Annotated in this window: 39 protein-coding genes and 1 pseudogene (2 of these 40 only partly in view); 24 read left to right on the top strand and 16 right to left on the bottom strand. The window is 74.8% G+C overall.

What is annotated here, in order from left to right; all coding sequences use genetic code 11:
• Positions 1 to 291, bottom strand: the beginning of a protein-coding gene (locus HFV08_RS17040) for an AfsR/SARP family transcriptional regulator (protein WP_168540394.1). The gene continues 1,614 nt to the left of window position 1, outside the view; 291 of the gene's 1,905 nt are visible here — the first part of the coding sequence; its start codon is at positions 289 to 291; its stop codon lies beyond the left edge, outside the window.
• A gap of 1,033 nt (positions 292 to 1,324) precedes the next feature.
• Between HFV08_RS17040 and HFV08_RS17035 the strand changes: the two genes are divergently transcribed.
• The 3 genes and pseudogenes from HFV08_RS17035 to HFV08_RS32365 all read left to right on the top strand — a co-directional run bounded on the left by HFV08_RS17035 (position 1,325) and on the right by HFV08_RS32365 (position 6,360).
• Positions 1,325 to 2,485 (top strand): CapA family protein, encoded by a 1,161-nt coding sequence (locus HFV08_RS17035; protein WP_312885663.1) that lies wholly within the window; start codon positions 1,325 to 1,327, stop codon positions 2,483 to 2,485.
• A gap of 151 nt (positions 2,486 to 2,636) precedes the next feature.
• Positions 2,637 to 5,363, top strand: a pseudogene (locus HFV08_RS32105) (NB-ARC domain-containing protein); the annotation flags it as partial.
• A 574-nt stretch (positions 5,364 to 5,937) separates the two neighbouring features.
• On the top strand, positions 5,938 to 6,360 hold the full coding sequence (locus HFV08_RS32365) for a WD40 repeat domain-containing protein (protein ID WP_312885662.1): 423 nt from the start codon (positions 5,938 to 5,940) through the stop codon (positions 6,358 to 6,360).
• 63 nt (positions 6,361 to 6,423) lie between these two features.
• Here HFV08_RS32365 and HFV08_RS17015 read toward each other — a convergent pair whose 3' ends face one another.
• Positions 6,424 to 6,966, bottom strand: a complete 543-nt coding sequence (locus HFV08_RS17015) for a 2'-5' RNA ligase family protein (RefSeq protein ID WP_168540390.1) — start codon at positions 6,964 to 6,966, stop codon at positions 6,424 to 6,426.
• A gap of 368 nt (positions 6,967 to 7,334) precedes the next feature.
• Here HFV08_RS17015 and HFV08_RS17010 point away from each other — a divergent pair, with 368 nt between their 5' ends.
• The 4 genes from HFV08_RS17010 to HFV08_RS16995 are packed head-to-tail and all read left to right on the top strand — an operon-like array spanning position 7,335 to position 12,022.
• Complete coding sequence (locus HFV08_RS17010) at positions 7,335 to 8,471, top strand: polyprenyl synthetase family protein (RefSeq protein ID WP_168540388.1); 1,137 nt, start codon at positions 7,335 to 7,337, stop codon at positions 8,469 to 8,471.
• Positions 8,468 to 10,036 carry a phytoene desaturase family protein gene (gene crtI, locus HFV08_RS17005; protein ID WP_168540386.1) on the top strand — a complete coding sequence of 523 codons (1,569 nt, stop codon included), beginning with the start codon at positions 8,468 to 8,470 and terminating at the stop codon, positions 10,034 to 10,036. Before HFV08_RS17010 ends, crtI begins: the two co-directional genes overlap by 4 nt.
• Entirely contained in the window at positions 10,023 to 11,018 is a 996-nt protein-coding gene (locus HFV08_RS17000) for a phytoene/squalene synthase family protein (protein WP_168540384.1), read from the top strand. The genes crtI and HFV08_RS17000 overlap by 14 nt, the downstream gene beginning before the upstream one ends.
• Positions 11,015 to 12,022 (top strand): DUF5914 domain-containing protein, encoded by a 1,008-nt coding sequence (locus HFV08_RS16995; protein ID WP_168540382.1) that lies wholly within the window; start codon positions 11,015 to 11,017, stop codon positions 12,020 to 12,022. The genes HFV08_RS17000 and HFV08_RS16995 overlap by 4 nt, the downstream gene beginning before the upstream one ends.
• Positions 12,023 to 12,107: 85 nt before the next feature.
• Here HFV08_RS16995 and HFV08_RS16990 read toward each other — a convergent pair whose 3' ends face one another.
• Genes HFV08_RS16990 through HFV08_RS16975 form a run of 4 tightly spaced genes read right to left on the bottom strand, consistent with a single transcriptional unit; the run spans position 12,108 to position 15,974 of the window.
• Positions 12,108 to 13,661: an FAD-dependent oxidoreductase gene (locus tag HFV08_RS16990; protein ID WP_168540377.1), complete on the bottom strand. Its 1,554-nt coding sequence runs from the start codon at positions 13,659 to 13,661 to the stop codon at positions 12,108 to 12,110.
• Positions 13,658 to 14,047: a hypothetical protein gene (locus HFV08_RS16985; protein WP_168540375.1), complete on the bottom strand. Its 390-nt coding sequence runs from the start codon at positions 14,045 to 14,047 to the stop codon at positions 13,658 to 13,660. The genes HFV08_RS16990 and HFV08_RS16985 overlap by 4 nt, the downstream gene beginning before the upstream one ends.
• The gene (locus tag HFV08_RS16980) at positions 14,044 to 15,267 is read right to left on the bottom strand and encodes an FAD-dependent oxidoreductase (protein ID WP_168540373.1); all 1,224 of its coding nucleotides are present in this window, start codon (positions 15,265 to 15,267) and stop codon (positions 14,044 to 14,046) included. The genes HFV08_RS16985 and HFV08_RS16980 overlap by 4 nt, the downstream gene beginning before the upstream one ends.
• Positions 15,264 to 15,974 carry an SDR family NAD(P)-dependent oxidoreductase gene (locus HFV08_RS16975; RefSeq protein WP_168540371.1) on the bottom strand — a complete coding sequence of 237 codons (711 nt, stop codon included), beginning with the start codon at positions 15,972 to 15,974 and terminating at the stop codon, positions 15,264 to 15,266. Before HFV08_RS16975 ends, HFV08_RS16980 begins: the two co-directional genes overlap by 4 nt.
• A 302-nt stretch (positions 15,975 to 16,276) precedes the next feature.
• Between HFV08_RS16975 and HFV08_RS16970 the strand changes: the two genes are divergently transcribed.
• From HFV08_RS16970 to HFV08_RS16955, 4 genes are all read left to right on the top strand, one after another.
• The gene (locus HFV08_RS16970; protein ID WP_168540369.1) at positions 16,277 to 16,456 is read left to right on the top strand and encodes a DUF6480 family protein; all 180 of its coding nucleotides are present in this window, start codon (positions 16,277 to 16,279) and stop codon (positions 16,454 to 16,456) included.
• A 201-nt stretch (positions 16,457 to 16,657) separates the two neighbouring features.
• On the top strand, positions 16,658 to 17,566 hold the full coding sequence (locus tag HFV08_RS16965; RefSeq protein WP_168540436.1) for a Rieske (2Fe-2S) protein: 909 nt from the start codon (positions 16,658 to 16,660) through the stop codon (positions 17,564 to 17,566).
• Entirely contained in the window at positions 17,550 to 18,020 is a 471-nt protein-coding gene (locus HFV08_RS16960; protein ID WP_168540367.1) for a hypothetical protein, read from the top strand. Before HFV08_RS16965 ends, HFV08_RS16960 begins: the two co-directional genes overlap by 17 nt.
• A 235-nt stretch (positions 18,021 to 18,255) precedes the next feature.
• Positions 18,256 to 18,546 carry a hypothetical protein gene (locus HFV08_RS16955; protein WP_168540365.1) on the top strand — a complete coding sequence of 97 codons (291 nt, stop codon included), beginning with the start codon at positions 18,256 to 18,258 and terminating at the stop codon, positions 18,544 to 18,546.
• A gap of 221 nt (positions 18,547 to 18,767) precedes the next feature.
• Here HFV08_RS16955 and HFV08_RS16950 read toward each other — a convergent pair whose 3' ends face one another.
• From HFV08_RS16950 to HFV08_RS16930, 5 genes are all read right to left on the bottom strand, one after another.
• Positions 18,768 to 19,676, bottom strand: a complete 909-nt coding sequence (locus HFV08_RS16950; protein WP_168540363.1) for an SAM-dependent methyltransferase — start codon at positions 19,674 to 19,676, stop codon at positions 18,768 to 18,770.
• A gap of 44 nt (positions 19,677 to 19,720) precedes the next feature.
• Positions 19,721 to 20,545, bottom strand: a complete 825-nt coding sequence (locus HFV08_RS16945) for a cysteine hydrolase family protein (protein ID WP_168540361.1) — start codon at positions 20,543 to 20,545, stop codon at positions 19,721 to 19,723.
• Entirely contained in the window at positions 20,542 to 21,861 is a 1,320-nt protein-coding gene (locus HFV08_RS16940) for an isocitrate/isopropylmalate family dehydrogenase (RefSeq protein ID WP_210430394.1), read from the bottom strand. Before HFV08_RS16940 ends, HFV08_RS16945 begins: the two co-directional genes overlap by 4 nt.
• Before the next feature lie 14 nt (positions 21,862 to 21,875).
• Positions 21,876 to 22,409, bottom strand: a complete 534-nt coding sequence (locus HFV08_RS16935; protein ID WP_168540359.1) for an EF-hand domain-containing protein — start codon at positions 22,407 to 22,409, stop codon at positions 21,876 to 21,878.
• A gap of 494 nt (positions 22,410 to 22,903) precedes the next feature.
• Positions 22,904 to 23,863, bottom strand: coding sequence for an alpha/beta fold hydrolase (locus HFV08_RS16930; RefSeq protein ID WP_168540357.1), 960 nt, complete (start codon positions 23,861 to 23,863; stop codon positions 22,904 to 22,906).
• A 95-nt stretch (positions 23,864 to 23,958) separates the two neighbouring features.
• On the opposite strand from HFV08_RS16930, the gene HFV08_RS16925 reads away from it, so the two are divergent.
• Positions 23,959 to 24,531 (top strand): CGNR zinc finger domain-containing protein, encoded by a 573-nt coding sequence (locus HFV08_RS16925; protein WP_246341803.1) that lies wholly within the window; start codon positions 23,959 to 23,961, stop codon positions 24,529 to 24,531.
• A gap of 239 nt (positions 24,532 to 24,770) precedes the next feature.
• Here the strand turns inward: HFV08_RS16925 and HFV08_RS16920 are convergent, their stop codons facing one another.
• Positions 24,771 to 25,508 carry an SDR family oxidoreductase gene (locus tag HFV08_RS16920; protein WP_168540355.1) on the bottom strand — a complete coding sequence of 246 codons (738 nt, stop codon included), beginning with the start codon at positions 25,506 to 25,508 and terminating at the stop codon, positions 24,771 to 24,773.
• 132 nt (positions 25,509 to 25,640) lie between these two features.
• On the opposite strand from HFV08_RS16920, the gene HFV08_RS16915 reads away from it, so the two are divergent.
• Positions 25,641 to 26,105, top strand: coding sequence for a MarR family winged helix-turn-helix transcriptional regulator (locus HFV08_RS16915; RefSeq protein WP_168540353.1), 465 nt, complete (start codon positions 25,641 to 25,643; stop codon positions 26,103 to 26,105).
• A 43-nt stretch (positions 26,106 to 26,148) separates the two neighbouring features.
• On the opposite strand, the gene HFV08_RS16910 is transcribed toward HFV08_RS16915, so the two are convergent.
• On the bottom strand, positions 26,149 to 26,661 hold the full coding sequence (locus HFV08_RS16910; RefSeq protein WP_168540351.1) for a cupin domain-containing protein: 513 nt from the start codon (positions 26,659 to 26,661) through the stop codon (positions 26,149 to 26,151).
• 141 nt (positions 26,662 to 26,802) lie between these two features.
• Here HFV08_RS16910 and HFV08_RS16905 point away from each other — a divergent pair, with 141 nt between their 5' ends.
• From HFV08_RS16905 to ssuE, 11 genes are all read left to right on the top strand, one after another.
• Entirely contained in the window at positions 26,803 to 27,231 is a 429-nt protein-coding gene (locus tag HFV08_RS16905) for an RrF2 family transcriptional regulator (protein ID WP_168540349.1), read from the top strand.
• Complete coding sequence (locus HFV08_RS16900; RefSeq protein ID WP_168540347.1) at positions 27,228 to 28,172, top strand: DsbA family oxidoreductase; 945 nt, start codon at positions 27,228 to 27,230, stop codon at positions 28,170 to 28,172. Before HFV08_RS16905 ends, HFV08_RS16900 begins: the two co-directional genes overlap by 4 nt.
• Before the next feature lie 635 nt (positions 28,173 to 28,807).
• Positions 28,808 to 30,358 (top strand): ABC transporter substrate-binding protein, encoded by a 1,551-nt coding sequence (locus tag HFV08_RS16895; protein WP_168540345.1) that lies wholly within the window; start codon positions 28,808 to 28,810, stop codon positions 30,356 to 30,358.
• Between the two features lie 99 nt (positions 30,359 to 30,457).
• Positions 30,458 to 31,531, top strand: a complete 1,074-nt coding sequence (locus HFV08_RS16890; protein ID WP_168540343.1) for an ABC transporter permease — start codon at positions 30,458 to 30,460, stop codon at positions 31,529 to 31,531.
• A 2-nt stretch (positions 31,532 to 31,533) separates the two neighbouring features.
• Complete coding sequence (locus HFV08_RS16885) at positions 31,534 to 32,412, top strand: ABC transporter permease (protein ID WP_168540341.1); 879 nt, start codon at positions 31,534 to 31,536, stop codon at positions 32,410 to 32,412.
• Positions 32,409 to 33,341 carry an ABC transporter ATP-binding protein gene (locus HFV08_RS31670; protein ID WP_168540339.1) on the top strand — a complete coding sequence of 311 codons (933 nt, stop codon included), beginning with the start codon at positions 32,409 to 32,411 and terminating at the stop codon, positions 33,339 to 33,341. The genes HFV08_RS16885 and HFV08_RS31670 overlap by 4 nt, the downstream gene beginning before the upstream one ends.
• Entirely contained in the window at positions 33,338 to 34,207 is an 870-nt protein-coding gene (locus HFV08_RS16875; protein ID WP_168540337.1) for an ABC transporter ATP-binding protein, read from the top strand. Before HFV08_RS31670 ends, HFV08_RS16875 begins: the two co-directional genes overlap by 4 nt.
• Before the next feature lie 62 nt (positions 34,208 to 34,269).
• Entirely contained in the window at positions 34,270 to 35,610 is a 1,341-nt protein-coding gene (locus tag HFV08_RS16870; RefSeq protein WP_168540335.1) for an LLM class flavin-dependent oxidoreductase, read from the top strand.
• A gap of 10 nt (positions 35,611 to 35,620) precedes the next feature.
• On the top strand, positions 35,621 to 36,673 hold the full coding sequence (locus HFV08_RS16865; protein ID WP_168540333.1) for an LLM class flavin-dependent oxidoreductase: 1,053 nt from the start codon (positions 35,621 to 35,623) through the stop codon (positions 36,671 to 36,673).
• Positions 36,670 to 37,473, top strand: a complete 804-nt coding sequence (locus HFV08_RS16860; RefSeq protein ID WP_168540331.1) for an alpha/beta hydrolase — start codon at positions 36,670 to 36,672, stop codon at positions 37,471 to 37,473. Before HFV08_RS16865 ends, HFV08_RS16860 begins: the two co-directional genes overlap by 4 nt.
• 98 nt (positions 37,474 to 37,571) lie before the next feature.
• Positions 37,572 to 38,126, top strand: a complete 555-nt coding sequence (gene ssuE / locus HFV08_RS16855; protein ID WP_168540329.1) for an NADPH-dependent FMN reductase — start codon at positions 37,572 to 37,574, stop codon at positions 38,124 to 38,126.
• 15 nt (positions 38,127 to 38,141) lie between these two features.
• On the opposite strand, the gene HFV08_RS16850 is transcribed toward ssuE, so the two are convergent.
• The 3 genes in view from HFV08_RS16850 to HFV08_RS16840 are tightly spaced (each overlapping or abutting the next) and all read right to left on the bottom strand, a layout consistent with a single transcriptional unit that may run on beyond the window.
• A complete protein-coding gene (locus HFV08_RS16850) occupies positions 38,142 to 38,372 on the bottom strand; it encodes an MbtH family protein (RefSeq protein ID WP_168540327.1) in 231 nt (76 codons plus the stop codon).
• Complete coding sequence (locus HFV08_RS16845; protein ID WP_168540325.1) at positions 38,369 to 51,979, bottom strand: non-ribosomal peptide synthetase; 13,611 nt, start codon at positions 51,977 to 51,979, stop codon at positions 38,369 to 38,371. The genes HFV08_RS16850 and HFV08_RS16845 overlap by 4 nt, the downstream gene beginning before the upstream one ends.
• Positions 51,976 to 57,671 carry the 3' portion of a non-ribosomal peptide synthetase gene (locus HFV08_RS16840; RefSeq protein ID WP_168540323.1) on the bottom strand. It continues 7,783 nt past the right edge of the window, so the window shows 5,696 of its 13,479 coding nt (coding positions 7,784-13,479); its start codon lies off the right edge, out of view; the stop codon is at positions 51,976 to 51,978. The genes HFV08_RS16845 and HFV08_RS16840 overlap by 4 nt, the downstream gene beginning before the upstream one ends.

Below are 57,671 nucleotides of genomic sequence, written 5' to 3'. Positions count from 1 at the left end.
GTACCGCTCGAACTGCCACAGGTCGTACTCGTCGCTGTCGAGGCGGATCCGGTAGCCGTTGGGGCAGGTCAGCAGGCGCTCCCCGAAGCCGCCCGCGAACTCCTTGCGGAGCTGGTAGACGTACGTCTGCACGGTCTTGCGGGCCAGCCGCGGCGGTTCACCGTCCCAGAGCTCGTCGACCAGCGTCGATATCCGCACCTGCTCGTTGGCGTGCAGCAGCAGGGAGGCGAGCAGGCGGCGGGCCATCGGCGCGGACGGCGCCCGGTCCACGCTGCTCCCGGTGATCTCCATGGCTCCCAGGACCCGGATGCACAGAGGCGCGGTGCCCTCGGACCGGGTGCCGGACGGGCCGGGAATTTCGGTGGCCGGATACGTCAATTGCTGTTCTGTCCTTTCGCATCGCCTCTCCGGGATGCGCACGGCACCCCGGACCGAGGCAGCGGACTGCGCGTCCGCACCTTCGACCCCACTAATCGAGCGCCCGTTTTGTCGGCTTCGACAACCCTTTTCGGGCACTCGCTCCGGCGGCTCGGGGCACACGTGGGCCCCGCGGAAATGTCCGGAGAATTACCACTCCCCGTGAATGAGTAAGCGCACCTTACTGTGCGGCTGCCGATGGTGCCTCCTGATTGACCGCGACGTCGACAGTCCACGCACTGATGGAGCCCATTCCTCCGGTCATGGCCTTTAGTGGACAGCGCGGTGTCCGCTTCCGCCGGGCGGCCGCGGACGGACGATACGCCCCGCTATGTGCCTCTTCGCCCCGCCGCGAGACGAGGGCGCGCCCCGCCTCACGAGAAGGGCGGACACCCGCGCAGGGCGGGGCGGTACGGGCGGCGCGGCGGACGTGCGGGCGCTTTACGCAGCGGCTGCCGCGAACGCGGTGCCCCCGGAAGTCGGCGCCCGAAGCACTCCGTACCTCGCGAGGCGCGGTTGTCCGGCCTCGGCCCGTCTTTTCCCGGCCGGAATACCCCGCCTTCGCCTCGGTGCGGGCGTGCGTTCACCGCCGCGTTCCCTTTCGCCGACTTCGCGATGAGGAATCGGATAATCCGCCGTACCGCGGCCCATACCGCGACCCGAGTGTCTCCGGGCGGAACTCCGGTCCCCGGTGAGAGGCCATGACCGCTTATCCGCGTCCGCGCGGCGGCGGGAAGCGGGCCGGGCGCCCGAATGGCCCGGTCCCGATGGCGGCCCCGGAGCGCGGCCCGAAGCATCGGCGACAGGACGACACCCCCTGTCAGCGAGCGAGCGGAGCGATTCCATGCGGTGTGGCGCCACAGGACGGACGGTCAAGAGGGGCCGGTACCGCGGGAAGCGGCCGGTGGTGGCGGCGCTCGCCGTGGCGGTGCTCGGCACGACGGCCGCCTGCTCGGGCGAGCTCACCCGGGACACCCCCGCCCGGCCGGGAGCCGCCGAGGCCGGGACACCGGGCGCGGCGCGCGGCTTCACCCTGGTGGCCACCGGCGATCTGCTCGTCCACGACTCGGTCATCCGGCAGGCCGCGGCCGACAGCGGCGGCAGCAGCAGCGGCAGCGGCTACGACTTCGGCCCCATGCTCGCCGCCGCGAAACCCCTGGTCTCCGGCGCCGATGTGGCGCTCTGCCACATGGAGACGGTGTACGGGGCGAGCGGCGGCCCGTACACCGGATACCCCCTCTTCAAGTCCCCGCCGCAGATCGCCCGAAGCGTCCGGGACCTCGGCTACCACTCCTGTTCCACCGCCTCCAACCACACCCTGGACGCCGGGGCCGAGGGCGTCTCCCGCACCCTCGGCGCGCTGGACGCGGCCCGGCTGCGGCACACCGGCTCCGCGCGCTCGGCGAAGGAGGGCGGGGCCACGACCTTCCTCAAGGCGGGCGGCGCCACCGTCGCGCACCTCGCCTACACCTACGGCACCAACGGCATCCCGGTACCGGCGGACCGCCCGTGGCTGGTCAACCTCCTCGACCCCGAGCGGGTCGTCCACGACGCCCGTGCCGCCCGCCGCGCCGGGGCGGACGTGGTGGTGGTCAGCACGCACTGGGGCACCGAGTGGCAGCAGGAGCCGGACCAGGAGCAACTCGACGTCGCCCAGCGCCTCACCCGGTCCGCGACCGGCGGCCGACGCGACATCGACCTCGTCATCGGCACGCACAACCATGTGCCCCAGCCCTACGAGAAGGTCAACGGCACCTGGGTCGTCTACGGGCTCGGCGACCAGATCGCCGGGCGCATGAACGACGCCCGCGGCCAGCTCGGCACCGCCGCCCGCTTCACCTTCGCCCCGCCGCGCAAGCCGGGTGCCGCCTGGCACGTCAAGAAGGCGGAGGCGCTCCCCTTCCGTGTGGACAACGACCCGCTGCGGCTCGTCGACCTCAACAGCGCCCTCGCCGAGGACCCCGGGCGCACCGACTACACCCACGCCCGCGACACCATCCGGCAGGCGGTCCTCAGCCGCGGCGCACGCTCCGCGGGCCTCGTCTTCGCCCCGGGGGAACCCGGCTGATCCGGCCCCCGCGCGTCCGTACCGAAGCGACCCTGGCCCCCTCCCCCGCGGCGGTAGCATCGCCGTGACTCGTGGGCAGCGTGGGTGGGCTCCCGGGCGGGAGGGCCAACTCCTCGGCAGCGGGCGGGGGTTGGCCGGGGCGGAGGAGCGCATGCGGGGACGGGCCGCCCAGGGGGCGGTGACCGCGGCGCTGACCACGGTCACCGCCTTCGTGATCGGCCTGGCCGCGGGCCCGGCCACCGGGCAGGGGCACTGGCCCGCCGCAGTCGACTGGGTACGCCGCTGGCCCTGGCAGGTGCTCGGGGTCGGCCTGGTGCTCTCGGTGGCCCTCGCCCTCCTCTCCCTACGGCAGCAGAACCAGCGGGACGCCGCCGCGGACGACCCGCTGCCGCCGCCCGCGCCCGAGGTCCCCGGCTGGTTCGTGGACCGGGCGCAGTCCGCCCGGGCGGCGGCCGCGGTGTGCGGGCGGCAGACCGGAGCGGTGGGTCTGAGCACCGCCCTGACCGGCGCGGGCGGCTTCGGCAAGACCACCCTGGCCACCGCGGTCGCCGCCAACCACCGGGTGCGGCGCCACTTCCGCGGCCGGGTCTACACCGTCACCATCGGCCGCGAGGTCCAGGGCCGGGCCGCGATCGCCGCCAAGGTCGCGGAGACCACCCGCTTCCTCACCGGGGACACCACCGAGTTCGACGACCCGGCGCTGGCCGGTGACCACCTCGGACGACTGCTCGACGCCCGCCCGCGCACCCTGCTCGTCCTGGACGACGTCTGGTCCCGGCAGCAGCTCACGCCCTTCCTGCGCGGCGGCAGCGGCTGCGTCCGCCTGGTGACCACCCGGGACCCCGGGCTGCTGCCGCCGGACGCGGCCCGGGTCGAGGTGGACGAGATGTCCCCCGCCCAGGCCCGCACCCTGCTGCTGCACGAACTCCCTCCGCTACCGCCCGAGTTGACCGGCGGTCTGCTCCAGGTGACCGGTCGCTGGCCGCTGCTGCTCCGCCTGGTGAACCGGCTCATCGCCGCCCAGGAGCGGCTGGGCGGCGACCCCGGGACGTACGCGGCGCGGCTGCTGACCCGGCTGCGCAGCGACGGACCGCTGGCGGCGGACGGGCCCGACTGGGATCTCGACGACCCCGAGCGCCGCAACCAGGCGGTGGCCGCCTCCTTCGGCGCCGCTCTCGAACTGCTGCCGCCGGGCGCGGTGGACTGCTTCAGCGAACTGGGCGTCTTCGCCGAGGACGCCGCCGTACCCGTCCCGCTGGTGGCCCGACTCTGGTCCCGGACACGGCAGTTGACCGAGGACCGGACCCGCGGGGTCTGCGGCGAACTGGCCCGGCTCTCCCTGGTGTCCCTCACCCCGGCCGACGGCGGCCACCTCCAACTCCACGACGTGGTACGGGACTACCTGCGCAGCCGCCTCGGCCCGGATCAACTGCGCGAGCTGCACGGCCGGTTGGCGGACGCGGCGGCGGAGGGCCTGCCCCGGGCGCGGCCCCTGGACGAGCCGGAGGCGGCAGCGGACCGTACCGCCTGGTGGGAGACGGACTCCGGCTATCTGCTCGACCATCTGGTCGGCCATCTGCGCGCGGCCGGGAGAGAGGCGCGGGCCGAGGAGGTGGCGGCCGATCTGCGCTGGGTGGAGACCCGGCTGCGGCACGCGGGCCCCGCCGCCCCGTGGAGCGACCTGGAGCAGTCCGGCACCCGGCACTCCCAACTCCTCGCCCGGAGCCTGGCGCAGACCGCGCATCTGCTGACCGGAGTGGAGTCACCGGACGCGCTCATCGGCGTACTGCACCAGCGCCTCGACACCCAGCAGCAGTGGCAGGCACAGGTGGCGGCGCGACGGGCTCAGGCGCCGGGGCCGTATCTGGCCAGCCGGTGGCGTCCGCCGGACCTGCCGCACCCGGCGCTGCGCCGCACCCTCGGCATCACCGCCCCCGACCGCACCCCGTACCCGCTGGCGCTCTCCCCGGACGGGCGCCTGCTCGCGGTGGCCTACCGGGAGGCACCCGGAGGGTCCGGGGCCTCCCCCGAGCCGAGGGGGTCGAGGGGGCCGAGGCTCACCGGCCGCGCGGTTCCCGCCCGCACCCGCCGGGTGCTCGAAGTGTGGGACGCCCGGCTCGGGATCCGCAGGAGCAGCACCGTGCTCGCGCCCGGTACCGATCCGCGGGACGAACCGCCGGACGCGTACGTCCCCCTGCCGCTGCGCCTGCTGTTCGCTCCGGACGGCTCCACGCTGACCGCGCTGTCCGAGGAGGGCGTCACGGAGGCCGTCTGGGAGCAGGCCGCCGGCGCCTGGAGCCACCCCGCGGAACCGGCGGAGGGCGCGTTCGCCGGGGCCTCGGCGGACGGCACCTGGCTCGTGCTCGCGAGCGGCGGTCGGCTCCGGGTCGAGCACCGCGCGACGGGCCGCGTATCCGCCGTCCTGACGGTCAACGAGGCGGTGCGGGCCGCGGTGGTCTCCGCGGACGGCAGCCGGCTGGCCACCGCGGACAGCGCGGGAGAGGTGACGCTCCGGGAGCTGCCCGGCGGGGAGGTGGTCACCACCCTCGCCGGTGAGAGCCCGGCCCGCTCCCTCCAGCTCTCCGCACGCGGCGACGCCCTGGCCGTCCTCGACGAGGAGGGCTGGGTCCGGGGCTGGACCACGCGTACGCAATTCGTGGGCCGGACACGGCACTTGGGGAGGCGGGTCACCGCCCTGGCGCTGGCACCGGACGGCAGCTGGCTCGCCACCGGCGGCGCGGACGGCAGCATCCGGATCCAGGGGCTCGCGGGAGGGCGCTCCCGCGGGCGGCTGTACGGGCACACCAAGAGGGTCACCGCCCTCGTGGTCGCCGCCGAGGGGGAATGGCTGGCCAGTTCCGCCGCGGACGGCACGGTCCGCACCTGGGACCGGGCCTTCGCCGACGCCGGACCGGCGCTGCTGCGCAGTACCCCGCGCCCGGTGCGGCAGACGGTCGCCGCCCGCAACGGCGGCTGGCTGGCCAGCCTGAGCGACGACGGCCTGGTCCGCTTCTGGAACCCCTACGACGGCAGCCAGGGCGACGGACCCGAGCACTCCGAGCACATCCGCGCCCTGGCCGTGGCGCCGCACCGGGACAGCCTGACGTCCGGCGGCTCCACCCTGGTCACCGCCGACGACGAGGGCGCGGTGGTGCGCTGGGACCCGCTCACCTGGCTCCCCGAACTGACCCTCGCCGAGCAGCGGACCGATCCGCCCGCCCGGACCGCCTGCGCCGTCGCCCCGGACGGCCGGATCGCGCTCGCCCGCCCCGGCCTCCCGCCCGTCTTCCGCGAGGGCCGGCAGGAGCGCACCGCAGCGGCCACCGGCCGCCGCACCCGGCTGCTCCGCGCGCTGCGCCGCCTCCGGCGAGGCACCGCCGAATCCCATCCCGCGGTCGCCTTCGCGCCCCAACGGCCTTGTCTACACGCTGGGTTGGGGCACCCCGAGCGGAGTGCGCTGCTGGGACCCGGCCACCGGGGCGCCCGCCGGCCCGCCTGCCTTCCGGGGCGAACTCGTCCTCCGCGACCCGGGCCCCCGCTCCCGCGCCCTCACCCTGACCCCGGACGGCAGCCGGCTCGCCACCGCCGACGAGGACGGCGCCGTCCGCCTCCTCGACACCGCCACCGGCACGCTGCTCGCCCGCCTGCGGGTGCACTCCGGGCCGGTCACGGATGTGGTCGCCAGCCCCGACGGCACCCTGCTCGCCACCACCGGCGAGGACGGCGCCCTCACCGTCCGGACCGTCGCGGACCACCGCCTCCTGGCCACCGCCCGCGCGGACGCCGCCCTCAACTCCGCTACCTGGGTGGGCGGTTCAGCGGTCCTGGTGGCGGCGGGCGAGCGCGGTCTCTACGGCTTCACGCTGCACCGCTGAGGCGGCGCGGCGGACTCCGGGACCGGTGGCCTTCGGGATCCGCCGCTCCGGGCAGCCGCGGTCTCAGGGGGTCAGCGGGCCGACCGTCCGGGTCGTGCTGTCGTAGGTGCGTGCCGCGGTCCAGTGGGGGGCGTCCGGCAGCGGGGGCAGGACGGGGAAGGCCGGGTCACCGGGCTCGGGCCGGGCGGCGCGGGAGCGGCGGGACCGGCCCAGGGTGAGGTGGGGCGTCCAGCGGCCGGGCGCGTGACGGGAGTCGGGCCGGGCGGCGGGATCCGCCACGGCGCGGCAGGCGCTCCAGAGCCGGGCGTGCAGCGCGAGCAGGGCCGGGTCGGGGCGGATCGCCCACACCAGGGTCCACGTCCGGCCGGGGAAGACGCGCGGTCCCGCGACGGCCAGCGGCAGCGGCAGCGCCGCGGCGAGCAGTTCGCCCAGCCCGGCGCGCAGCGGCGGCGGCAGCTCGGGAAGGGTGAGCAGGGTCAGGTGCGGGCGGTTGGTCGGGTGGCGGTGGCCGGCCTGGCTGGGCAGTCCGGCGGCGTCGAGGGTGCGCCAGGCGGCCCGTACCGCGAGGTCGGCGGTCTCGTCAGGCAGCAGCTCGAGGGTGTGCATACGGCCAGGCTACGGAGATGATCCGGCCCCGCGGCCGGGGTGTCCGCGGCAGCCCCGGGCGGGAGAGGGGCGCGGCGGCCGGATGGATCCGGGCCCGGCCGCGGCGGCGGGCAACGGGAGCGCGTCGACGGCCGCCCTCAGCCGCCGGATCCCGGGCGCCCCTGCCGACCGCATCCGGCGGACGGCGAGGGCCCGGCGACGCAGCAGGGTGAAACACGCGTACGAACCGCCGGGAGGGGCGGTCACCGGGGAATCCGTCCTCACGGGACATCGGTGCGTGTCCCCACGGAGCATCGGTGCGTCCGCGTCCGGCACATGGGCGGACGCACGGGTACGCGAGCGGCGGAGAGCCGGAAGAGAGGCTGTGCATGCGGGGACTGCGGCCAGAGACGACGGACGCGGACGGAGGAGTCGGCGCACCGCCCTCCGTGCCGGACGCCGTCGCGGACGTCGAGGCGTTGCTGGACCGGGTGCTTGAGGCCCGGCTGCGCGCGGCCCGGGGCACCGACGCGGTGTGCGCCCGGGACGTGGCCGGGCGGGTCGCCGCCCTCGCGCGGGGCGGCGGCAAGCGGCTGCGTACGGCGTTCGCCTGGTGCGGATGGCGGGCAGCGGGCGGGTGCGGGGACTCCACCGCTCTGCTGTGCACGGGAGTCGCGCTGGAACTCGTCCAGGTCTGCGCGCTCGTCCACGACGATGTGATGGACGGCTCGCCGCTGCGCCGGGGCGCGCCCGCCGTGCACGTGGACCTCGCCCGCCAGCACCGCGCCGCGGGGATGACCGGCCCGGCGGAGTCCTTCGCGACCTCCGCCGCGGTGCTCGTCGGCGATCTCGCGCTGGTGTGGGCGGACGACCTGCTCACGGAGGCGGCGCTCGGCTCGCCGCACGGTGCGCGGCTGCACCGCGAGTGGCGGGCCATACGCGAGGAGATGGTCGCCGGGCAGTACCGGGACATCCACGCCGAGGCGAGCGGCTCCCCGGGCATCGACGAGGCGCTGACGATCGCCGAGCTGAAGGGCGCCCGGTACACGGTCGCGCGCCCGCTGACCCTGGGCGCCTCGCTGGCGGGCGCGGACGAGCACACCGTGGGGGCGCTGCGCTCGGCCGGACGCTGCGCGGGGCTGGCCTTCCAGCTCCGGGACGATCTGCTCGGCGCGTTCGGGGATCCGGCGGTGACCGGCAAACCGGCCGGGGACGACCTGCGGGCGGGCAAGGCGACCTACCTCCTGGCCGTCGCCGCCGGGCTCGCGGAGGCGGACGGCGACGAGGAGGCCGCCGCCGTGCTCGCCGCCGCCGGAGGGCCGGACCACAGCGTCGCGCGCACCCGGGCCGTACTGGAGCGGATCGGCGCCCGGTCCGCGGTGGAGGCGAAGATCGCGGAGCTGGTGGCCGAGAGTCTGCGGCACTTCCGGACGAGCGGCGCCGCCGCCGAGGTCCGGCGGGAGTTCGCGGCGGTGGCCGAGCGGGCCGCCGGCGTCGCCGCGGGCCGTGGCGTGGAGGCCGGATGAGGACGGTGCCGGGTCCGACGGACCATGTCGTCGTGGTGGGTGCCGGGCTGTCCGGACTGGCCTGCGCGCTGCATCTGCTGGGCGCGGGCCGCCGGGTGACGCTCGTGGAGCGGGACGCGGGTCCGGGCGGCCGGGCCGGGCGCGTCGAGCTGGGCGGGCATCTGCTGGACACCGGCCCGACCGTGCTGACCATGCCCCATCTGGCCGACGAGGCCTTCGCGGCCGTGGGCGACAGCCTCGCCCGGCATGTCGAGCTGGTGGCGCTGCACCCGGCGTACCGGGCCCGCTTCGCGGACGGGAGCTCGCTCGACGTGCACACCGACGGGGCGGCGATGGAGGCCGCGGTGCGGCAGTTCGCCGGACCCGCCGAGGCCGCGGGCTACCGGGAGCTGCGCGGCTGGCTGGAGCGGCTGTACCGGGCGCAGATGGACCGCTTCATCGACGCGAACACCGACTCCCCCTTCCGGCTCCTGCACCCCGACCTGGCCCGGCTCGCGGCACTGGGCGGCTTCGGGCGGCTGGAGGAGCGCATCGGCCGCTTCCTGTCCGACCCCCGGCTGCGCCGGGTCTTCTCCTTCCAGTCCCTGTACGCCGGAGTGGCCCCGGCCCGCGCCCTGGCGGCCTACGCGGTGATCGCCTACATGGACACGGTGGCCGGGGTCTGGTTCCCCAAGGGCGGCATGCACGCGCTCCCGCGGGGGATGGCGAAGGCGGCGGCGGACGCGGGCGCGCGGTTCCGGTGGTCCGCCGAGGCGACCGGGCTCGAGCGCTCGGCGGGCCGGGTGCGCGCGGTCCGGCTGGCCGACGGCGAACGGATCCCCTGCGACGCGGTGGTGCTCACCTGCGAACTGCCCACCGCCTACCGCCTGCTCGGCCGGACACCGCGGCGCCTGCTGCGGCTGCGCCACTCACCGTCCGCCGTGGTCCTGCACGCCGGTACCGACCGCACCTGGCCCGAACTCGGCCACCACACGCTCTCCTTCGGCGGGGCCTGGGAGCGCACCTTCGAGGAACTGACGCGCACCGGGCGGCTGATGAGCGACCCGTCCCTGCTGATCACCCGGCCGACGGCGCACGATCCCTCGCTGGCACCGCCGGGCGGTCATCTGCACTACGTCCTCGCGCCGTGCCCGAACACCGCGGTGGGCCCACCGGCCGAAGCCTGGCGGGAGCTGGGACCGCGCTACCGGGACAGCCTGGTGGCCGAGTTGGAGCGCCGGGGCCTGACGGGCTTCTCGGCCGCCGTCCGCGAGGAGCACCTGGTGACACCGCTGGACTGGACGGCACGGGGCCACGCCCGCGGGACGCCGTTCTCGGTCTCCCACACCCTCGCGCAGACCGGCCCGTTCCGCCCCCGCAATCTGGTGCGCGGAGTGGAGAACGCCGTACTGGCCGGCTGCGGCACCACCCCCGGGGTCGGTGTGCCGACGGTGCTGATCAGCGGGAAGCTCGCCGCCGCCCGCATCACCGCGCACACCGGCGCACGGCGCGGCACAGCGAAGCGACCGCCCACCGTGCCCCTGCCCCACACCCCGGCGAGGGCGGGTGGCCATGACCGCCCGTGAACTGGCCGCCGCGGGGATCACCGACCCCGCCCTGCGCGCCGCCTACACCCGCTGCCGGGAGCTCAACGCCCGCCACGGCAGGACGTACTTCCTGGCCACCCGCCTGCTGCCGGTGGCGGACCGCCCGGCCGTGCACGCGCTGTACGGCTTCGCCCGCCGGGCGGACGACATCGTGGACGACCTGGACCGGCACCGCGAGCCCGGAGAGCGCGACCGCCTCCTCGGCCGCCTGGAGGACGACCTCGCGTACGCGCTGCGCACCGGCCGCGGGACGGAACCGGTGGTGCGGGCCGTGGCCGACACCGCCGGGCGGTACGCCCTCTCCCCCGCGCTCTTCGCCGACTTCCTGGCCTCGATGCGCAGCGACCTGCATGTCACCGACTATCCGAGCTACGCGGAGCTGCGGTCCTATATGCACGGTTCGGCCGCGGTGATCGGCCTGCAGATACTGCCGGTACTGGGCACGGTCGTCCCCCGCGCGGAAGCGGCGCCGCACGCGGCGGCCCTCGGGGTGGCCTTCCAGCTCACCAACTTCCTGCGGGACGTGGGCGAGGACCTCGACCGGGGCCGCGTCTACCTGCCGGCGGATCTGCTCGCCGCCCACGGCGTGGACCGGGACCTGCTGAGCTGGAGCCGCGGCACCGGGCGGCGCGACCCGCGGATCCGCGCGGCCCTGGTCGCGGCCGAGGCCCTGACGAGGGACGTCTACCGGGAGGCGGAGCCCGGCATCGCCATGCTCGATCCGCGGGTACGACCCTGCATCCGGACGGCGTTCACCCTGTACAGCGGGATCCTCGACGCGATCGCCGCACAGGACTACGCGGTGCTGCACCGGCGTGCGGTGGTCCCGCGGGGACGCCGTGCGGTGTCCGCCGCCGTGGGCGCCGCGCAGATCGCGGGCGCCCGCCTGCGCGCCCGGCTCCACCGGGACCGGGCGGCGGCGGGCGTCGCGGGATCGCCGCGCGAAAGGCCCGTGCGGTGAGCGGCCGCCCGCACCGGAGCGGCCGTACGCCGCTGTCGCGCCGGCACGGCCGCCCGGACTGGGCGGGGCAGGCCCCGACCTGGCAGCAGGCGCGCCCGGCGCTCATCGCCGGGGCGCTCGACCGCGCCACGGCGCGGCCCTCCGGCAACTGGTTCGCCGTCGGCGCCTCCCGGGACGTCCGCGCGGGCGGCCCGCCGCGCGGCCGGACGGTGGGCGGCGTGGAGGTCGTGCTGTGGCGCACGGCCGAGGGGGAACTGCACGCCGGACCGGGCGCCTGCCCCCACCTGGGTGCGCCCCTGCGCGAGGGCCGGGTGGTGTGCGGCACGCTGGTCTGCCGCTGGCACGGACTGGGCCTGGACGGCGGGCCGTTCGCCGGGTGGGACCCCTATCCCGCGTACGACGACGGGGTCCTGGTGTGGGTCCGGCTGGACGCGGTGGGCGGCGAGGAGCCGCTGAGGCGTCCCCTGGTGCCGGAGCGCCCGGCGCCGGGCGGCGCGGTGGAGGCGGTGTACACCGGGGTGGGCCGGTGCGAACCGCAGGACGTGGTCGCCAACCGCCTCGACCCCTGGCACGGTTCCTGGCTGCACCCGTACGCCTTCGTGGATCTGACCGTGCTCCGGGCGCCGCGTGACGAGGAGGACGACGCCTTCCTCGTCGAGGTCTCCTTCCGGGTGTCCAGGCGCCTGGTGGTGCCGGTGCGGGCCGAGTTCACCGCGCCCGGGCCGCGTACGGTGCTGATGCGCATCACCGGGGGCGAGGGGGCCGGGTCCGTGGTGGAGACCCACGCCACCCCGCTGACCGCCCGGGCGGACGGGCGGCCCCGGACGGCCGTGGTGGAGGCGGTCGTCGCCGCTTCGGACCGCCGGGGCTTCGCGGTGGCCCGCGCCCTCGCGCCCGCGCTGCGTCCGCTGATGCGCCGGACGGCCGGACGGCTGTGGCGCGACGACCTGGCGTACGCGGAACGGCGCTGGGCACTGCGCGGCACCGGGCGCTTTCCGGGCTGAGCGCGGGCGGTGGCATGGGCGGCGGTGTCACGGCGGGCGGACGCCCCGGTGCACCGGGCGGGGGAAGAGCCCGCGGGCCGGAACGTCAGCCCCTGCCCCTCGCGCCGAGCGCCCGCAGCACGGCGGAACGGCCGGCCCGGGGCACCGTCCACAGCACCTGCCCCCGCACCCCCCACCGGGCGAGGAGCGCCCCGGCCGCCAGGAAGCCGGTGGTGGCGGCGCGTTCCATCAGGGCCACGGGCAGGTCGCAGCGGATCGCGTCCCCGGCGAGCGTGACCCGGGGGTGGGGCGTGGTGACGGTGGGCCGCCGGGAGTGGGAGCCGACCGGGAAGAACGGGCAGTCGGCGCGCCACTCGTGCCGGGCGTCGACGATCCGGGCCCGCCCGGCCTCCGGGTAGACCCGGCTCAGCTCCGCGCGCAGGCGGGCCTGCACCTCGGACCGGTCCGCGCCGGCGGCGACGGCGTAGGCGTGCAGTTCCACCACCGAGCCGCCGGTCCTGGCGGCCCAGCGGGCGGCCTCGCCCTCGTAGCGGTCCAGGACGCTGATGTTGTCCAGGCCGCCGTAGCCGCTGGTGCCGAGGAATCCGGGGCGGTCGGCGCGAAGGGGCCGGTCGAGCCAGAGCCGGGAGACGAGGAAGGGCGGGGCGGTGCGCAGCGCGGCGACGTCCTCACGCCACGCGGGGGTGCCGAGTCCGGTCGAGGCCGCGACGGTCTCCCGCAGCGCCCCCGGGTCGAGGGCGAGCACCGCCGCGTCGTGCCGGTGGACGGCGGTGTCGGTCCGCACCGCCACGGTTCCCTCGGCCTCCGGCTGGAGGGCGCGGACCGGGGTGCCGGTGCGCACCCTCGCGCCGAGGCGCCGGAGGTAGTCGCCGAGGGGCTCCCACAGCGCCTGCGGGAAGGGCTCGTCCGGTACGTCGAAGAGCAGGCCCTCGGCGGAACCGAGGAAGTAGATGTGGAACATCAACAGCAGTTCGGCGGCCGAGAGTTCACGGGGATCGGCGAAGAAGCTGCGGGAGAACACCTCGAACGCCAGATGGTGCGCGGCCTCGGGGAAGCGCACGCGGTCCAGGAAGGCGGCCGCGCCGAGCGAGTCGAAGCGCTCGTAGACCTCGGGCACCCGGACGTCGAGGAGCGGCAGCGCGGCCCGGGCGTCGAGGGCGGCGAGGTCGCGCCAGCCGAAGGCGGGGCTCAGCGCGACGAAGCCGAGCGCGCTGAAGGGCGGCGTGCGCGGCACACGGGCGAAGCTGTCGCGCAGTCCGCTGCTGTGCTGCAGGGGGTAGTCGGGCAGCGGCCGGAGGCGGTCGAGTCCCGGATCGGTCCGGCGCAGCAGGCCGCGCAGGTTGTAGTACTGACGGAAGAAGGCGTGGAAGCCCCGGCTCATGGTCACCGAGGAGCCGTCGGCCAGGCGGGTGCGGTGTCCGCCGAGCCGGCCGCCGAGGGATTCTTCCCGCTCGTAGAGGGTGACGCGGGCGCCGCGTTCGGCCAGCAGCACGGCCGCGGCGAGACCGGCGATACCACCGCCGACGACGGCGACGCCGGGTGCGTCGGCTCCGGCGAACCGCGGCCGTCCGGGCGCGGGCATCAGGACCTCGGCCCTGCGGTCGCGCCCGCGCCGGGCCGCGCGGCGCGGCGCGCTCATCGGGCCTCCGGCGGGACGGCGACCGAGCCGCCGCGGGCGAAGAGCGCGCGGGTGAGGCCGGTTTCGCATCCGGCGACGGACACCACTCGCACCCGGGCGGAGGCGGGACGCGGGAGCCGGAGGGCGGAGGCGGCGCCCAGGGGCCGGGCGGTGGAGGCGGGGTCGCCGCCGGGGAGTCCGCGCCGCAGACGGCGGCGGAGGGCGCGGTCGCCGCGGGGGGTGGTCTGGTACGCGAGGCGGAGCACGCGGTCACCACCGGGGGCGGGGCGGCACGGGAGGCGGAGCACGCGGTCACCACCGGGGGCGGGGCGGTACGGGCGGCGGGCGCGGGTACGCGGGGCGCGGTCGAAGGCGCGGGCCGGTCCGGGGTCGCGCGGCGGTGTCATCTGCGGTTCTCTCCGCTTCGGGGTACGGGGTGGGGGCGCCGGGGCAGGAAGGGCAGTTCGAGCGCGGTCCGCAGCATGGGGCCGACGGGGGTGCGCAGGCCGATGCCCGCCTCCTCCCAGGGCGAGGTGGCCCCGTCGAGGAAGCGCAGCAGGCGGGTGGGCGGGACGCGGCGGAAGAGGCCGGTGAAGAAGTCGGGGCCGTCGATGCGCCCGGTGTCGAGCGCCCGCAGCAGCACCGCGTCCATGGCCCGCGCCCGCCGCCCGTGCGGCGGGGGCACCGCCACCCGGCCGCGGTGCAGAGCGGCCGCGACGCGACGGGCCTGCCGCTGCGCCGCGGCGAAGGTGTAGCCGGTCGCCGGGCGGGTGGCACCGCCCGCGGTCCCGATCCGGAAGACGGCGGGCCCGCTCCGCCGCGGGAAGCGTGCGTCGGTCATCGGGATGACGCCCTGCTCGGCGGACTCCACGGTGTAGGAGGGGAGGCGCAGGGTGTCGCGGCAGTAGCGGGCCAGCGCGGCCTCGTAGGCCTCGGTGGGCAGCGGGGTCCGGGAGAACTCGGTGTACTCGACCAGCGCCCGGTTCGGCGCGAGCGGCAGTACGTAGCCGAAGGCGAGCCCGTGGCGGGGCTGCGGCACCCGGAAGTCCATCAGATCGGCGACCGAGGGATCGAAGCGGTCCGCCGCGGTACGGACGAACCAGCCGCGGAAGTGCTGCGTCAGATGGATCCGGGCCGGTGGCAGGGTGCGCACCGGCCGGGAGTCGAACACGTGCCGGGCGCGCAGCGTCAGCCGCCGGCCGTCGGCCGCGGTGCAGCGCACCAGGGCCCCACCGGGCGTGGAGCGCACCGCCTCGGCCGTCGCGCGCAGCAGCCGCCCGCCGGGAGAACGGGCCAGCCGGTGGTGCACCATGCGTTCGAAGGGGCCGGACCGGATCATGCGGTACCGCACGGGCGAGGGGTCCACCGTGAGGGCCTCGCCGTCGGTGCCGTGCACCCGCAGCCGGGAGAAGGAGGCGCACACCACCGCGTCGAAATCGCCGGTGCCCTCGTCCCAGTAGCACCATGTCCGCTCCGGCGGGCGCAGCGGCCCGTCCGGTGCCTCGATCACGGTCACCCCGGGGGCCCGCGCCGCCGTCAGGTGGTAGGCGAGGCTGAGTCCGGACGCGCCGCCGCCGATGATGACCACCTCGCAGCTCTCCTCGTACGGGTCGCCGCCCCCGCTCATCTGGCGCGCCGTTCGACGACGGGTGCTCCGTCCGGAGCGGTGCGCACCAGCTCCGCGTCCGCCGCCATCGCCTCGGCCACGGCGGCGACGGTACGGAGCGGGTCGCCGCCCGCGGGCAGCGGCGGGGGCGTGCCCGCGACGGCCCGGTCGGCGAACCCGGTGTCCAGGTGTCCGGGCCGCACGTCCAGGACCCGGACTCCGGCGGTCCGCGCCTCGCGGCGCACGGCGCCGAGCCAGGCGGCGAGCGCGGCCTTGGAGGCGCTGAAGTCGGCCATGCCCGCCTGCGGGGCCTGGGCGACCACGCCGGTGAGGGCGGCGAGGACCGAGCCGGGCGCGAGGAGGGGGAGCGCCGCGCGGAAGAAGGCGGCGGGCGCGAGGGCGTTGACCGCCATCAGGTGTTCGGCGACCTCGTCCCCGGCCTCCGCCGCCGGTCCGAAGGCCACCGCGCCGAAGGCGGTCACGACGGCGTCCAGTCCGCCGAGTCCGGCCGCCGCCTCCGCCACGGCACGGGCGCAGGAGGCGGGGTCGTAGGCGTCGAAGAGGAGGACGGGAGCACCCGGGTACCTCCGGGCGGCGCGGGCGAGGCGCTCCGGGTCGCGTCCGGCGAGCGCCGGACGCGCTCCCCGCGCGGCCAGTTCGGCGGTGAGTGCCCCACCGAGGACACCGGTGGCACCGGCCACCAGCACGCGCGCGCCGTCGAGTTCCACGTCTGACTCCCGATCGCAGGGCCGATTCGCTGCCGGCACAGCCTCTTCCGGTCTGGCACAGCCTCTTCCGGCCGCGGCCGGACCTGGACGCGGCGGACACGGCCGAGTCAACCGCGCGTCGGGCCGCCCGGCACCTCGCCACGCCCCGAAGGCCCGTGCGCGGGATCGGCACGGGGGTGAGACAGCCGCACACCCCCGCCCCGGACCGTGCCCGGACCGGCCGCGGACCGGGCACGACGGCACCCGTACGGGCACCGCGCCCAGCGGATGCGCCGGTGGGCGACCTGCATGAGTCTGGAAGCATGACGGATCCGCTTGTTCCACCCGAGGAGACACCCCCGGTCGAGGGCTCCATCGCGGAGGCCCACGAGGAACGTCCGGACGGCGGTGTCTGGGAGCACCCCGGCATCTGGCTGTGGCTGGTCATCGCGGGCGCGGTGATCGTGGCGGCGTTCTTCATCGCCCGTCTCGTCTCCCTGTGACGTACCCGGAGGTCCGGGCGGTCCGCCCGGGACCCGGGCGATGTGCCACGGGCCCCTCGACGCGGGCACCGGGCAGGAGGAGTACAGGTGCAGCAGAACGGAATCCGCACGAACAGTTCCGGCCACGCCCTCGGGGGCCTGCAGTCAGCCTGGAAGCAGGCGCTGCCCTCGCCGGACGGGCCGGGCCGGGTCCTCACCGCCATGGACCGCCTGGAGCGGTACGCGGGCGGCGACCGCCTGCTCGACGCGGTGCAGCGGGCGGTACGCGCGCTGCCGCTGGGCGCCGGGCGCGATGCGCTGCACGGCCGCTGGCTCGGGCACCCGCTGCATCCGATCCTGGTCCAGGTACCGGTGGGCGCCTGGACCTCGGCCGCGCTGCTCGACCTGCTTCCCGGCCGGCGCAGGAGCGCGGGTGTGCTGGTCGCCCTGGGGCTGGCCGGCGCGGGACCGGCCGCGGCGGCGGGCTGGGTGGACTGGGCCGAACTCCACCGGGACCAGCAGCGGGTGGGCTTCGTGCACGCGGTCGCGAACGCCACCGCCGTCGTCCTGTACACGGGGTCGCTCTCGGCCCGGCTGCGCGGCAGGAGCCTGCGGGGGAAGTGGCTCGGCTTCCTGGGGCTGACGGTGGCGAGCGCGGGCGGGGCACTCGGCGGCCACCTGGCCTACCGGCAGGCCGCCGGCGCCAACCACGCCGAGCAGGTGCCGCATCTGGTCGGCTCCGGGTGGCACGACCTCGGCGCCGTCGGGGACTTCCCCATCGGCCGGGCGGTACGGCGCGTCCTCGGTGACGTGCCGGTCCTGGTGGTACGGGAGAACGAGGACACCGTGCACGCCCTCGCGGAGCACTGCAGCCACCTGGGCGGCCCGCTGAGCGAGGGGCATCTGGAGGACGGCTGCGTGCGCTGCCCCTGGCACGGCAGCCTGTTCCGGCTCTCCGACGGCTGGAACCTGGAGGGTCCCGCGACCGCGCCCCAGCCGGCCTTCGAGGTCCAGCTCTCCGCCGGACGCGTCCGGGTCCGGCTGGACCGGCCCGCCTCGGAGCAGCAGAAGAACGGGAGCCCGCCCGAGAAGGCCACCCCGCTGGGGAGCAGCGGTGAACGACGGCGGTGAGCGTGGAACCGCCTCGACCGGCAGCCGGGACGGCGAGGAGTCGTCCGGCGGGAGTCCGCTGGCGGTGGAGGCGGCCGGTGTGCTCTCGGAGGCCTTCGAGACCACCGAGCGCGCCCGGGGCCACCTCTACAGCTTCCATCAGCTGACCGGCCACGCCGATCTGCGCCTGGACGACGTGGTGGACCTGCTGCACCGCTGCGGCCACCCCGACCTGGCGGAAGAGATCGGCCGCGAACTGCTGGGCCGCAACGTCCTCCCCGGCCGCTGGACCTTCCAGCTCGTGGAGGAGTACGACGACGACTACTACGCGACCTTCCGCCGCCTGGAGGAGAAGGTACGCGCCCGTCTCACCGGGGGCAGGCGGCACGTGCTGGAGGCCCGGATGAAGGAAGACCGCCGCACCCGCGGGCACAGCGCGCACACCTCCACGCCCTCCGGTGACGCGGACGCCTGAGGACGGTCGGCGCGCGGCGGCAGCTCTCGGCCGAGGGCGGCCGGAGCCCGGGGCTCGGCCACCACGGACCCGCCCCCTCGGATGGCGGAACGGCAACCGGCCCGGGTGGCGGCGGTTCCCCGCGGCGCCCGCGCCGGGCAGGCGGACGATCCGGCAGCGGCGCGGAGCGGAACCGCGGCCCCCTGCCGAGAAACATGTAGACGCCATCTTCATCGCCCCGCAGGACGCTACCCGCATGAAATACATGCGCGCAGAGCTCTACAGCGGCGGCGGCTGGCAGCCGCTCCAACTCGTCCGCAAGCAGGAGACGGAAGACCCGCTGATCACCTTCGCCGAGGTCTCCGCCGCCGACACCTCCGGCAAGACGGCCGTCGAAGCCGACATCGCCAAACTCCTCCACCAGGTCAACGGCCTCGACCCGCTGACCCCACTCACCGTGGCCTTCCGGGACGGCACCACCGTCGCCACCACGGCCGTCTCCCTCGGCCACCTCCGAGTGGGCGTACGCCGCGAACTCGACACCTGAGCCGGCGAGTCTGGGGCAGGAGACGGGGAACGATCGGGCCGCCGGAAGTCCCGGCCGCGCTGTTCCCTCAGCCCGCCGGCCTACCGCAACGGGTTCGGCCGCCGAGCCGGTGCGGCCGAACCGTTGGCCTTTCCGAACCACGTGATCACTACAGGAACACGGGGTTCATCGCCTGGTTGTCGGCGCCCTCGGCGAGGTCCGCGGCAAGCCCCTCAGCAGGGTCAACGGGTCGCGAAGACCCAGCGGTTGGCGGCCAGGGCGTCCTCGGGCTCGGGGAGGGGGCCGCGGCCCAGGTGGCGGCTGAAGTCGAAGGGGGTGCGGACCCCCGGCAGCCAGCCGCGGGCGGCCAGGTCGGCGGCGGAGTCGGGGCGCGGCTGCGGATCGAAGAGGGCGAGCAGGTCCACGCCGATACGGGTACGGGCCGCCCGGTAGACAGGGGCCGCGCGGACGGCGGCGGACTCGACCCCCTGCTTGACCTCGTACGCCAGGGAGCTGCCGGGGGCGCTGAGTGCGTCGACCGTGGCGATCAGGCGGCGTTCGGCAGCGGCGGGCAGGTAGAGCAGCAGCCCCTCCGCCAGCCAGGCCGTCGGGCGCCCGGGGTCGAAGCCCGCCGCGGTCAGCGCGGGGGTCCAGTCCCGGCGCAGATCGACGGGGACGGCGACGCGGCGGGCGCGAGGGCGTTCGGCGGGGGCCGCGTCCTCCAGGGTGCGGCGCTTGAAGGTGAGCACGGCGTCCTGGTCCAGTTCGTAGACCGTGCAGTCGCCCGGCCACGGCAGCCGCAGGGCGCGGGTGTCGAGCCCGGCGCCGAGCAGGACCACCTGGCGGGTGCCGCGGTCCGCGGCGCGCAGCAGGTGGTCGTCGAACACCCGGGTCCGGAGCCCGAAGTAGCGGGCGAGCCTGCCCCACAGCGGGTCCGCCTCGCCGTCCGGCACCTGGTCGGGGTGGACGGGCCAGCCCGCGCAGGCCCCGACCGCGCGGACGAAGTGCGCGGCGTACTCGTCCCGGGCCAGGGCGTCGGGACCTTCCGTCTCGATGGCCCGCGCGGCGGCGACCAGGAGCGCGGTCAGCCCGACGCCGGAGTCGACACCGGTGAGTCGGGCGGTGGTGGCGGTGGGTTCTCCGGGGCTCAACCGGCCGGTAGGGACGGTGAGTTCAGCGGAGCCGGAACGGCCTGCTATCGCGGTGGGTTCTCCGGAGCCGGAGCGGCCTGATGCGGCAGTGGATTCTCCGGAGCCGGAACCGCGGCCGGGACCGCAGCCGGAATCGACATCGGTGCCGGAGCGGCCGGTGGTGGCGCTGAGGTGGCCGGTGGCTCGGTCCATGGGTCCTCCTCGGGGTGCCGTGCCCACAGGGACGGGTGGTCGTGGGTGGTGACGCGGGCGCCGTAGAGGCGGCGCATGAAGGTGAGGATCTGCTCGTCGGAGGTGTGCAGGGCGGTCGTGCAGTCGCTGAGGACGGTGAGGTGGAAGCCCTTCTGGAACGCCGTCCTGGCCGTGCTGTCCACGCAGACGTCCGCGAAGAGGCCCGCGAAGGCCAGGTGAGAGATGCCGCGTTGGGTGAGGTACCGCTCCAACCCCCGTGCGCTTACGGGTACTTCGGCGTCCTCGACTCCGCCGTACGGCTCCGGGCCCTGTGCCAGGAAGGCGTCGAAGCTCGCGTGCTTGGTGAACACCGCCTCGCCGGGCGCCGGTTGGAGCGGGGCGGTGAACTCGGCACCCCAGGTGCCCGCCAGGCACTTGGGCGGCTTGCCCCGCGCCACGTCCCGGCGGCGCCAGGCGGCCCCCTGGTACTCCGGGTCCCCGAGGAAGCGGACCAGCACGACCTCGACGCCCCGGGCCCGGGCCGCCGCGACGGCCCGGGCGGTGTTCGCCACGACCTCCGCGAGGCGGCCCGGGTCCCCCGGATACCGGGAGGCCGCGAGCGGTCCGGCACAGAAGTCGTTCTGGACATCGACGACGACCAGGGCCGTTCCGCGGGCGGCGGACGCGGACGCCGTCACGACTCGGAGACCGGGGACGGGGCGGAGGGGGCAACTGCGGCCGGAGCGGCGGCGGTTGCCCCGGAAGTCGCAGCCGGTACGGCGGCCGTTGCCCCGGAAGTCGCGGACGGAACGGCGACCGTTGCCCCCGAAACCACAGCCGGAACAGCGCCTGTCGCTCCCGAAGCCGCAGCGGGAACGGCCGGAGATCCGGAGTCAGCGGAAGCGACCGGGCGACCGGAGGCGACCGGGTGACCGGAGGCGACCGGGTCGGCCTCCGCTGCCAACGCGTCGAGCAGTGCCGAGACGACGGCGCCGCTGGAGTGCCGGCCGCCGAGATCCGGTGTCCGTACGCCCGCCCGGGCCACGGCGGCGAGGGCCCGTTCCGCCGCCGCCACCGCGCCGCCGCACTCCGCGTACCCCTCCGCGACCGCGGCGGCGGCCCGTACCGTGGCCAGCGGGTTGACCAGGTCACGGCCCTCCAGGTCGTCCGCCGAGCCGTGCACCGTCTGGTACTCGACCAGCCCCTCGACATCCGGATGGAGATGGACGTTGCGGGTGCAGTGCTCCTCCTGCCGTCCGGCACCGAATCTGTCGAGCAGGACGACATGCATGATGTCGCCCCACTCGTTGCCCGCCACCAGGACCGTGCGGTCCTGGGGGCCGTGGGCGATCAGGTTGCGGTTCACCGTGTCCGGCTGGAACACCCGTACGTCGACGCCGTGTTGCTCCCCGAAGTCGCTGACCCAGCGGTCGAGGGCGCCGTCGAGGAGATGGAACTTGTACGCCATGACGATCCGCGCGGGCCCCTCCCCCGGCCACAGCCGACGGGCCCGGCGCACCGCGTGGTGCAGGACCTGCTCGGTGGTCTCCCGGCTGAACTCCGTGACCCGGCGGACCCGTCCGGGGCTGTGCTCGTTCTCGCCGGTGTAGAAGCCCTGCGCCTGGTCGCGCACCAGGAGCAGCCGGGCGCCCCCGGCGTCGAGGACGTCCTCCTTGACCGCGCGCAGCCGCTGCCGGACGAGGTACAGGGTCTGGGCGTTGATCGCCGTCCGGAAGACGACGGGCGTCCCCGCCGCGGCCCGCTCGCGGAGGAACCGCTCGTAGTGCTCGGCGTCCTCGCGGGTGCGGTGCCGGATCTCCTCGATGCCCGCGCACTCGCGGGCGAGGGAGACATAGGAGTCGTACGTGCGCGAGGCGCGCTCCACCCGGATGTTCCTGTCGTTCAGCTCCGCGAACCGTGCCACGAACTGCTCGAATATTCGGGCGACTTCGGCCCCGGTGCCCCGCCCGACCGCCAAGCCGACGACCTGCTCGGCGCCTCTTCCGCTGCTCATGCTCGCCGCCCCCGTCAGACCGCGGAGCCGGTGACCAGCCGGTCCCCGGGGATGCCCGCCTTGTCCGGCGCGTAGTAGTCCCTAATCCCCTCCGCCCAGACGCGCACCGGGACACGGTCCTCGGCGTCCGGCCCGAACTCCTCGTACAGCGCCACGGTGTTGTCCTCGGCGAAGCCGATGGCCGCCATCAGGGCGGTGAACGGCTGGCGTTCGACGAGTCCGTCCCCGTCCTGGTCGCCCAACTCGGCCAGCGCCCAGGCGAATTCGGTGACCGTCGCGTCGAAGCGCTCGGGCGAGAGCACACACGCCGTGTACTCCTCGAAGCTGACCCGGCCGTCGGCGTCCGCATCCAACTCCGTGACCAGCGTGGTCCAGTAGCGCGCGAAGGCGGTGCGCAGCCGCGCCATCGCCTCCCCGTCCGCGCCCGGCACCGCCGCCGCGACGCGCTCTCCCATCGATGTGAAGTCCTGGGCCTCCAGCACCCCGTTGCCGTCCGCGTCCAGCAGGGAGAAGACGAGCCGGACCCGCTGCGTGGCCTCTGCGCGCATGACGTCTACACCTCTCGTACACCTGTGATCCGAGGGCGGTGCCCGGTCCGGGCAACCGCCCGGCGACCCCGCCCCGTACCGCCGGACGTCGCCCGGCCCGGAATCACTGCCCCCGCACCCGCCACCGATACGAGCGGCCCCCGCGGTTCACCGGAAAGGCGCAACTTGCCTTGTTTCCGGGCGCGTTCACGGCTGAACGTGCAAGGGGTGCTGGACCTGGGGGCGGGAGAGCACCGGGTACGGAGCTGTCGCCCCGCCGTCGGGTGCTCGGCCGGACGACAGCCTCGCCATGGCTCCGCTGCGCGGATGTTCCATGGGCCCGGCGGCTTCAGGCGGTCGCCGCGCGGATCGGCGACGGCGTGCCCTCGCCGCTCGCCGGACTCGCGGCCGTCATCGGATCCGGCGGGTTCGAGGAGTGCCACGCATCCGATGTGACACGTCCTCGCCTTCCCGCGCGGGAGGCCACCCCCGCGAAGCCGCCGGTCGGGCAGGCGTCAGGCCGGCGCCGAGGCCGTGGGCGTGGGCGTGGGCGCGAAGAACGACAGGAGGGCCGAGGTGAAGACCTCGGGTGCCTCCTCGGGGACGTAGTGCCCGCATCCCTCGATCACGAGCTCGCGCACGTCCCTGGCGACACGTCGTACGTCCCGGGCGACGGCGGCTCCCCGGAAGGCCGCGCCCCCGACCGCCAGTACGGGCAGCGTCAGGGGGGTGCGGGCGCGCGCCTGGTTCTGGGCGATCGTCATGTCCAGGGCCCGGTAGTAGTGGAAGCTGGCGTGGAGCGCGCCGGGCCGCCGGAGTGCCTCGACGTAGACGGCGACGACGTCCGGGGGCATCGCGTCGGGGGTGGCGCCCTTCGTGGCGAACTGGCCGCCGTAGAAGAGGTCCTCGCGCCCCTCGACGAGTTCTTCGTTGACGGAGGGCAGCCGGTTGAACATGAAGTGCCAGGTGGCTTCGGCCGCGCGGGCGGTCGGCGGGAGGGCGCTCGGGTCGTCCGAGATACCGGGGAGGGCGGCCTCCGCCAGGACGAGTCGGCTGACCCGCGAGGGATGGTCGGCGGCCAGGGCGTAGGCCAGCATCATGCCGACGTCGTGACCGGCCAACCGGAAGCGGTCATGGCCCAGCGCGGTCATGAGCCGGGCGAGGTCCCCTGCCGCCGTGGTGCTGTCGTAGCCCGTCTCCGGCAGGTCCGAGCGTCCGACTCCGCGGGGGTCGACCGCGATCACCGTGAAGTGCTCCGAGAGCGGGAGCATCACCTTGCGCCACTGCCACCAGAACTGCGGCCAGCCGCCCACCAGCAGGAGCGCGGGGCCCGAGCCGCCCGTGACGGCATGCAGGGAGATGTCGCCCAGGTCGTAGCGGTGGCTCCGGAACCGTTCGCCGAAGCCGCTCGGCAGGTCGGGCACCGCGGCGACGGTGCCGAAGCCGGTCACGGGCGCTGCCGGGACAAGGGTCATGGTTTCCTCCGGGGATTGATGAACCACCTGAGCCGGTTCGCAACCTAACAGAGCCCAGTCGAACCGGCTAGGGTGGTTCCGATGACGGTCGGAGGATGCGGCAGCAAGGGAGCGGGATGGGCGCGGACACCGAGACACAGCCCCTGTGCCTTCGCTTCACGAAGACCGCGACGGCCCGAGCCGCCGCGCGGCCGAAGGAGTCCCTGCTGCGTCCGCCGGACCTCGCCCAGTGGCTTCTCGCCGCGGGGCTGGGCGAGCAACTGCCGGGAGTGGACGAGGAGTTGCTGCGGGAGGCAAGGGAACTGCGGGAGGCGATCTACCGTGCGGCCCGGGCCGTCGCGGACGCGGTCCCGCCCGCCGGGGCCGACCGGGACCGCATCAACGCATGGGCCGGCCGCAACGACGCCTTCCGGGTGCTCGACGGCACCGGCGCCGCCTGGCGCTTCCCGGGCGCATCGCCGGCGCGGTCCGCTCTGGCGGTCCTGGCCGGCGATGCGGTCGAGACCCTCGGCGGCGTCAGGCCCGGCACGGTCAAGGTCTGCGCGGGGACCGGCTGCGTGGCAGTGTTCCTCGACACCACCCGCGGCCGGTCCCGCCGCTGGTGCTCGATGGGCACCTGCGGCAACCGGGCCAAGAAGGACGCCATGCGCGTGCGGCACGAGCGGTGAAGTCACACAGGGCCGCTCGCACGGGGCCGCCCGTACGGGGGCCGCTTGCCCGTACGGGGGCCGCTTCATCGGATCGACGACCGAATCACCTCGCCGGCCGACTCCCCTACGAGCGCCCGCCCTTCGGGGCCGCTCGACGGGCAGTCGGGGGTGGCGGCGCGTGGCGGCGGCGCGCGGCGGAGTCGACCGTGGAGCCACGGTTTGCGGCGGGGCGACTCCGCGTACCGGCTCCCGGTGAGTCAGCCCTTGAAGGTGCCGCCGTACTCCTCCGGGACCAGGTCCGCCTGCTCGGCGCCGCTCGCGATCAGGGCGAGGATCGCGTCGGCGACGCCCTCGGGCGACTGCGGCCGCAGCCCGCTGGAGGCTTCCATACGGCGGGCGCCCTCGACGCTGCCTCGGACCGTCCCGACGAACTCGGTCTCGGTGATCGAGGGGAACATCAACGACACGGCGATGCCGGAGTCCGCGAGTTCGGCGCGGGCGATGGCCGAGAGCTTCTGCAGGGCCGCCTTGGAGGCGGCGTACGCACCGGATCCGGGCAGCGCGGACCAGGTGATGCCGGAGCTGACGTTGACGACGGCCCCGCTCCCCCGCTCACGCATCGCCGGGAGGACCGCCTGCATGACGACCAGCGGCGCGAGCAGGTTGAGTTCGAGCAGAGCCCGGAAATCGTCGGGGTCGATGGCGTCGACGGTGGCCTGCAGCCCCTGGCCCGCGTTGTTCACCAGGACGTCGATACGCCCGAACTTCTCGACCGCGGCCCGTACGGCCGCCTCCACCTGCGCACGGTCCGTCACATCGCACGGCACGGCCAGGGCCACATCCTCGCCGAGTTCCCCGGCGAGGCTCCGGATACGCTCCTCGCGTCGTGCGAGGAGCACCACGCGCGCGCCGGCCAGGGCGGCGGCCCGTGCGGTGGCCGCCCCGATGCCCGACGACGCTCCGGTCACCAGCACTACGGCTCCGTCGACATCCATGAACGGTTCCTCCTCTGTGGGCCGGGGAGACTCCCCGGAAGCAAGGACAGGGGCGGCAGACCGCCCCGTACACTCCACTTCGAAACTATCACACGATAGCTATCGCGTAATAGGAAAGGCGCCGTAGACGGTATGAGCGATGCCGAAGCCACCGGCCTCCCCGAGCTGGCCGACCTGATCTTCGCCGTGGGACGGCAGCTGCGTCCCCCAGCCGACCCCGCCTTCGAGCCGTGCACACCGATCGAGATCAGCGTCATGCGGTTCGTCCACCGCAACCCCGGCACCTCCGCCCGCGCCGCGTCGGAGGCGACGCTGCTGCCGTCGAGCAACTTCAGCCGCGTCCTGCGCGGCCTGGAGAAGAGGGATCTGGTGGAGCGGGTCGTGGACGAACGCAGCGCCCGCGGCGTGCGCCTGTATCCCACGGAGAAGGCCCGCCGGAATCTGGGCTACCTCCACGACAACTGGGAGCAGACCCTGCGGGGCATCGTCGACGACCCCGCCGCGATCGAGATCGTCAACGCCACCCTCCGGCGCATCGAGGACGAGCTCATCGCCCGGCGCCGCGGCGAGGACCACAAGGGCGGCCGGCCCGCCTAGGCGGCGCCGGGACCGTTCCCGTACGACCCCGGCGGACGGAGCGTCAGCCCTGGTCGGCGGGAAGCGCGTACAGCTCGGGGAGGTTGACCACGATGGCCTCCTGGGTGCTGCGGGCGATGACCACCACGGCCTCGTCCCCCGGGTCCGGGTTCTCCTCGCGATGCGGGACGAAGGGCGGCACGAAGACGTAGTCCCCCGGTCCGGTCCGCAGCCGGATCTCCTCCGGCTCGGCGCCGCTGTCGTCGAGGAAGACGAACTCCGGGTGCCCGCTCACCACGTAGATGGCGGTCTCGGAGGCTCCGTGGTGGTGGTTGGAGGAGGCCGTCGCCGGGGCCACGTGGGTCTGGCCCATCCACAGCTTCTCCGAGCCCACCGTGCTCCCGCTGACCGCGGCGAACCGGCGCATGCCGCCGGTCTGCGCGGTGTCGCCGTCCAGGGCGCCTGCGCGGATGTGGTGCAGCCGGGCGCGCAGCGGCGGCACCGGTCCCGTCCCACCGGGCGGCTCGTGCAGATGCGGATGGAAGCCTTCACCCGGGTTCGTCAGGGACTCGCTCATGGCGAGGACGCTAGAACCGTCCGGAAAAGGATGTCAAGAGGTGTCCATTACGGTTCACCTGCGGCAATCCTGCCGCAATGAAGGAGTGGACCGCGACGGGAAACCCTCCGCCGCCGACCCGGCTGCGGCATCATGGGGCGCATGCATATCTCCGCGAAGGCGGACTACGCCACGCGCGCTCTCCTCGAGATAGCCGGTGCTCCGGACCGCCCGTTGACCTGTGAGGCCATCGCCTCCTCGCAGGAGATCCCGTTCCGCTTCCTGAAGTCCGTGGTCGGCGAGTTGCGCCGGGCCGGTCTGGTGCGCAGCCAGCGCGGCTGCGAGGGCGGCTACTGGCTCGGCCGCCCCGCCGAGGAGATCTCCCTGCTCGATGTGGTGCGCGCGGTGGACGGCGAGGTGCTCACCCTGCGCGGTGAGACCCCGGCCGGCCTCGACTACCCGGGCGCCGCCCGCGGCCTGCCCGGGATCTGGCGCCGGGTGGAGGCCGGCGCCGCGGCCGTCCTCGGCGGCGTGACCCTCGCGGCGCTGCTGCCCGAGAGCGCCGCCGGAACCCGGAGCGGGGTCGCGTGAACGAAGCCGCCGAACCGCCCGCGAGCCCCGCCCCGGACGAGGGGCCCGCGCTCGAAGTCGTCGAGTACACCGACCCGTTGTGCCCCTGGTCCTGGGGTTCCGAGCCGGTCTTCCGGCAGCTGCGCGCCGGGCTCGCGGGGCGCGCCCGCTGGCGCCGCGCCTACGCGATCCTCTTCGACGAGGACGAGGAGCCGGCCCCCGATCCGGCCGCCGAGACCGCCTGGTACGAGGGGTACGTCGCGGAGATCGCCGCGCACACCGGGGCGCCCCGCGCGGATCGGCTGCGCCGGGTGGCGGCCAGCTCCTGGCCCGCCTCGCAGACCGCCGCGGCGGCCGAACTCCAGGGCCCCCAGGTGGCCGAGCGGGTGCTGCGGCGGTTGCGTGAGACGGTCTTCGTGCTCGGCGTCCCGGCCGACACCCCGGAGTCGGCGCTCGCCGCCGCCCGCGGTGTCCCCGGCCTGGACGCCGACCGGCTCGCCGCCGACGCGGCCTCGCCCGCGGTGCGCGCCCGGGTCGCCGCCGACCGGGCCGAGGCCCGCCGCCCGGTGCCCGAGGTGCGCGAGGCCGCCGACGGCTCGCCGCACCCGGGCGCCGCCAAGGAGACCCCGGACGGCGAACTGCGGTACGCCCTGCCCACCTTGCTCTTCCGCTCCGGCGACCGGTACCGGGCGGTTCCGGGGCGCCGCGGCTGGGCGGAGTACGCGGCGGCCGTCGCGAGCCTCGGCCCGCGGCCGCTCGCCGCGCCCGCCCCGCTCGCCCCCGCCGCCGCGCTGGCCCGCTTCGCCACCCTGACCGGACCGGAGGCGGCGGTGCTGACGACCGGGCCCTGGCCGCCACCGGACGCGGTCCGCCAGGAGACCGCGGGCGGCCCGCTCTGGCTGCACCCCTCGGAGGCCGCGGCCCGGCCCGGATTCGCCCCGGAGCCCGGCCCGCAGCTGTGAACTGCGGGAAAGGCGGAGGCTTCGCGCATCCCGAGCAATGAGACACCTATAGGTGTCCATTGACAGCGGGGAGGGCCGCCCGCAGGATATGCGGCATGCACCCGACCCATCCCGGTGTGGAGTGCCGCTACGTGGACCTGCGGCGCACCTCCAGCGCCCTCTGTCGCTGACCGACCGTCCACGCCGCCCCGGCGGCCGACGCCCGCTTCCCGGACCGCCCCGGTCCGTCCTTCCGCGCCCCGTGCCCCGGGGCCTGTCGTCACACTCCCCTCTGCGTCGCGACGCCTGGCACGCACTCTCGCCGCACCGGGCACAAGGCCGAGTACATCCGGTACGAGGCCTTGCACCCGGCACTCCCCCAAGCTCTTCGAGCAGGGGGTACCCCCGGCGAGCACGCACCAGACGCCGCGACGCCGCCCTCCGGGCGACGAGGGGAGTGTGAAGACAGACCCCAGGGGTGTCGCACCATCGCCCCGTTCCCCGGACCAGGTCCTCCCCTGAGGTCCCCCGTACCGGAGTCCTGCCGCACGCCCCGGCGCGTACCCCCCGTGCCCCGGCCGCGGCCTGAGCGGTGGCACCCGCTCTGCCGCCGTGTCCCTTCGCGGCCCGGTCCGTCACAGAAAGCTCCCGCCACCATGCCTGGACCCGTCACGCCCCGCCGCCGTCCCCGCCGCCCCGCGGTCCGCGCCACCGCCCTCGGCGCCGCACTGGCCGCACTGCTCGCGCCCTCGCTCACCGCCTGCGGCGGGAACTCCTCCGGCGCCGCCGGCAACTCCACCCTCAAATGGGCCACTTCCTCCTTCCCCGCGCACTGGGACCCGGTGGTCGGCGGCAGCGGCGCCCAGTTCCGCGCGCTCGCCCTCACCTACGCCTCGCTGACCCGGGTGAACGAGAAGGGCGACGCGGTCCCGGACCTCGCCGAGAGCTGGAAGTACAACGCCGAGGGCGACCAGGTGACCTTCCGGGTGCGCTCCGGGCTGAAGTTCAGCGACGGCGAACCGGTGAACGCCGCGGCCGTCAAGGCCGCCGTCGAACGCGCCAAGAAGCAGAAGAACTCCGCGCTCTTCGGCGACCTCACCTCGATCAGGTCGGTGGAGGCCAAGGGCCAGGACGCGGTGGTGCACCTGACCCAGGTCGACTACCAGATACCGCAGCTGCTCGGCGAGCGGGTGCTCCAGATCGCCAGCCCCAAGGCCGCGAGGAAGCCCGCGGCGCTGGACCAGAACCCGGTCGGCGCGGGCCCCTTCACCGTCACCCAGGTCATCCCCGGCACCAAGGCGGTGCTGAAGAAGAACCCGGACTACTGGGACGCGAAGAACATCCACATCGACAAGGTCGAGCTGACCTCCGCCCCGGACGCGTCCACCGTGGTCTCCGGACTGCGCACCGGCGTCTACAACTTCGCCGACATCGACCCCCGGCAGGCCGGGGAGGCCAAGAAGGCCGGGCTCGACGTCTTCGTGCAGCCCGGCTACAACGCCGCCAACATCAGCCTCAACGTCAACAAGGCGCCCTTCGACGACGACAAGGTCGTGGACGCGGTCCGGTACGCGGTCAACCGCGAGGAATTCGTCGACAAACTGACCTTCGGCTACGGCAAGTCCACCGACCAGCCCTTCCCGCCCGGCTACATCGCCTACGACCCGGGCTCCGCCGAGAAATACCCGTACGACCCCGCCGCCTCGCGCAAGCTGCTCGCAAAGGCCGGGTACCAGCCCGGCGAGCTCAAGCTGAAGCTCGTCATCCCGGCCGAGGACCCGGCCGCCGAGATCGTGCAGTCCCAGCTCGCCAAGGTGGGCATCAAGGTCACCATCAAGATCGACAAGAACTGGGCGACGCCGTTCTTCGCCAAGGATCTCGCCTTCTCGCTCTACTCCACCACCGGACGCGACTCCGCGGTGCAGACCCTCACCGCCCACTTCGGCCCGGACGGACCGCTCAACCTCAGCTCGCCCTACCAGCCTTCGGGCTTCCCGCGGGCGGTCGCCGAGGCCCGCCGCACCCCGATCGACGACCCGCGGTACGCCGCGAAGCTGCGGGCCGCCACCCGGGCCGGTCTGGACACCAAGGCGCTGGTCTTCACCTACTCCTCGCCGAACCTCTTCGCCAAGAGCAGCCGGATCTCCGCTCTGCCGAAGAACCCCGCCCACCTGAACTGGACCGGCGTGACCGTCGGCGGCAGCTGACCGAGGGGGCGCTCGACCAAGGAGTCCCCCGACTCCCGGCGCTTTCCGCCCTGTTCACCGTTCACCGTCGTCCCGCTTCTCGCAGAGAGGAGGCCTCCCGTGCCGGAGAACCTCACCGCACCGCCCCCCGCGGACCTCCCGGCGGCCACCGCGCCGGACCGCGGCGACCACCCGCCGTCCCGGTCCGGGGCGGGCCCCCGCACCCGGCGCGCGCTCGGCCGGCTCACGACGGTCCTCGCCCGTACCGTCGCCGTCTTCGTCCCCGTCTTCCTGGTCGCCACCTTCGTCACCTTCGCCCTGCGCTCGCTCAGCGGGCTCAGCCCGGCCCGGCTCCAACTCGGCGAGGAGGCCACCCCGGAGGCCATCGCCCGGGTGGAGGCCGAGTGGGGCCTGGACCGGCCCTTCCTGACCCAGTACGGGGACTGGATCACCGGCGTCCTGCACGGTCAGCTCGGCCGGAGCTGGTCCAACGGCGCCGACATCTCCACCCTGATCGGGCTCGGCCTCGGGGTCAGCCTCTCCATCGCCTTCCTGGCGCTGCTGCTCGGCGGCGTCCTCGGCTTCCTGCTCGGCACCCTCGCCGCGCTGAAGCCGCGCAGCCTGCTCGACCGCGGTGTCACCGGCTTCGTCACCGTGTTCTCGGTGATGCCCGCCTTCGTGGTCGGCATCGTCCTGGTCACCGTCTTCGCCGTCGGCCTCGGCCTCTTCCCCTCGGCGGGCTATGTCCCGCTCGCCGAGGGCGGTTTCGGCCCCTGGCTCTCCCATCTGATCCTGCCCGCCCTCGCGCTCAGCTTCGACGTGGTCGCCGACGTGGCCCGCCAGCTGCGCTCCGGCCTGATCGCCGCCTACCGCGAGAACTACGTGACCGGCGCGCTGGTACGGGGCCTCGGCCCGCGGCGGATCTTCTTCGGCCACGTACTGCGCAACGCCCTCGGCCCCGCGCTCGCCACCCTCGGCCTGAAGTTCCCCGCCCTGGTCGGCGCCTCGGTCGTCACCGAGTGGATCTTCGGGCTCCAGGGCTTCGGACGCTTCGCCAACGACTCCGCGCAGAGCGGCGACGTCCCCGCCGTCCAAGGCGTCCTGGTGGTCTCCATCGCCCTGGTCGTCTCCTTCAACCTGGTGGTCAACCTCGTGCTCGCCCGTCTCACCCCGGCCGCCCAGCGGGGGGTGTGAGCGTGCACCGCCGCCTCTGGTCCCTCGCCTCGGGCCGCTCGGCCCTGATCGTCCTCGCCCTGGTCGCGCTGCTCGCCCTGCTCGGGCCGCTGCTCGCCCCGCAGGACCCGCTCGCCCAGAGCGGGAACACCCTGGCCGGCCCGTCCGGTGCCCACTGGCTGGGCACCGACTACCTCGGCCGGGACGTGTTCAGCCGCCTCCTGGACGGCTCCCGGGTCAGCGTCCTCGGCGCCCTGGAGGTCACCCTCACCGCACTGGTGACCGGCGCCGTCCCCGGCATCCTCTCGGTCCACCTGGGCCGCGTCTTCGAGTGGGTCACCCTCCGGCTCACCGACACCCTGGTCGCGCTGCCGTTCCTGCTCTTCGCGGTCGCCGTGATCGCGCTGCTCGGCAACGGCCTGACCCAGGCCATGCTGGTCACCGGAGTCCTCGTCTCGCCGCTCTTCTACCGGGTCTCCCGGGCCGCCACCCTCGCGGTCGCCCGCTCCCCCTACGTCGAGGCCGCGTTGCTCTCCGGTGCCTCGCTGGGCTGGATCGTGCGCCACCACGTCTGGACCAAGGTGCTGCCGCCGCTGGCCATCGCGCTGGCGCAGACCCTCGGCACCGGCTTCGTCATCGTCTCCAGCCTCACCTTCCTCGGCATCGGCGTCCAGCCGCCCGAACCGACGTGGGGCGGCCTGCTCGCCTCCGACCTCGGCTACCTGGGCCACCAGCCCTGGGCCCCGGTGCCCCCGGCGCTGCTCATCACCGGCACCGTCCTGGCCGCCAACCTGCTCGCCGACGCGATCCGCGACGTCTCCGGCGAGGCCGGACACTCCGTGGCACGCCGCCCCGCCCCGCCCGGCAAGACCCCCGCCGCCCCCGCCGGAGGTGCCCGATGACCACCCTCTCCCGCCGGCCCGCCCCGGCCCCCGCGACGGAACCGGAGCCGTCCGGCGCCCCCGATCCGGCCCCGCCCGTCCTCGCCCTGGACGGCGTACGGATCACCGACCGGGCCACCGGCCGCGAACTCGTGCACGGCATCGGCTTCACGCTCACGGCGGGCCGTACGGTCGGCATCGTGGGCGAGTCCGGCAGCGGCAAGACGCTGACCTGCCGGGCCGCCCTCGGCATCCTGCCGCCGCACCTCGCGGTCTCCGGCGGCCGGATCGAGATCGACGGCAGCGACATCGCCGGTTTCACCCCCGCCCGGTGGACTGCACTGCGCGGCAGCACCCTCGGCGCCGTCTTCCAGGACCCGGCCTCCTACCTCAACCCCTCGCTGCCGGTGGGCCGGCAGATCGCCGAGGTGCTGCGGGTCAAGTGCGGGCTGACGCGCCGCGAGGCCCGGCACCGGGTGCCGGAACTGCTCCGCCAGGTCCAGCTGCGCGAGCCCCGCCTCGTCGCCGGGCAGTACCCGCACGAGCTGTCCGGCGGCATGCTCCAGCGCGTCCTGATCGCCACCGCGCTCGCCGCCGGGCCCCGCCTGCTCATCGCGGACGAGGCCACCACCGCCCTGGACGTCACCGTCCAGGCCGAGATCCTCGACCTCCTCGCCGACCTGCGCGAGGAGACCGGCCTCGCCCTGGTGGTCGTCTCGCACGACCTCGCCGTGGTCGCCCAGCTCTGCGACGAGGTCCTGGTGATGCGCCGGGGCGAGGTGGTGGAGCAGGGCCCCGTCCAGGAGGTCCTGCACCGCCCGCGGCACCCGTACACCCGGCTGCTGCTGAGCGAGCACGAACAGTACGGCCTGGAACGCCTGCTCGGACCGGAGGACCCGGCGGACGCCGGGACCCCCACCCGGGACGACGACGAGGAGAAGGTCCTGTGAGCACCCCCGCCGAAGCCGCCGAGCACGCCGAACCCGCCCGAGCCGCCGCCCCGGTGCTCGCGGTCAGCTGCCTCGACGTCCACCACGGCCTGCGCACGCGGCGGCGCCAGGTGCTGCGCCAGGTCTCGCTGAGCGTCGCGCCCGGCGAGACCCTGGGCCTGATCGGGGAGACCGGCTCCGGCAAGTCCACCCTGGCCCGTGCCGTACTCGGACTGGTCCGGCCCACCGCGGGCTCGGTCCTGATCCACGGCGAGGACGTCACCGGCTACGACCGCCGCCGCCGGCGCGCGCTGCGCAGGCGCGGCCTGGTCGGCTACGTCTTCCAGGACCCGCTGCGCAGCCTCGACCCGGACCTGACGATCGGCCGGTCGCTGGCCGAACCGCTCCTCGTCCGCGGGGTGCCGCGCGCCGAGGCGGCCGAGCGGGTCCGGGCCTTCCTGCCCCGGGTACGGCTGGAGGCGGACCTGCTCGACCGGCTGCCCGGCGCGCTCTCCGGCGGCCAGCGCCAGCGGGTCGCGGTGGCCCGCGCCCTGGTCACCGAACCCCGCCTGGTGCTCCTGGACGAACCGGTCAGCGCTCTGGACTCGGCCAACCGCGTCGGCGTCCTGGAGATCCTGCGGGAGCTGCGCGCCTCGGGCACCTCCCTGGTCTTCATCTCGCACGACCTCGGCTCGGTGGCCGGGGTCGCCGACCGGATCGGCGTCCTCCACCGGGGCGAACTCGTCGAGACCGGCCCCGCCCGGGACCTGGTCCGCCGCCCCGTCCACCCCTACACCCGCCTGCTCGTCGGCTCCGCGCCCACCCTGCGCGGCGCCCCCGCCGACCGCGCCGCCCGCGCGAAGCTCCGCGCCCTGCTCGACGCCTGACCCCCGGACCGCCCTTCACGGGGGCGAACCGCGCCCCGCCCTCACGGAAGAGAGACCCCGCCATGTCCCGCAAGCTGCATCTCGCCCTGCACCCCTACGGAGTCGGCGGCCCCGGCCAGCACGGCCTGTGGAAGGACCCCCGGGTCGCCAAGGACGCCAGCATCGACATCGGCTACTACCTCCGGCAGGCCGAGGCCGCCGAACACGCCCTGTTCGACGCCCTGTTCATCGTGGACAGCCAGTTCATCAACGCCACCTACCCGCCGCACTACCTCAACCGCCTGGAACCGCTCACCCTGCTCTCCGCGGTCGCCGTCCGCACCCGCCACCTCGGCCTGGTCGGCACCGCGAGCTCCACCTACAACTCCCCCTTCAACCTGGCCCGCCGCTTCGCCTCCCTCGACCACATCAGCGGCGGCCGGGCCGGCTGGAACGTGGTCACCAGCTTCGACACCGGCACCGCCCGCAACTACGGCCTGGACGAGCACCTCGACTACACCACCCGCTACGGCCGCGCCCTGGAGTCCGTCGAGGTGATCCGCGGACTGTGGGACTCCTACGAGGACGACGCCTTCCCCGCCGACCCCGAGCGCGGCCTCTTCCTCGACCCGGACAAGCTGCACGCCCTGGAGCACCGCGGCGAGCACTTCAAGGTGGCGGGCCCCCTCAACCTCTCCCGCTCCCCGCAGGGCCAGCCGGTCATCTTCCAGGCGGGTGTCTCCGAGGAGGGCCGCGACCTGGCCGCCCGGGTCGCCGAGGGCATCTACGCGCCGGGCGGCTCGCTCGCCCAGGCCCAGGAGTACTACGCGGACATCAAGCGCCGTACCGCCGCCCACGGCAGGGACCCCGAGCACATCAAGATCTTCATCAACGGCGGCCCGGTGGTCGCCGCCACCGACGAGGCCGCCCGCCTGCGGGAGCGGGAGATCTTCGAGGAGGACAACGACCTGGAGCGCAGCCTCGCCCTGCTCGGCCGCTCCTTCGGCGCCTACGACTTCACCGGGCACGACCTGGACGCGCCCTTCCCCGACATCGCCCACCTCGCCGAGAAGGGTGGCAGGACCGCCGCCGGGAAGATCATCGAGCGGGCCCGCACCGAGAACCTGACGCTGCGTCAAGTCGTTACCTCCGCCTCGGAGTTCAGGCGCTCACCGTTCGTCGGCGCGCCCGCCACGGTCGCCGAGACCATCGAGAAGTGGTTCGCGGCCGGCACCTTCGACGGCATCAACCTCGCCTTCCGCACCTTCGAGGAGCTGGACCTCTTCGTGGACGGCGTGGTCCCGCTGCTCCAGGAACGCGGCCTGTTCCGCACCGAGTACGAGGCCGACACCCTGCGCGGCAACCTCGGCCTGCCGGTGCCGGAGAACCGCCACACCGCCGCCCGCCGTGCCGCCCAGGGCTGAGGCGGTGGCCGTGACCCCGCCCGCCCCGCGCCTGCGGCTCGGCTTCCTCACCCACGTCCAGGGCCGCGACGAGGACCCCGCCCGCACCTACCGGCAGGCCCAGGAACTCTTCGTTGCCGCCGACGAACTCGGCTTCGACACCGGCTGGGTCGCCCAGCACCATGTGCCCCTCGGCGGCGGGCTCTCCTCGCCCTGGACCTTCCTCGCCCACGCGGCCGCCCGTACCCGCCGCATCCGGCTCGGGACGGCGATCACCGTGCTGCCCCTGGAGGACCCGCTCCGCCTCGCCGAGGACGTGGCATCCGTGGACACGCTCAGCGGCGGCCGGGTCGAACTCGGCGTCGGCAGCGGCTCCCACCCGGACGAGTACGCGGCCTTCGGGCGGCCCGAACTCGGCGCGGACCCGGTGCGCCGCCGCGAGGTGACCACCGCGCACCTGGCCGTGCTCCGGCACGCCCTGGCCGGACGCGAGTGCGGCGCCCCCGGCTTCCGTGTCCAGCCCGCGCCCGGCGACTTCACCCGGCGGATCTGGCAGGGCGTCTTCAGCGCCCGCGGCGCCGAGCACGCCGCCGGGGCCGGCTCCCAACTGCTGCTCAACCGGGCCGCGTACGGCTTCGACGAACCCACCGACGAGGTCCAGCGGCCCTGGGCAGAGGCCTACCTCGCCGCCTGGCAGCAGCCGTACCCGCCGCGGATCGGGCTCTCCCGCTTCGTCTTCCCGGCCGCCGACCGGCGCACCGCCCTGGACCGCATCGCCCAGGACGTGCACCAGGCGGCGCTGCGGATGGCGGAGCGCGGCACCTTCCCCCGCGGTCTGGACACCGCGGAGGCGCTGCGCCGCTTCCACTGCTTCTACGGGGCTCCCGAGGACATCGTCGCCGCGCTGGCGGGCGAGCGGGTGCTGCCGCTGGCCACCGACCTCATCGCCCAGTTCAACCCGGCCGTCCCCGGCCACGACGCCGCCCTGCGGGCCCTGGAGCTGCTCGCGACCGAGGTCGCTCCCGCCCTCGGCTGGCGGCCCGCCTCCGACCCCACCCCCACGACGGCAGGAAACCCGGCATGAGCGCCTACACCGACCACCCCACCCCCGAGGGCCTGCTCGTCCGCGGCACCGTCCTGGTCGTCCCCGGCCGGGGCGAGACCCGTGCCACCTACGAGCGGCTCGGCCGCCGCCTCGCCGCCGACGCCTGGCGGGTCCGGGTCCTCGACGCCCCCGCCACCGACCCGGACGGCTGGGCCACCGCCGCCGCCCGCCTCGGCGCCCGGCTCACCGAAGCCCTCGCCGGGACCGGCGCCGCCGACGACCCGGCCGAGGAGGCACCGGCGAGCCCCGGGCGCCCGCTCGTCCTGCTCGGCGCCGACACCGGCGCCGCCGCCCTCGCCGCCCTGCTCGCCGGTCCCGAACTGCCCGCGGCCGCCCGCCCGGACGGCGTGGTCCTCGCCGGGCTGCCCGCACCCGGCACCGCCGCGGCCCCCGCCACCGCGCACGACTGGGACGCCGAACTGGAGGTGCGCACCGCCTGCCCCACCCACCGCGGACGGCTCACCGAGGACGCGGATGTCCACCGAGGCGCCCTCGGCAGCCCGGTCCCGGCAGCCCTGCTGAGCGCCGCCTACGAGAGCGATCCGGGCGTCCCCGCGCTGCTGCTGACCGGCGACGCCGACCCGCTCGGGGACCCCGCCGCGCTCACCCGCACCGCCGCGTCCCTCTCCCGCGCCCGCCTCGCGGTGGTCCGCGGCGCCCACCACGACGTGCTCAACGACCTCCAGCACCGCGCGGTGGCCGCCGAGATCGTCACCTTCCTGGAGACCCTGCGCAACGGACTCGTACCGCTCGTCGCGGTCGAGTCCAGCACCTGGTGAGCGCCCGGCCCGGCCCCGAACTCCCGCCTCGCACCATCGGAGCCATACCCGCCCCGAACGACCAGAGCCGTACACCGCCCCCAACCGGAAGGCCCCCCATGGCCGTCGTCCTGTCCGTCTCCGGCAGCCCCTCCGCCACCTCCCGCACCGCCCGCCTGCTCCGCCACCTGGACAGCAGACTCACCGCGCACGGCCACGAGGTGATCCCGCTGGACGTGCGCACCCTGCCGCCCGAGGCGCTGCTCGGCGCCGACTTCGGGCACCCCGCACTCGTCGAGGCGGCGGCGCTCTTCGCCCGCGCCGACGGTGTGGTCATCGGCACCCCGGTCTACAAGGCCGCCTACTCGGGACTCCTCAAGACACTGCTCGACCTCCTCCCGCAGTACGCCCTGGAGGGCAAGACCGTGCTCCCGCTGGCCACCGGCGGCAGCACCGCCCACGTCCTGGCGATCGACTACGCGCTGCGTCCGGTGCTCAGCTCGATGGGCGCCGCGCACATCGTCCAGGGCTGGTTCACCCTGGACCGCGACCTGACCCTCGACGACACCGGGAGCCTGCGGATAGCCCCCGAGGCCGCCGCCCAACTCGCCCGCGTCACCGACCAGTTCGCCGGGGCGCTGGGCACGGGGGCGACCGTCTTGGCCGGCGGCTGACGGGGGCGGGCCGCGCTATGCCCCGGCGTCGGCGGCCGTGTTCTCCATGAAGGCGACGAGGCTGCGGGGGCGCATGTCGGTCCAGTTCTTCTCGATGAACTCCAGGCACGCGTCCCGGCTCTCCTCACGGAAGGCTATCTCCCAGCCCGGCGGAACCTCGGCGAAGGTCGGCCACAGGGAGTGCTGGCCCTCGGAGTTCACGAGGACGTGGTAGGTGCCGTCCGGGTCCTCGAACGGGTTCGTCATGAGGTTTCTCCTTCGCGGTTCTCGGGTGCTTCGACTGCCTCGGCGGTTCGGGCCGCCTCGGGTGCTTCGGTTGGTGCTGTCGCCCCGATTGTCGCCGTCGCTCCGGTCACTCCGGTCGCTCCGGTCAGGGCGTTGAGCTTCTCGTCGATGATCGCGCCGATACGGGAGAGCGAGTCCGGCGCGGCCATGAACCTGTGCTCGCAGGCGATCTCGTGCACCTGGATCCCGCCCTTCACATAGGGATCCCACTCCTGCGGCGCGTGTTCCGCCGCCTCGGCGCCCTCGGTGGAGGCGAAGAACAGCACCTCGCCGTGGAAGGTGTCCGGTACGTAGGCGTTGCGGATCCTGGAGTTGTTGACGAGCACGTCCCGGAGCGCGGTGATCTGCTCCTGTCCGAGACTGGCGAGCGCGCTGCCCTCCGCCCGGAACACCTCCATCACGGCGTCGAGCCGCAGCGGCCCCTCGCCGAGCCGGCCGCGGTCCACGCCGATGAACTCCAGCAGACCGGCGAGCACTTCCTGCTGATCGGGCAGGTACTCCTCCTGTTCCTCACCGCCGGGGTAGGCGTCCAGTATCGCCAGGAAGTCGACGTCCAGACCCTGGTCCTGGGCCAGGGTGGCGATCGCGTGCGCGATGTTGCCGCCGACCGACCAGCCCAACAGGCGGTAGGGACCGTCCGGTTGGACCGTCCGCATGTGCTGGAGGTAGTCCCGCGCCATCTCCGCCACGGAGGCGGGGAGCGGCTGCGGTCGGGCGATCCCCCGGGCCTGGAGTCCGAACACCGGTTGTCCGGGGTCGAGTTGGCGGATCAGCCCGGAGTAGCACCAGCTCAGTCCGCCGCCGGGATGTACGCAGAACAGGGCGGGGCGGTCTCCCCTCTCCCGCAGCGGGAGCAGGACCTCCCAGGCGGTGCGGGCGGGGTCGGGACCGTCGAGGCGTTCGGCGAGTCCGGCGGGGGTGGATGCTTCGAAGAGGGCGCGGATCTCCAACTCGACACCGAGGACGGAACGCACCCGGCTCACCAGGCGGGTCGCAAGGAGCGAATGCCCGCCCAACTCGAAGAAACCGTCATCGACACCGACCCGGGCCACCCCCAGCACCTCGGCGAAGACCTCGCACAACACCTCCTCCCGCCACGACCGCGGACCACGCGAGTCCCCCGAACCCGCCACCACCGCAACCGGCAACGCCCCCCGGTCCACCTTCCCGTTCCGCGTCAACGGCACCTCGTCCAGCACCATCACCACCGACGGCACCATGAACCCCGGCAACCGCCCCCTCAACCACCCACGCACCTCACCCGCCACCAGCACCTCACCAGGCACCGGCACCACATAACCCACCAGACCACCGCCCGGCACACCCCCCTGCACCACCACAGCCCGCCCCACCAACGGATGCGAGCCCAACACCACCTCCACCTCACCCAACTCCACCCGGAAACCACGCACCTTCACCTGATCATCCGCACGCCCCACAAACTCCAGAGCACCGTCAGCACCCCACCGGACCAAATCCCCCGTCCGATACATGCGCTCACCCACCCCACCGAACGGATCCGCCACAAACCGACCCGCCGACAGACCAGCACGCCCCCCATACCCCCGCGCCAACCCCGCACCCGACACATACAACTCACCCACCACACCCGGAGCCACCACCCCCAACCACTCATCCAGCACATACACCCGGGAGTCAGGATTCGGGCGCCCGATCGGTACGGAGCCCTGTGCCGCCTCGGGTGCCGAGACGGGATGGCTGGTGGCCGCCACGGTGATCTCGGTGGGGCCGTAGAGGTTGATCAGCCGGGTCGAGGGGCAGCCGCGCAGGAGCTGTTCGGCCGCGGAGGGAGGGATCGCCTCGCCGCCGGTGAGCACCTGGCCCACCCCGGCCAGTGCCTCCGGAGCCTCCTCCGCCACGAGCGCGAGCAGTCCGCTGCTGAGGTACAGGCAGGTGACCCCCTGGTCCGCGACGACCCGCCGCAGGGCGTCCACATCCGTCTCACCCGGCGGCTGGACCACGATCGCCCCGCCGGTGAGCAGCGGCACCCACAGTTCGAGGGTCGAGGCGTCGAAGGCCGGGGACGAGTGGAGGAGCATGCGTTCCCCGGCGCCGGTGTGCCAGGTCGCGTTCAGCGCGAGGCTCGCGACGCCGCGCTGGGTGACGCCCACGCCCTTGGGCTCGCCGGTGGAGCCCGAGGTGTACATGGTGTAGGCGAGGTTCTCCGGGTGGCCGTGCACCTCGGGGTCGTGCTCCGGTCCTCCGGCGGTAAGGGCCTCGTCGAGGGACAGGACGGGGACGGCGGTGCGGTGCCCGCCGGCGGCCCGCTGATCCGTGAGGAGCAGACGGGCTCCCGCGTCGGCCATCATGTGCTCCCGGCGCTCCGCGGGGAACCGCTCCTCCAGCGGAAGATACGAACCGCCCGCCTTGAGGACCGCGAGGACGCAGACGACGGTCTCCAGCGAGCGTTCGAGCAGCAGTGCCACGACGTCCCCGGGCCGGACACCCCGGGACCGCAGCCGGTGGGCCAGCCGGTTCGCGCGGGTGTCCAACTCCGCGTAGCCGAGCCGCCGTTCACCGTCGACCACGGCGAGCGCCCCGGGGGTGCGGGCGGCCTGGGCGCGGTACAGCTCGGGCAGGGTCGCCCCGGGCGGCGCGCTCACCGGTCCCTCGCGACCGGCGCTGAGCCGACGGCGTTCGAGCGGATCGAGCAGGTCGGTCCGGCTGAGCCGCGTCCCGGGGGCGTCGGCGACGGCCGTCAGCACGCGGACGAGCCCGGCGCCCAGCCGCTCGGCCATGGCGGCGCTGAACAGACCGGCGCGGTACTCGATCGCCCCGGCGATCACGGTGCCTCCCGCGGGCGCGGGCCTGCGGTACGCGTGGAAGACCAGGTCGAACTTGGCCGGTCCGGCCGGGACCTGCTGGGGCGCCACCGTCAGTCCGCTGAGCTCCAGATCCGTACCGGGGTCGTTCTGGAAGGCCAGCATCACGCGGAAGAGCGGCTGCCGCGAGGAGGACCTGGTGGGCCGCAGCTCCTCCACCAGGCGCTCGAACGGCAGGTCCTGGTGGGCGTGCGCGGCGAGGTTCGTCTCGTGCACCCGGCCGAGCAGCTCGCCGAAGGTCGGATCCCCCGAGGTGTCGCAGCGCAGTACGAGAGTGTTGACGAAGAAGCCGACCACCTCGTCGAGTGCGTCGTCCAGTCGTCCGGCCACCGGGGTGCCGATGGGGATGTCCGTCCCCGAGCCCATCCGGGTCAGCAGCACCGCGATGGCCGCCTGGAGCACCATGAAGAGGGTCACGTCGTGGGCGGCGGCCAGCGCCTCCAGTCGGCGGAGCAGCTCGGCGTCGATGCCGAACTCCGTTGCCGCGTCCCGCGAGGACGCCTCGGCGCCCCGGGGGCGGTCCGCCGGCAGCGGGATCTCCTCCGGGAGGCCGTCCAAGGCCTCGGTCCAGTAGGCGAGTTGCCGCGCCAAGGGGCTCTCGGGGTCCTCGGTCCCGCTCCCGAGCAGTTCACGCTGCCAGAGCGCGTAGTCCGCGTACTGCACCGGCAGCTCCGGCCAGCCCGGCGCGCGCCCTTCGCGCCGCGCGGCGTACGCGCTGCTCAGGTCCCGGGTGAGCGGGCCCAGGGACCAGCCGTCACCGGCGATGTGGTGCAGCACCACGAGGAGCACGTGCGTGTCCGGAGCCTGCCGGAAGACATGGACGCGTACCGGCGCCTCGGTGGCGAGGTCGAACCGCCGTCCGGCCGCGGCGGCGAGCGCGGACTCCATAGCCGCCGCCTCGACGTCGGCGGTCTCCAACTCCACCCGCAGGTCCGCCGGTTCGACGATCCGCTGGTGGGGTACGCCCTCGGTGGCCACGATGAGGGTCCGCAGGACCTCGTGGCGGGCCGTCACATCGGCGAGGGCGGCCCTGAGCGCCGCCAGGTCCAGGGCCCCGTGCAGGCGTACCGCCCAGGGCGAGTTGTAGACCGCCTCGGTGTCGGCCAACTGGTCGAGGAACCAGAGCCGTTGCTGCGCGTACGAGAGCGGAAGCGGTTCGGGGCGCTCCCGTGCGCTCAGGGCGGCGCGGGCGGGTCCGGCGCCTTCCAGGCGTTCGGCGAGTCCGGCGGGGGTGGATGCTTCGAAGAGGGCGCGGATCTCCAACTCGACGCCGAGGACGGAACGCACCCGGCTCACCAGACGGGTCGCAAGCAGCGAATGCCCGCCCAACTCGAAGAAACCATCGTCCACCCCGACCCGGGCAACTCCCAGCACCTCGGCGAAGACCTCGCACAACACCTCCTCCCGCCACGACCGCGGACCACGCGAGTCCCCCGAACCCGCCACCACCGCAACCGGCAACGCCCCCCGGTCCACCTTCCCGTTCCGCGTCAACGGCACCTCGTCCAGCACCATCACCACCGACGGCACCATGAACCCCGGCAACCGCCCCCTCAACCACCCACGCACCTCACCCGCCACCAGCACCTCACCAGGCACCGGCACCACATAACCCACCAGACCACCGCCCGGCACACCCCCCTGCACCACCACAGCCCGCCCCACCAACGGATGCGAGCCCAACACCACCTCCACCTCACCCAACTCCACCCGGAAACCACGCACCTTCACCTGATCATCCGCACGCCCCACAAACTCCAGAGCACCGTCAGCACCCCACCGGACCAAATCCCCCGTCCGATACATGCGCTCACCCACCCCACCGAACGGATCCGCCACAAACCGACCCGCCGACAGACCAGCACGCCCCCCATACCCCCGCGCCAACCCCACACCCGACACATACAACTCACCCACCACACCCGGAGCCACCACCCCCAACCACTCATCCAGCACATACACCCGGGTGTTCCAGACCGGTCGTCCGATGGGCACGACGGCCGTGGTTCCGGGCCCTCGGGGCTCCCCGGGCGAGTTCGGGGTGAACTCCCAGAGGGTGACGTCGACGGTGGTCTCGGTCGGGCCGTAGGAGTTGAACATCCGCCGACCGGCGGACCACTGCTCGACCAGTTCCGGGGGGCATGCCTCACCGGCCACGACCAGGGTCGCCTGCGCCGGGAGGCTGTTCTGCGGCAGCGTCGCGAGCGCGCCCGGCGGCAGCGTCAGATGGGTCAGCCGCCGCGCGCGGGCGAAGTCGGCCAACTCCCGCCCGGTGGGCCGGGGTTCGGGTGCGAGGACCAGGGTCGCCCCGGAGAGCAGGCCCATGCACATCTCCCACATCGCGGTGTCGAAGCTCGGCGAGGCGAACTGCAGCACCCGGCTGCCCGGACCCACGCCGAGGTCGGCCATGTGCGCTCCGGCCAGAGCGGCGATACCGGCGTGGGTCACCGTGACGCCCTTGGGCCGGCCGGTGGAGCCCGAGGTGTAGATCACGTACGCGGCGTTGGACACGTCCAGCGGGCGGCGCGGGAGACAGGTGTCCCCCGCCGCGGAGGGGGCATACCGGTCCGGCGCGTCCACCAGGATGCGGGCGGTGCCCGGCGGCAGCTCCGCGATCGGCTCCGAGGCGGCCGGCTCCGAGGTGGTCAGTACGCAGACGGGTGCGCTGTCGGCGAGCATGAAGGCGATCCGCGCGGCGGGGTACTCCAGGTCCACCGGGACGTAGACGGCACCGGCCTTGAACACCGCGAGCATGGCCACGACGAGGTCCACGGAACGCGGCAGGGCCACCACGACCTTCCGCTCCGGTCCGGCGCCGTGGGCGAGGAGCACCCGGGCGAGCCGTTCGGCGCGGGCGTCGAGTTCCTCGTAGGTGAGCCGGTCCGTGCCGTGCTCCACGGCGACTTCGCCACCGGCCCGGGCCCGCGCGAAGAGGCCGGGCCACGGCAGGGCGGGGACGTCGCGGCGGGTCTCGTTGCGCCGGTTCAGGAGTTCGTGGCGCTCTCCCGGGAGCAGGACGTCGACGGCGCTCAGCCGGAGTCCGGGGTCCTCGGCGACCGCGGCGAGGACCTGGACGAACCGTGCGCCGAGCGCCGCGGCCGTCTCCGCCCGGAAGAGGTCGCTCGCGTACTCGACCGCCCCGGTCATCCCCGCGAAGCCGTCCGGTCCGCTGTGCTCGGTGAGGCTGAAGGTGAGGTCGAACTTGGCCGCGCCCAGGCGCACTTCCTCCGGCCGCACCCGCGTCCCGGCGAGGCTCGGACGGGCGGCGGGGGTGTTCTGGAGCACCAGCATGACCTGGAACAGCGGGTGGTGGTCGAGGGAGCGCTCCGGGTTGAGCTCCTCGACCAGGCGCTCGAAGGGGATGTCCTGATGGGTGTAGGCGGCGAGGTCCGTCTCCCGGACGCGCTGGAGCAGGGTACGGAAGCTCGGGTCCGCGGAGGTGTCGGTGCGCAGCACCAGGGTGTTCACGAAGAAGCCGACCAGGTCCTGGAGGGCGTCGTCGGGGCGGCCCGCGACCGGTGTGCCGAGGGGGATGTCGTCCCCGGCGCCGAGCCGGGTCAGCAGGGTGGCGAGCGCGGCCTGCGCCACCATGAACAGGGTGACGTTCTCCCGGGCGGCCAGCGAGTGCAGCTTCCGCTGGAGGCCGGCGTCGAGATGGAAGGTGGTCATCGAGCCCCGGTAGGTGGCCTCGGCCGGTCGCGGGTGGTCGGCGGGCAGCGCGAGCAGCTCCGGGATGTCCGCCAACTGCTGCCGCCAGTAGGCGAGTTGCTGTGCGTACAGGCCCTGCGGTGATTCCTCCGCGCCCAGCAGCTCGCGCTGCCACAGGGTGTAGTCCGCGTACTGCACGGGCAGTTCGGACCAGGCCGGTGCGCCCGACCCGAGCCGTGCGGCGTACGCCTCGCTCAGATCCCGCAGCAGGGGCGCCATCGACCAGCCGTCGCCGGCGATGTGGTGGACGAGGACCAGCAGCACATGCTCCTGCTCACCGGCGCTGAACAGCTCGGCGCGCAGCGGGATCCGGGACTCCAGGTCGAAGGTGGAGCGGACGGCGTGGGCCACCCGGTCCGCCGTCCAGGTGTGCCGGGCGAGCAGCGGGCCCACCTCCTCGGGTGCGAGCACCCGCTGGTACGGCGTCCCGTTCGTCTCCGGGAAGACGGTGCGCAGGCTCTCGTGGCGCGCCACCACGTCGTGCAGGGCCGCCTCCAGGGCGGCGGTGTCGACGCGGCCGTGCAGCCGCAGGGTGACCGGCAGGTTGTAGGTGGGCGAGGGGCCCTTCAGGCGGTGCAGGAACCACAGCCTCGCCTGCGCGTACGACAGCGGCACCGACGCCGGGCGGGTACGCCGGGCGAGCGCCGGACGGGTGGCCCGCCCCTCGTCGAGCCTGCGCGCCAGCGACTCCGCCGTCGGCGCCTCGAACACGGCGCGCACGCCGAGCTCCACGCCGAGGACCTTCCTGGTACGGGCCACCAGCCGGGTGGCCGACAGCGAGTGGCCGCCGAGGGCGAAGAAGTTCTGGTCGGCGCCGACCTCGGGGAGACCGAGGACGGCGGCGAAGATCTCGCAGAGGGCAGCCTCGGCCGGGGTGCCCGGCCGCCGCGGGAGTCCGGTGGCGGCGGTGTCCGGGACGGGCAGCGCCCGGCGGTCCAGCTTTCCGTTCGGCGTCAGCGGCAGCCGCTCCAGCGCCGTGACGGCGGCGGGCACCAGGTAGTCCGGGAGCCGCTCGGCGAGGAAGCCCCGCAGCGCACCGTCCGCGACCCGGGCCCCCGGCGCGAGGACTACGTAGCCGAGGAGCCGACGCTCGCCGGGCAGATCGTCGCGGGTGACCACCGCGGCCTGCGCCACCGCGGGGTGCCCGGCGAGTACGGCCCGCACCTCACCGGGTTCGACCCGGAAGCCGCGGATCTTCACCTGGTCGTCGGCGCGCCCCAGGAACTCCAGCTCACCGGAGCGGTTGCGGCGCACCAAGTCGCCCGTGCGGTACATCCGGGTGCCCGGTGCGGCGAAGGGGTCCGCCACGAACCGCGAGGCCGTCAGCCCCGCCCGGCCCGCGTATCCCCGGGCGACGCCCGCACCCGAGACGTACAGCTCCCCGGGCACCCCCGGCGGGACCGGCCGCAGGGACGCGTCGAGCACATGGGCCGCCGTCCCGGAGACCGGGGTGCCGATCGTCGCGGAGTCCGCCGGCCAGTCCGCCACGTCCCGGGGCAGCGCGCCGGCGGTCACCACATGGGTCTCGGTCGGGCCGTAGTTGTTCCGCAGCCGGGCCGCGGGGTGGCGGCGGAAGAAGTCGCGGATCCCCCGCCCGAGGGTCAGCGCCTCACCGGCCTGGATCACCTCCCGCAGGTCGGGGAGAGTGGCCTCCGGGCGCTCGTTCACCGCCTCGCACAGCGCCTCGATCACCGTGTGCGGCGCGAACAGCTCGCTCACGCGCTGGTCGCGGAGCCATGCCGCGAAGGCCTCCGGATCGCGGCGGACCTCCTCGGAGGGGATGACCAGGGTCTTCCCGGCCAGCAGCGCGGAGAGGATCTCCTGCACCGACACGTCGAAGCTCAGGGCGGTGAACTGGGCGGTGCGCGCACCGGTCCCGCCGCCCACCGTGCGCGCGTGCCACCGCAGCAGGTTGGTGAGCGCCCGCAGGGGCATCACGACCGCCTTCGGTGTCCCCGTGGAGCCGGAGGTGTACATCACGTACGCGGCGCGCGCGGCGGGCAGCCGGGCGAGGTCGGGCAGCGGGTACGCGTCGTCCCCGGCCGGGTCCCCGGTGAGCCGCAGGCGGTCGAGTTCCAGTACCCGGGGCGTCGCGGCGCCGGGCCCGGTCCACCGGTCGCGGAGCCCGCCGGTCGTCAGGAGCAGCGCGGGCGCGGCGTCCTGGAGCATGAACCTCGCGCGCTCCGGCGGGAGTTCGGGGTCGATCGGCAGATACGCGCCGCCGGTCCTCAGCACGGCGAGGACCGCGACCACCACGTCCACCGAGCGCGGCAGGGCCAGCGCGACCAGGCGTTCCGGACCCGCTCCCCGCTCCAGGAGCACCCGGGCCAGGCGGGCGGACCTCCGGTCCAGCTCCGCGTACGAGAGGTGGTGCTCGCCGAGGACCACGGCGGTGGCCCCGGGGTCGCTCGCGGCCCGCCGGACGAACGCCGCGGCGGGACCGGCGGCGTCCACCGGTCCGTCCGCCTCGCCGTCCGCCTCGCCGTCCGCGTTCCAGGGCGCCGACAGACGCTCCCGTTCGGCGGCGTCGAGCAGTTCGATCGAGTCCACCGGGACGGTGGGGTCCTCGGCCACCGCCTCCAGGACCCGCTGCCAGCGCGCGACCAGCGAACGCACCGTCTCCGCGTCGAAGACGTCGGTACGGAACTCCACGACGCCCCGGAGCCCCTCGCCCTCCCGGGAGCCCCGGACCCGGCGCGGCTCCACGATGCTGAAGAGCAGGTCCATCCGCGCGCTGCCGGTGAACACGGGCAGCAACTGCGCACGGGTGCCCGGCAGTTCGAGCTCCTCGGCACCCGCCGCGTTCTGCCAGGCGAGCATCACCTGGAACACCGGGTGATGGGTCAGGGACCGGTTGGGGTTGAGGCTCTCCACCAGGTACTCGAAGGGGACGTCCTGGTGGGCGTAGGCGTCCAGGCTGCGTTCCCGCACCCGCTCCAGGAGCTGCCGGAAGCTGGGGTTGCCGGAGGTGTCCGTCCGCAGCACCAGCGTGTTGACGAAGAAGCCCACCAGATCGTCGAGCGCCTCGTCGGTGCGGCCCGCGATGGGAGATCCCACCGCGACGTCGTGGCCGGCGCCCATCCGCGAGAGCAGCACGGCGAGCGCGGTGTCGACCACCATGAACAGGCTGGTGCCGCAGCGGCGGGCCAACTGCTCCAGCCGGTCGAGCAGTTGCGGGGGCCAGGCGAAGGACAGGGTCTGCCCCTGGTACGCGGCGGTGTGCGGGTAGGGGCGGTCGACGGGCAGTGCCGTACGGTCCGGCAGGCCCTCCAGGGCGCGGCGCCAGTAGCCGGTCTGGGCGGCGGCCTCGCTCCCGGCGTCCCCGGGGTCGCCGAGCAGTTCACGCTGCCACAGGGTGTAGTCCGCGTACTGCACGCCCAGTGGGGACCAGTCCGGCGCCCGTCCCTCGCGCCGGGCGGTGTAGGCGCGGATCACGTCGCGCCACAGCGGGCGGAAGGACCAGCCGTCACCGGCGATGTGGTGCAGCAGCACCAGCAGCGCGTGCTCGTCCGGGCCGATCCGGAAGAGGGTGACGCGGATCGGCAGCTCGGCGGTGAGGTCGAAGCAGTGGCGGACCGCGGCGGCCAGCCGGTCGTCGAGCGCGCCCGCCTCGACGTCCTCGACGCTCAGCAGGGACTCGGCGCGGATACCGGCCGGGGCGAGGACCGACTGGTAGGGCACACCGTCGCGTTCCTCGAAGACGGTGCGCAGGCTCTCGTGCCGCAGCAGCACGTCCGCCAGTGCCGCCCGGAAGGCGTCGGCGTCCAGCTCCCCGGAGAGCCGCAGCGCGAAGGGGATGTTGTACACCGGGCTCGGTCCGTCCAGCTTGTGCAGGAACCACAGCCGCCGCTGGGCGAAGGAGACCGGCATCGGCTCCGGACGCACCGCGGGCAGCAGCGCGGCCCGGACCGGGCCGGTGCCGGACAGGCGGCGGCTCAGCCGCGCGGGCGTGGGAGCGTCGAAGACGGCGCGTACCGGCGTCTCGACCCGCAGCACGCCCCGGATGCGGCTGGCGAGCCGGGTGGCCAGCAGCGAGTGGCCGCCCCGCTCGAAGAAGTCCTCGTCCACGCCGAACTCCGGGAGGCCGAGCACATCGGCGAACAGCCCGCAGAGGATCTCCTCGCGCGGTCCGCGCGGGGCCCGGCCGCCGCCGGTGCCCGGCCGGTCCGGGTCGGGCAGGAGGGCGCGGTCGACCTTCCCGTTCGGGGTCAGCGGCAGCGCGGGCAGCTCCAGCAGGGCGCCGGGCACCATATGGGCGGGCAGCCGCGCCTCCAGGTGGGCGCGCAGCGCCGGTATGTCGATCCCGGTGTCCGCCGGTACCGCGTAGGCGACCAACCGGCGCTCGCCGCGCGCGTCCTGATGGACCGTCACCACGGCCTGGGCCACCCGCGGGTGCTCCCCGAGCACCGCCTCGATCTCGCCGGGTTCGATACGGAAGCCCCGCACCTTCACCTGGCCGTCCGCGCGGCCGACGAAGCGCACCTCGCCCTCGGGCGTCCAGGCGGCCAGGTCGCCGGTCCGGTACATCCGGGTACCCGGCTCGCCGAAGGGGTCCGCCACGAACCTCTCGGCGGACAGCCCGGGCCTGCCGAGGTAGCCGCGTGCGACACCGGTCCCGGCGAGGTACAGCTCGCCGACCACCCCGGGCGCCACCGGAACCAGCGCCGGGCCGAGCACATACGCCCGGGTGCCGCTCATCGGGCGGCCGATCGGTACCGGGGCCGAAGCGGGCCGGGCCGGGTCCACGGTGTGGGCCAGCGCGTAGGTGGTCGCCTCGGTGGGCCCGTAGACGTCGACGACACTCGTCCCCGGGCAGGCCGCCGTCACCCGGGCCACGGCCCCCGGCGACACCGCCTCGCCGCCCACGCAGATCTCGCCGATCTCCGCCAGCGACTCCGGCTCCTCGGCCAGCAGGTGGAAGAGGGCCGCGGTCAGGAACATGCCGGTGATCCGGTGCCGCGCGGTGAGCGCGCGCAGCATGTCGGCGTCCAGGTAGCCGGGGGGTGCCACGACGATCCGGCCGCCGGAGAGCAGCGGAACCCACAGCTCGTAGGTGGCGGCGTCGAAGGCGTAGGGCGAGTGCAGGAGCACGCTCTCGGCGTGCCCCTCGCGCCAGCGCGGGTCCCGGGCCATGTCGGCCACGTTGCGGTGGGTGACCGCCACGCCCTTGGGGACCCCGGTCGACCCGGAGGTGAACATCACATAGGCGAGCCGCTCCGGGTGGCGGAGCGCGCGGACCTCCTCCGGCAGCGGGCCGGGCGAGGCCCCCGCCGCCTCGCCGTCCACCAGCAGCACCGGCAGCCCCCGCGGCTCGGTCGAGTCGTACGCCTCGGTGCTGCTGAGCAGGACCCGCGCGCCGGTCTCGGAGAGCATCCACTCCCTGCGCCGTACGGGATGCCGGGGATCCAGCGGCACATAGGCGCAGCCCGCCTTGAGCACGGCGAGGACCGCCACCACGGTCTCCAGCGAGCGTTCCAGCAGCAGCGCCACCCGGTCGCCCGGGCGCGCGCCCTGGTCGAGCAGCGCGCGGGCCAGCCGGTCGGCGCGGTCGTCCAGCTCCGCGTACGACAGGGTCCGCTCCCCGTGCACCACGGCGACGGCGTCGGGCTCGGCCGCCGCGCGCGCCTCGAAGAGAGCGGGCAGCGTGGGCCGCTCGCCCGACTCCGCCGGGCCGCCCGTTCCCTGCCGCCGCGTCAGAAGCCGCTCCCGCTCGGTCCGCAGGTCGACCCGGCCCACCGGCTGCCCGGGGTCGGCCGCCACCTGTTCCAGGAGCCGGACCAGCCTGCCGCCCACGCCCTCGACGGTCCCCCGGTCCAGCAGGTCCGGGCGGAAGCCGAGCCTGAGGTGCAAGGACTCGCCCGGCATGGCGATGAGGCTCAGCGCGTAGTGGGTACCGGCGCGGGCCTGCGGCACCGTGACGCGCAAGCCCCCGGCCTCGTCGAGCATGGAGTCGTCGACCGGGTAGTTCTGCAGGACCATGCCGGTGTCGAACAGCTCACCGTGGCCGGTGGCCCGCTGGATGTCGGCCAGGCCCACGTGCTGGTGGGCCAGCAGCCGCGTCTGCTCCTCCTGGAGCCGCGCGCAGAGGTCGGCGAGCGACTCCTCGTAGCGCAGCCGTACGCGGACGGGGAGGGTGTTGATGAACAGGCCGATCATCGTCTCGATGCCGGGCACCTCGGGCGGGCGGCCGGCGACGGTGCCGCCGAACACCACGTCGCCGCTGCCGGTCAGCTGCCCGAGCAGCACTCCCCAGGCGGCCTGGACGACGGTGTTCAGCGTCAGGCCCCGGCTCCGCGCCATCCGCCGCAGGCCCTCGGTGGCCTCCGGCGACAGGTCGACGCCCAGCTCCTCGGGGATCCGCGGCTCACTGCCGCGCTCCGCCGCCAGCCGCACCGGTCCCGGCAGGCCGTCGAGCGCGGCCTGCCAGGCGGTCAGCGCCGCCTCGGAGTCCTGCCGCGTCAGCCAGGCGAGGAAGTCGCGGTAGGGGGCGACCGGCGGCAGACCCCCGGCGTCGCCCCGCCGCGCGTAGAGCGTGAAGAGTTCCCGTACGAGGACGGGCACCGACCAGCCGTCCAGCAGGATGTGATGGTGCGTCAGCACCAGCTGGTGCCGGTCCTCGGCCAGCCGGATCAGGGTGAAGCGCAGCAGCGGCGGACGGGCCGGATCGAAGCGGTGGCGGTAGTCCGCGTCGAGGATCCCGGCCGCCTCCTCCTGCTGCTCGGCGGCCGGCAGCCCGCTCAAGTCCACCTCCCGCCAGGGGAGTTCGACCCGGTAGGGGATCACCTGGACGGGCCTGCTCAGACCGTGGGAGCGGAACCCGGCACGCAGGGTGCCGTGCCGGGCGAGAAGCCCCTCGGCGGCTCCTCGCAGCGCCTCCCGGTCCAGCGGCCCCGCGAGGTCGAAGGTGAACTGCGAGAGGTAGAGGTCCGGGGCCTGCTCGTCGTAGAGCGCGTGGAAGAGGAAGCCCTCCTGAAGCGGCGCCAGCGGCAGGATGTCCTGCAGTCCCTTGCGTGTCACGATTCCGTCCCCCACTCCGTCTCCAGCATGTCGATCTCCTCCTGGCTGAGTGAGAGCAGGGGGAGGTCCGAGGGCGTGCGGCTGCCCGCCCCGGGGTCGGCGGCCTCGGCGACCAGCCGGCCGAGCCGCTCGAACCAGCGCTCGGCCAGGCTCCGCACGCCCGCCTCGGACCACAGCCCGGCCGGCCAGCTCCACCGGGCCGTCAGCACCGGGCCGCCGTCCCGCTCGTGCGCGTACGCGTTGACCTCCAGGGCGTGCGCGGCCGGGAGGTCCGCCGGTGGGCTCGCGGCCCCGTGCTCGGCCACCATCGTCCAGTCAGCGCCGTCCGAAACCGGCAGCCTGCCGAGGTAGTTGAACCCCAGCTGGGGGCGGGGCAGCCGGGCCAGGCCGGGGCCCGTCCCGGGGTTCAGATGGCGCAGCAGGCCGAAGCCGAGGCCGTTGTCGGGCAGCGCGCGCAGCTGTTCCTTGACCCGGTTGACGGCCTCGCCCGAGGTGAGGCCGCGCGCTCCCGGATCGAGCCGGACGGGGAAGATGCTCGTGAACCAGCCGACCGTGCGCGACAGATCGGTCTCCTCGTCGAGTTCCTCGCGGCCGTGCCCTTCGAGGTCCAGCAGCACGCCGGTGTCGGCGCGGCCCCGGCTCTCGGCGACCGCCTGCGCGAAGGCGGTCAGCAGGACCTCGTTGATCCGGGCGTGGAAGACGCCGGGCACGCTCGTCAGGAGCGGTGCGGCGACCTCGGTGGGCAGATCGAGGCTGAGGCTCTGGAGCCGGCTGCCGGTGTCCCGGGCCGGATCCAGCGGGCGGTCGGTGAGCAGCGGGTCCGGTGCCTCCAACGCCTTGCGCCAGAGCGGGAGTTCGGCGACCCGGTCCGGGTGGACGGCCTCCTCGGTGAGCCGCCGGGCCCACTGCCGCAGCGAGGTGCCGACGGGCGCGAGCGAGGGCTCTTCACCGGCGGCCGTGGCCGCCCACGCCTTCGCCAGGTCCGGCAGCAGGATCCGCCAGGAGACCGCGTCGACGGCGAGGTGGTGGACGACCAGGAGCAGCAGGCCGGAGCGGAGCGGCCCGGCGTCGAACCACACCGCCCGCACCAACTGCCCCTGCTCGGGGTCGAGTTGCCCCCGCGCCCGTACCACGTGCTCGTCGGCCGCCGCGCGGAGCGCGCTCTCCGCCCAGCCGCCGGTGTCGATCCGCCGGACGCAGGCCCGCGCCGGTACCGAGCCCGGCGGCCCCACCTCCAGGGACCAGGGGTCCCGGCCCAGCCGCAGGCGCAGCGCGTCGTGCCGGTCCAGCAGGGCTTGCAGGGCGGCGAGCAGCCCCGCCTCGTCGCCTCCCCCCGGCACCCGCACCAGGACGTTCTGCTCGAACTCGTCGACCGGGCCGCCGCGTTCGCGCAGCCAGTGGGCGACCGGCAGCAGCTCTACGGTGCCGATTCCGGCCCCGGCGGCCTCAGCGGTCCGGTCGGTCCGGCTCCGGGCCACGGCCGCCAGGGCGGCGACCGTCTTGTGCTGGAAGATGTCCCGCGGGGTGATCGTGAGCCCCGCGTCGCGTGCGCGGCTGACCAGCTGGATGGAGACGATGCTGTCGCCGCCGAGGTCGAAGAAGCTGTCCTGCACACCGACCGCGGGCAGGCCGAGCACCCGGGCGAAGAGTTCGCACAGCTTCTCCTCCTCCGGGGTGCCCGCGTCCTGGTCCCCCGCCGCCCGGGGTGCCGGGGTCGCGGGCAGGGCCACGCGGTCGACCTTGCCGTTGCGGGTCAGCGGCAGCCGGTCCAGGACCACGACGGTCGCGGGGACCATGTAGTCGGGCAGCACCGAGGGGGCCCGGTCCAGGACGGCCCGGACCAGCGCCTCGCGCTCCGCGAGCCGGGCGGGGTTGTTGGTACGGGGGCGGGCAAAGGCCCGGCTCCCCTCACCCGGCGGGCAGGCGACGACGGGGGCGTCCGCGCTCTCCCCGGCGTCCAGGAAGAGGAAGTCCAGCTCCCCGTGGTCGCCGTCGGGCGACCAGCTCGCGACCACCTGGTGTCCGAGCCGGGCGCCCAGCTCCCAGAACGCCTCGGGGTCGGGGGCCGCCGCCGCGTCGGGGCCGCCCGGCGCGACCACGGCCGCGGCCTCCGCCTCGGCCGCGAGCCGCGCGTTGGGCACCCGGGTCACCCGCAGTCCGCCCGCCTGCCCGCTCAGGCGGTCCGAGAGCGTCGCGAGGTCGGCGACCTCCCGGCCCCACCGGACCGAACCCGGGGAGCCGGCCGGGCGGAGGCCGCCGGCCGGTGCCCGGTGGAGGACCACGTCGTAGCGGTAGCGGGTCAGCTCGTTGTGGTGGTGCCCGCGCTTGATCCGTACGTCGGCGCAGCCGACCGGTGCCGCGTCGGCGAACTCACCGAAGAAGGACGGGTCCACCAGGAGCTCGTTCTCCACCGCGACCGCCTGCCGGACCGCCGCGCGCAGCTCCTCGGCGTCCACCGGTCCGCCGCGGCGGGCCAGTTCGACGGCCCCGGCGAAGGTCTCCTGGAGCCGCAGATTGCGGACGTCGCCCACGAAGACCGCCCCGCCGGGGGCGAGCAGCCGGACGCTCTCGCGCAGCACCCGGGTCAGGTAGTCGGCGCCCGGGAAGTACTGGATCACCGAGTTGATCACCACGGTGTCGAAGAACCCGGTCGGCAGGCCGGTGAAGACATCCGCGGGCTGGGCGCGCAGCGTGACGCGGTCCCGCAGCCCCGGGTCCTGGGCGATCGCGCGCCGCAGGGTCCCGATCACCGTCTCCGAGAGGTCGGTGCCCCAGTACGCCTCGCAGTCGGGCGCGAGCCCCGCGAGCAGCAGCCCGGTGCCGACGCCGATCTCCAGTACCCGGCGGGGCCGCAGCGCCCGGATGCGGTCGAGCGTGGCGGACTGCCACTCCCGCATCTGGCCGGGCTCGATCGGGTTGCCGTCGTAACTGCTGTTCCAGCCGCGGAAGTCGGCGCCGGGGGTCAGCTCCGCCACCTGGCCGTAGAGCTGCTCGTAGATCTCGTGCCACTGCCCGACCCGTTCCCCGGCCTCGGAACCGGCTCCCGGTGGGCCGTCGCCGGAGGCGGGCACGACATAGGCGACCAGGTGCTTGTTCCCCGGTCCGTCCTGGCGGACCACGGCGGCGGCCTGCCCGACACCGGGGGTGCCGGACAGCGCGCGCTCGACCTCGCCCAGTTCGATCCGGAAGCCGCGCAGCTTCACCTGGTCGTCGGCGCGGCCGCGGAACTCCAGCTCGTCCCGGGCGTTCCACCGCGCCAGGTCCCCGGTGCGGTACATCCGCCCGGCCGGTCCGCCGAAGGGGTCCGCCACGAACCGCTCGGCGCTCGCTGCCGGGCGGCCCAGGTAGCCGCGTGCCACCCCGGTGCCCGCGAGGTACAACTCGCCCACCACACCGGGCGGGACCAGCCGCAGCCGGTCGTCCAGGACGTAGGCCCGCATGTTGTCCATGGGCCGCCCGATGGGGACGGTGTGCTCGGCGTCCTCCGGCCGGAGCAGGTGCCGGGTGGCGAAGGTGGTGGCCTCGGTCGGTCCGTAGCCGTCGACCACGCTGAGCCCGGGGCAGCGCGCCCGCACCCGCCGGACCGCGCCCGGGGAGACGGCGTCGCCGCCGGTCCAGACCTGCCGGAGGCCGTCGAGGCACTCCGGGCTCTCCTCGGCGATCAGGGCGAACATCCCCGCGGTGAGCCACAGCGCGGTGACCCGGCCCTCGGTGATCGTCCGCCGCAGCACCGCGAGGTCCGGTTCACCCGGGGGCAGCAGCACCGCGGTGCCCCCGTTCAGGAGCGGTGCCCACAGCTCGTACGTGGAGGCGTCGAAGGCGTGCGGCGAGTGCATCAGGACCCGCTCGTGGTCGCCGCCCTGCCAGCAGCTGTCCCCGGCGAGGGCGAGCACATCGCGCTGGGCGACCGTCACTCCCCTCGGGACGCCCGTCGAGCCGGAGGTGTACATCACGCAGGCGAGCCGGGCGCCGTGGCCGGGCACCCGCGGTGCGGTGGCCGGGTGGGCGGCCAGGTCCAGTTCACCGAGCGGCACGACGCGGGCCGGGTGCTCCCGGTGCCGGTGGCGTTCCGGGTCGTCGGTGAGCAGCAGCGCGGCGCCGACCTGCTCGACGATCCGGTCGGTACGGCCGCGCGGGCTGCGGGTGTCGAGGGGGACGTAGCATCCGCCCGCCTTGAGCACGGCGAGGATCGCGACGACCACCTCCGCCGTCCGCTCCATGGCGAGGGCCACCGGGGACTCCGGTGCGACACCGGCCCCGATCAGCCAGTGCGCGAGCCGGTTGGCGCGCGCGTCCAGCTCCGCGTACGTGATCGCAACCGTGCCCGCGACGACGGCGGGCGCGTCCGGCGTACGGGCGGCCTGGGCCTCGAACCGCTCCGCCAGGGTGCCCTCGGGCACGGCACAGGTGCCGCCGGTGCCCGCGGCGAGCAGCCGTCGGCGCTCCTCCTCGGTGACGAGGTCGACGGAGCCGAGCGCCCGGCCGGGGTCCTCGGTGACCGCGTCGAGGAAGCGCAGGTAGCGGTGGACGAGCGCGCGTACCGTCCCGGCCCGGAACAGGTCGGTCCGGTACTCGACGGTGCCGTCGAGCCCGCCCGGCTCACCGGAGCCGTCCGGCCGCTCCGCCAGGCTGAAGAACAGGTCGAACTTCGCGGCCGCGAGACCGACCGGCTCGGGGGCCGCCTCCAGCGAGGGCAGGCGCAACCGGGCCGCGGGGGCGTTCTGCAGGGCGAGGATCACCTGGAACAGCGAGTGCTGGGCGAGGGAGCGCTCGGGGTTGAGCATCTCGACCACCTGCTCGAAGGGCAGGTCCTGGTGGGCGTAGGCGGCGAGGTCCACCGCGCGTACCCGCTCCAGGAGTTCGGCGAAACTCGGGTCGCCGGAGGTGTCCGTCCGCAGCACCAGGGTGTTCACGAAGAAGCCCACCAGCTCGTCGAGCGCCTCGTCGGTGCGCCCGGCGACCGGCGAGCCGATCGGGATGTCGGTGCCCGACCCGGTCCGCGTCAGCAGCGCCGCGAGTCCCGCCTGGAGCACCATGAAGAGGGTGACGTGGTGGCGCGCGGCAACTGCCCGGAGCCGCTCGTGCAGCTCCGGTCCGACGGTGAAGGAGACGGTGTCGCCGCGGTGTCCGGCCTCGGCGGGCCGGGGGAAGTCGGCGGGCAGCGCCAGCCGTTCGGGCAGCCCCGCGAGGTGGGCCCGCCAGTACGCGGCCTGCCGGCCGATCAGGCTGTCCTCGTCCTGCTCGCTGCCGAAGACCTCCCGCTGCCACCGGGTGTAGTCGGCGTACTGCACCGGCAGGGCCGCCCACCCGGGTTCCCGCCCCGCGCACCGGGCTTCGTAGGCGGTCGCCAGATCCCGGGCCAGCGGCGCCAGCGACCAGCCGTCCGCGGCGATGTGGTGCAGCACCACCACGAGCACGTGCTCCCGCGCGGACAGCCGGAACAGGGCGGCACGCAGCGGGGGTTGGGCGGAGAGGTCGAATCCGCGCCGCGCCACCTCGGCCGTGCGCCCGGCCAGCTCCGCCTCGGTGACGTCCGCGGTCTCCAGGCGCGGGTACGCCTCCTCGGTGTCCAGGACGAGCTGCCGTCCGCGCCCGCCCTCCGCGGGGAAGACGGTACGCAGGCTCTCGTGCCGGGCGGCGACGTCCCGCAGCGCCGCGCTCAGCGCCGCCTCGTCGAGCTGCCCGGTCAGCC

It is taken from the genome of Streptomyces physcomitrii (genome assembly GCF_012273655.1).
Classification (GTDB): Bacteria; Actinomycetota; Actinomycetes; order Streptomycetales; family Streptomycetaceae; genus Streptomyces; species Streptomyces physcomitrii.
The sequence above is the reverse complement of the archived record's forward strand: the minus strand, read 5'-3'. Positions and strand labels throughout refer to the sequence as shown.

What these genes read in the sequence shown, in the direction of transcription:
- HFV08_RS16905 (WP_168540349.1), top strand. Translation starts at nt 26,803, where the DNA reads ATGCATATCTCCGCGAAGGCGGACTACGCCACGCGCGCTCTCCTCGAG.
- HFV08_RS16895 (WP_168540345.1), top strand. Translation starts at nt 28,808, where the DNA reads ATGCCTGGACCCGTCACGCCCCGCCGCCGTCCCCGCCGCCCCGCGGTC.
- HFV08_RS16940 (WP_210430394.1), bottom strand. Translation starts at nt 21,861, where the DNA reads ATGAGCAGCGGAAGAGGCGCCGAGCAGGTCGTCGGCTTGGCGGTCGGG.
- HFV08_RS16985 (WP_168540375.1), bottom strand. Translation starts at nt 14,047, where the DNA reads ATGACACCGCCGCGCGACCCCGGACCGGCCCGCGCCTTCGACCGCGCC.
- HFV08_RS16965 (WP_168540436.1), top strand. Translation starts at nt 16,658, where the DNA reads ATGGACCGCCTGGAGCGGTACGCGGGCGGCGACCGCCTGCTCGACGCG.
- HFV08_RS16910 (WP_168540351.1), bottom strand. Translation starts at nt 26,661, where the DNA reads ATGAGCGAGTCCCTGACGAACCCGGGTGAAGGCTTCCATCCGCATCTG.
- HFV08_RS16935 (WP_168540359.1), bottom strand. Translation starts at nt 22,409, where the DNA reads ATGCGCGCAGAGGCCACGCAGCGGGTCCGGCTCGTCTTCTCCCTGCTG.
- HFV08_RS17000 (WP_168540384.1), top strand. Translation starts at nt 10,023, where the DNA reads ATGACCGCCCGTGAACTGGCCGCCGCGGGGATCACCGACCCCGCCCTG.
- HFV08_RS16850 (WP_168540327.1), bottom strand. Translation starts at nt 38,372, where the DNA reads ATGACGAACCCGTTCGAGGACCCGGACGGCACCTACCACGTCCTCGTG.
- ssuE (WP_168540329.1), top strand. Translation starts at nt 37,572, where the DNA reads ATGGCCGTCGTCCTGTCCGTCTCCGGCAGCCCCTCCGCCACCTCCCGC.
- HFV08_RS16870 (WP_168540335.1), top strand. Translation starts at nt 34,270, where the DNA reads ATGTCCCGCAAGCTGCATCTCGCCCTGCACCCCTACGGAGTCGGCGGC.
- HFV08_RS16980 (WP_168540373.1), bottom strand. Translation starts at nt 15,267, where the DNA reads ATGAGCGGGGGCGGCGACCCGTACGAGGAGAGCTGCGAGGTGGTCATC.
- HFV08_RS16970 (WP_168540369.1), top strand. Translation starts at nt 16,277, where the DNA reads ATGACGGATCCGCTTGTTCCACCCGAGGAGACACCCCCGGTCGAGGGC.
- HFV08_RS16920 (WP_168540355.1), bottom strand. Translation starts at nt 25,508, where the DNA reads ATGGATGTCGACGGAGCCGTAGTGCTGGTGACCGGAGCGTCGTCGGGC.
- crtI (WP_168540386.1), top strand. Translation starts at nt 8,468, where the DNA reads ATGAGGACGGTGCCGGGTCCGACGGACCATGTCGTCGTGGTGGGTGCC.
- HFV08_RS16955 (WP_168540365.1), top strand. Translation starts at nt 18,256, where the DNA reads ATGAAATACATGCGCGCAGAGCTCTACAGCGGCGGCGGCTGGCAGCCG.
- HFV08_RS31670 (WP_168540339.1), top strand. Translation starts at nt 32,409, where the DNA reads ATGACCACCCTCTCCCGCCGGCCCGCCCCGGCCCCCGCGACGGAACCG.
- HFV08_RS16860 (WP_168540331.1), top strand. Translation starts at nt 36,670, where the DNA reads ATGAGCGCCTACACCGACCACCCCACCCCCGAGGGCCTGCTCGTCCGC.
- HFV08_RS17010 (WP_168540388.1), top strand. Translation starts at nt 7,335, where the DNA reads ATGCGGGGACTGCGGCCAGAGACGACGGACGCGGACGGAGGAGTCGGC.
- HFV08_RS16930 (WP_168540357.1), bottom strand. Translation starts at nt 23,863, where the DNA reads ATGACCCTTGTCCCGGCAGCGCCCGTGACCGGCTTCGGCACCGTCGCC.
- HFV08_RS16915 (WP_168540353.1), top strand. Translation starts at nt 25,641, where the DNA reads ATGAGCGATGCCGAAGCCACCGGCCTCCCCGAGCTGGCCGACCTGATC.
- HFV08_RS16925 (WP_246341803.1), top strand. Translation starts at nt 23,959, where the DNA reads ATGCGGCAGCAAGGGAGCGGGATGGGCGCGGACACCGAGACACAGCCC.
- HFV08_RS16990 (WP_168540377.1), bottom strand. Translation starts at nt 13,661, where the DNA reads ATGAGCGCGCCGCGCCGCGCGGCCCGGCGCGGGCGCGACCGCAGGGCC.
- HFV08_RS17015 (WP_168540390.1), bottom strand. Translation starts at nt 6,966, where the DNA reads ATGCACACCCTCGAGCTGCTGCCTGACGAGACCGCCGACCTCGCGGTA.